This window comes from Mesorhizobium sp. URHB0026, from assembly GCF_054059755.1.
Map to the genome: position 1 here is coordinate 2,972,814 of NZ_JBSSCN010000001.1, position 55,062 is coordinate 3,027,875.

A 55,062-nucleotide genomic window follows, 5' to 3' on the forward strand; every position below is an offset into this window, starting at 1 on the left:
CTTCGATTGCGCGGATTCACGGAAGGCCTGATCGAGAAACCGCATGCTGTGGCGGACAGGTCGCCAATGTCCTGCGAGAGCCCATTGCCAGCGGATCGCTGAGGGCGGCCGGCACCACATTGCGCCAGGATGACCCGGCCGGGCAGTTTGGTTTCAGCCGCATGCCCATCCGGGACGCGCTTCGCCAATTGTAGGTGGAAGGCATTGTTTCCATTTATCCCACGAAGGTCGCGCATGTTGCTGGGATGGACGGCGCCGAAATCGCCGAAATCTACGCGGTCCGCGAACTGCTTGAATGCGAGGCCCTCCGGCGGTCTGTTCCCGCACTGTCCAGTGGCAAGCTTAAAGAGGCCGAGCAGGCGCTGCCGGTGTCGATTTTCTCGCTGACCGATCGCGGCGACATCTTTGCCGGGGCGGCACTCACCATGATCCTGGTGGCGGCAATGCTGGTCCTGCTGCTCGGTCTGGAGCGCATCACCAAGCGCGCTACCGGCGCATGGCGGACATTGCGTCAGGCCGGCTGGCGTTCGACGATGTAGATGTGGTCGGCCGCCAGCACCACCTCGCCGCGCTGGTTGATCACTTCGCAGCGCTCGATCACGCGTCCGGAACCCGGTCGCTTGGGGTCGTCCTCCTTGGCCGCGATGGTTGTGCGTGTGCGGATCGTGTCGCCGATGAACACGGGCTTGATAAACCGCAGCCGGTCGTAGCCATAGGAAAAAGCGACGGGATTGATGACCGTTGCCGTCAGCCCGATGCCGACCGAGAACACCAGCGTGCCATGCGCGATGCGCTGGCCGAACGGTGTTGTCTTCATGAACTCGGCGTCCATGTGGTGCGGGAAGAAATCGCCGGTGTGACCGGCATGGACGATGAAGTCGGTCTCGGTAATCGTGCGGCCGCTGGTCAGCCGCGTCGAGCCGATCTCGTAGTCCTCGAAATACTTGATCTGTTCCATCAGGGCCTTTCCGCGATCGGCGTCGCCGGCGCCGCACTCGAACGATAGGCGGCTTCCACCAGCGCCATTGTGTTCCATGCGTCCTCGACCGAACTGATCAGTTCGGCGTCTTCGCCGGATGCAAAGCGCTGGACATTTGCCATGCGCCCGACAAAGGCGTCGGGAAACCACTCGCCGGTCAAGGGCACCGCGATCCAGTCCGACCCGCCTTTCGGATAGATTTCCAGAATGTCCGCCTCGCCCCGGGGATAATCGAGATTGAGACCGAGCTTGAGATAGGCGGCGCCCTCGGTGCCGCAGATGCGGAACTCGCAGGCCTGATGCCGGCGCCCGAACTTGTGGTCGTGGTTGATCGACAGGGCGCACCGCACCGTGTCGCCATAGTCGAGAATGGCGCTGGTGCGCGTCTGCGCCACGGAATGACTGGGATGGCCGAGCGTCTTGGCATGCACGCCCTTGGGGTCGCCGAGCAACTGCCGGATCAGGTCGAGATAGTGGATCGAGTGCATGGCGATCTCGACACGCGGCGCCTTGAGCAGGAATTCCCACAACTGCCAAGGCGTCGCCAGCGCCAGCCAGGCATCGAAGTCGACGACCTCGCCGAGCCAGCCCTTGGCGATGGCGTCCTTCAGCGCCAGCATCATCGGCGCGAAACGGAGCTGGAAATTCACCGCCGCCTTGAGCTTCTTGGCGCGGCAGATTCCGAGGATTTCGCTTGCCTCGCCGAGATAGTTGCCCATTGGCTTCTGGATCAGGGCGACCGCATCGTCGGGCAGAGCCTTCAGGATATCGGCGTGCCGCCCCGGTGGCGTTGCCAGATCGAAGATCGCGTCCTTAATTCCAGCGGCTTCTTCCATCGAGCGGAACGCCGTCACGTCCCATTTATCGGCCAGGGCCTGCGCCTTGGCCTGGTGCGGATCGTAAAGACCGGCGATCGGAAACCCCGCTTTTCGGTAGGCGGGGAAATGCGCGTCGCCGACAATCGACCCTGCACCGAAAGTGACGATCGGTCGGGGTTGTGAGGGTTTGGCCCAGGCCTGGACGAGTGAGGCAGGGTCGAAACCGGCATCAGTCATGGTGGAAGACCTCGTCCATCGAAGCCCACCATTCACCCTCTTTGCGGGTCGCCAGCGGCTCCTGGCAAGGTATGCAGACGGCCCACCATTCCTGCGTCCTCGGATCGGCCGCCATCTTGGCCATGTCAGCCTCGTAGTCGGCGCCGTGGTATTCGAAGGTGCTGAACAGCAGGTTTTCCGGCCGCTTCAGGTAAATGGAATAGTTCTTGATGTTGCATGCCGAAATCATGGTCAGCACGTCAGGCCAGACGGCGGCATGGAGACGAACATAGTCCTCGACCTTCTCCGGCTTCAGCCCGAGTACAAATCCCATCCGCTGCATATCAGCTCCTTATGTCGTGATCGCCGTGGTGAATTCGGCGATGCTCATGGCCTTGACCGCGTCCCAGTCCCAATCGATGCCGATACCGGGCTCGTCGGGCGCCAGCGCATGCCCATCCTCGATGCGCATGCGCTTGCCGGTCAATTGGTCGAGTTGCGGAATGTACTCGACATACCTGCCGTTCTGAACAGCGCAGGTCAGGCTGACATGCAATTCCATCAGGAAATGCGGGCAGACCGGAATGTCGAAGGCCTCCGCCGCATGGGCGATCTTGAGCCAGGGCGTGATGCCGCCGATGCGGCCGACATCGACCTGCACGATCGAGCAGCCCCCTTTCTGCATGTATTCGCGAAAGTGCCTGACGGAATAGAGCGACTCGCCGATGGCGATCGGCGTCGGCGTCGAATTCGACAGCCTGACATGCCCGTCCATGTCGTCGGCCGGCAGCGGCTCCTCGATCCAGGCGAGATCGAGTTCTCGAAGCCTCGCCGCACGCCGGATCGCCTCGTCGACGGAGAAACCCTGATTGGCGTCAGTCATGATCTCGTAGCCGTCGCCCACTGCCTTGCGCACCGCCGAGAGCCGCGCGAGGTCCTCAGAGCCATGCGGCCTGCCGATCTTCACCTTCGAGCCGCGAAACCCCTTGGCCTTGGCGGCCACCGCATCGTCGACCAGCGCCTGCGTCTCGATGTGCAGCCAGCCGCCTTCGGTCGTGTAGAGCGGGCAGCGGTCCTTGGCGCCGCCGGCGAGCTTCCATAGCGGCAGGTTCTGTTTCTTCGCCCTGAGGTCCCAGAGCGCAGTGTCGATCGCCGCGATGGCGATTGCCGTGATGGCGCCGATAGTGGTGGCGTGGGAGGCGAATTCGAGATCGTGCCAGATCGCCTCGATCATATCAGGATCCCGGCTGATCAGGCGCGGTGCCAGATGGTCGGACAGGAGCCGCATCACCGACGAGCCGCCGGTGCCGATCGTGTAGCTGTAACCGGTTCCGACCGCGCCGTCGGAATCGGTGATGGTGACGATTGGCGTCTCTTGGCTGACGAAGCTCTGGATCGCGTCGGTGCGCTTGACCTTGGGCACAAGGTCGACCATGCGCAATTCTATCTTTTCGATCTTGGCCATGTCGGTCAGCTCCGCAATGTCTTTCCGGTCTCAGCGGCAAACAAATGTGCCTGCGACAGGTCGAGGCTCATGGCGACGCGCTCGCCTGGCTTCAGCGACCTGGGGTTCAGCATGCGAGACACCCAGTCACTACCGTTGAACTCGACGAACACCAACGTCTCGTTGCCGAGCGGTTCGGTGACGGTGATCGGCAGTTCGATCTGATGCACGTCGGCCGCGCCGCCGGAACTGATACCATGGCCGGTCGGATAGATGTCGTCTGGCCGCAGCCCGAACGCGACCTTGTCGCCGACAGCGACATTGGCCTTGAACTGACCGGGCAGGGGCAGCTTGGCGCCGCTGGCGAAAACCAGCTGGCCGTCGTCGACCGTCGCCTCGTGCAAATTCATCGGCGGTGAGCCGATGAAGCCGGCAACGAAGCGCGTCGCCGGCCGGCGGAACACTTCATCTGGGGTGCCAACCTGTTCGATATGGCCGTCGCGCATGATGACGATACGGTCGGCAAGCGTCATCGCCTCGACCTGATCGTGGGTGACGTAGATCACCGTCGATTGCACCTTGGCATGCAGCTTCTTGATCTCGGTGCGCATCTGCGTGCGCAACTTGGCATCGAGGTTGGAGAGCGGCTCGTCGAACAGGAAGACATCGGGGTCGCGCACGATGGCACGACCCATGGCGACGCGTTGGCGCTGGCCGCCGGACAGTTGCGATGGCCGACGGTCGAGCAAAGCATCCAGCCCGAGGATGGCCGAGGCCTCGGCGACGCGGCGATCCATGTCGTCCTTGGCGGCGCCGGCGATCTTCAAGGAGAAGCCAAGATTTTCGCGCACGGTCATATGCGGGTAGAGCGCGTAGGACTGGAACACCATCGAGATGTTGCGCGAACGCGGCGGCAAATCGTTGACGACGCGCCCGCCAATCTCGATCGAACCGGCGCTGATCTCTTCCAGCCCGGCGATCATGCGCAGGGTTGTCGACTTGCCGCAGCCGGAAGGGCCGACCAGCGCGATGAATTCGCGGTCGGTGATATCGAGGTCGATGCCATGCACGATCTCCATATTGCCGTAGCGCTTGGTCAGCTCTTTGAGGGAAACCGTTGCCATGAGATCAGCCTTTCACCGCGCCGGAGGTCAGGCCGCCGACAAGGTGCTTCTGGACGATGAAAGTGAGGGTGAGCGCCGGAATGATCATCACCACGGCGAGCGCGCACATGCCGCGCCAGTCGATGGTGAACTCGGCCGTGTAGTCGAGCAGGCCGACCGGCAGCGTCTTGGCGCTGACCGAGCGGGTCAGTTGGGAGGCCAGCGCGAACTCGTTCCAGCAAGTCAGGAAGGCGAAGATCGCGGCCGATGCGATACCTGGTCCGGCGAGCGGGAACTCGACCTGCCAAAAGGCCTGCCAGCGCGTGCAGCCGTCGATTTGTGCCGCCTCCGCGAGATCCTTCGGCACCTGGCGGAAGAAGCCGTCGATCAGCCAGATGGTGAACGGCACGTTGAGCGCGACATAGGCGAGGATGAGCCCGAAATGCGTGTCGATTATGCCGAGCCGCACATAGAGGAAGAACAGTGGCAGCGACAGCGCGATGCCAGGCACCGTGCGCGTCAGCATCAGGCCGAGGAAGACGCTCGACTTGCCGCGAAAACGGTAGCGCGCGAAGGCATAGCCGCCCGCCATGCCGATGGCGACCGCGATAACCGTCGAAGTCACAGAGATGATCAGCGAGTTGCGGAAATATTCGATGACAGGGATGCCGCCCTTGCCGATGCCTGAGAACATCGCGACATAGGCGTCGAACGAAATGTCCTGCGGGATCCACACCGGCGGCTTGGCCATGATCTCGACCGTCGGCCGCAGCGACGATAGCACGATCCACAGGCCCGGCAGGCAGATGGTCAGCATCGCCAGGAGCAGGCCGATGCGATAGACGATATCAAGCAGCCTGCGCTTTAGGCGGGCGGAAGAATTCTCGTCCATCTTCACCACTCCGCGCCGATTTGCGTGCGCGCCGCCGCGAGCTTGTTAAAGAAATAGACGGTGAAGGCGATCGACAGCAGGATCGAGAAGTAGGCCATGGCGTTGGCCATGCCCATGCGCCCGTCGCTGTAGGCGGTGCGGGCCACCAGAGTCCACAAAAGCTCGGTGCGGCCGGCCGGCCCGCCATCGGTCATGATCTTGACGATGTCATAGGCACGCGCCACGTCGAGCGAGCGGATGGTCATGGCGATGTAGGCGAAGGGCATGACGAACGGCCAGGTCACATAGCGGAATGTCTGCCACGGCGTGCAGCCATCGACGCGCGCCGCCTCGATCGGCTCCTTGGGCATGGCGAGCAGCCCGGCGAGGATCAGGATGGCGAAGATCGCCGTCGACGACCAGATCTCGGCAATCGAGATGGCGATGAAGGCGAGGTGGCCCTCGATCAGCCACGGGATGGCGTCGCTGGTGATGCCAAGCGACTGCAGCGCATTGTTCACCAGGCCGATATTGTCGTTGAACATGAACTTGAACTGGAAGCCGACGAGGATCGGCGAGAACATCATCGGAAACATCATCAGCGTGCGCAGGATGCGCTGGCCGCGCGTCGCCTTCTCAACCAGCATGGCGAGACCAAGGCCAAGCAGCATTTCAAGATTGAGCGCGATCGTCAGCAACAGAACGGTACGGCCGAATGCCCACCAGAAATCGGTGTTGGCCAGGATCGACAGGTAATTCCTGAGGCCGATGAAGACGAAGAACGTCTCGGGCTTGGTCAGGCGGAACGGGGTGAAGCTTGAATAGAGCGACAGAAGCAGTGGCACCACGACGACCGCCGCCAGAACGACGATGGCCGGAAGCAGCAGCAGTAACGGCGCGGATGGCTTGCGGCCCTTCATCGGGCTCCTCTGGTATCTGGCATTCAGATTTTGGGCCGAGGCCCGACATGATGAAACGGGCAACGCCGGCAAAAGGCGATCGCCTCCCTCATTTCACGATGGGGGAGGCAATCTTGTGAGCAATGCTTACAGTTTGCCGGCGTCCTGCAGGATCTGCTTCGCCTTGGCGGCGGCTTCGTCCAGTGCCTGCTTGGAGGTCTTGTCGCCGAGGATCGCGGCCTGCAACTCGGGATAGACGGCGTTCGAGATCTCGATCCACTCAGGCGTCTGCGGCACGGCAAAGGCGTGCTTGGCTTCTTCCTGGAAAGCCGACAGAACCTCCTTCTTGTAAGGGTCGTTGGCGGCTTGCTGCAGGTCCCAATCCCAGACCGCGGTGCGCGTTGGCAGCGGCCCGGCGGTGGCCTCGAGCTTCTGGCTGTCCTCGTTGGTCAGCCACCATACGAGCGATGCCGCTGCCTCCTTGTTCGGGCAGTTCTCGGTCACCGAGAAGCCATGGAATCCCGACCAGCCGGTGCGCACTCCGGCGGAGCCTTTCGGCGCGACCTTGACGCCGACATTGCCCGCGACCTTGGACGATTTCGGATCGTTGAAGAAGCCGGCCCAGCCCGGCCAGTCCAGATTGATGGCGACGGTGCCCGAGGCAAAGCCTTGGCCGAGATCGTCCCAGAGGTAGTTGGTGGTTCCGGCCGGCACGGCCTTGGCCTTGTAGAGGTTGACGAACCAGTCGAGCGCCCGGATGCCGGCTTCGGAATTGAAGACCGGCTTGCCGTCCTTGTCGAGATATTCGCCGCCCTCGGCGACGACCATTTCGTAGAAGCGGCCGTTGATCGCCTCTTCCTTGCCGGCAAACTGCGTGCCGTAGAAATTCGGCGGGTTGGCGAAGAACTCAGCCTGGTCGGTGACTTCCTTCCAGGTGTCCGGCGGCACCAGATCATAGCCGTATTTGGCCTTGAACTTGGTCTTGTTGTCGGCGTTCTCGTACAGGCTCTTCTGGTAGTAAAGCGCCGAGACGTCGAACTGCGCACGCGGCAGCATTTCCAGCTTGCCGTCGATGGTTGCCGCCTTGATCGTCGACGGCACGAAGGCGTCGATCTCCGACTTCGGCAGGAGCTTGCTGAGGTCGGTGTAGAGGCCGGTGTATTGCGGCGCGAAGGAGGAATGATTCCAGCCGACGCACCAGTTGGTGCTGCCCGAGGCGATGTCGGACTTCAATTCCTTGTCGATGTCGAAGCCGTTCTTCTTGGTCAGGATGTTGACCTTGGCGCCTGTCGCCTTCTCCCATTCGGGAATGCGCTCGTAGAGCTTTTCATATTGCTGGCCGCCGATCAGCTTCACGTCGACGGTCACGCCGTCGAACTTGCCGGGCAGGTCGCCGGCAAGGGCGGTGCCTGCGCCTGACGCAAGCATCAATGCGCCGGCGCATACGCCGGAAAGCAGTCTGTTCATTGGTATCCTCCCTTGGGTGCGCCCGCAACTCGTCACGTGACAAGAAGTGCTACATTCATATACAAACAAAACATTCACCCGTACGTCAAGGCGAAATTTATTTCCATAAGCTGTGTTCCTGCGTATATGAAGAGACGAATTCACTGGAGGGACGAGCCATGGACGACAGTGAAGATGAGCGTTATCGAGCGCCGGCGCTCGACAAGGGGCTCGACATCCTTGAGCTTCTAGCGGGCGTGGACGGTGGCCTGACCCAGGCGGAAATCGCCAAGAAGCTCGACCGCAGCCCCAATGAATTCTACCGCATGCTCGACCGGCTGGTGCGGCGTGGCTACGTCACGCGGCTCGATGGCGACCGCTATTCGCTGACGCTCAAGTTGTTTGGCCTGGCACAATTGCACGCGCCTGTGCGGCGGCTGGTTTCCTATGCGACGCCGCTGATGCGGGAGCTGGCCGAGACCTCGCAGCAGGCCAACCAACTGGTTGTTTTTGATCGTGGTTCCGCCGTGGTGATAGGCCAGCAGGAGGCGCCGAACTACTGGGGGATTTCGATCCGGGTCGGCTCCCACATCAGCCTGTTCGACACCGGTTCAGGCCATGTCCTGCTCGCCTTCCGTTCACCGGAAGAGCGGCAGATGATGATCTCGGAGCACGTCCGCAGCACCGACAAGACCGCGCAGCCGGCCGAGTTCTTCGCCCGTCTCGACCAGATCCGCGACCGCGGCTACGAGATGATGGCTTCCATGCAGACCGCGGGTGTCTTCAACCTTTCCGCTCCGGTGCGCGGGTCCGACGGCAAGGCCATAGCGGCGCTGTCGATCCCCTACATAACCGTCGTCAACGCGCCCTCGGCACCCGACATCACACGGACCATTGAGTTGCTGCTGGCAACCTGCGAGAAGCTGTCTCACCTGGCTGGGTCGGCCGTCGGATCATCGGCATAAATTCTTATTTGAATGAAGAATTCCTCCGTGAGAGGATCGAAAAAAGCTGGAGGAGGAGCCCGCCATGATCATCGACACCCATTTGCATCTCATCGATCGCTCGGCGCTTCGCTACCCCTGGCTTGCCGGCGTACCGGCACTGAACCGCGATTTCTCCTATGAGGAATACGCCACGGAGGCAAAGCGCGCCGGTATCGAACGCGTGCTGCACATGGAGGTCGATGTCGACCCGGCCGACATCGAGGCGGAAACCGCCCGTATCGAGGGCCTGTCGCGGCAAGCGGGCAGCATGCTCTCTGGGGCGATAGCATCCTGCCGTCCCGAAGGCGCTGACTTTGCCGCTTATCTCGCACGCCAGCGGACAAACCCCTTCGTCAAAGGGTTCCGCCGCGTCCTTCACGTCGTCCCGGACGAGCTATCCGAAGGCGCACTGTTCCGTGACAACATCAAGCGGCTTGGTGGCACCGGCCTGACCTTCGATCTCGTGGTGCTGCCGCACCAGATTCCGAAAGCGATCGCGCTCGCCGACCTTGCGCCCGACGTCCAGTTCGTCCTCGACCACTGCGGCGTTCCCGACATCAAGGGCGGAGCCGAGCATCCCTGGCGCGAACACATGAGCGAGATCGCACGGCGCCCGAACGTGATGGCCAAGATTTCCGGCGTGGTCGCCTATGCCGACCCCGCCAATTGGACGGTCGATACGCTGCGGCCTTACGTCGAACACACCATCAATTCATTCGGCTGGGACCGTGTCGTCTGGGGCAGCGACTGGCCGGTCTGCACACTTGGTGGCGGTCTCTCGACCTGGGTGGCGGCGACCCATGCGCTGCTTTCGGGTTGCAGCGTTTCGGAGCGTGACGGGCTGTTGTCGGATAATGCCCGCAGGCTATGGCGGTTGAAATAGCACCTCGCTCAGCTCTCGCCAAGCGAGGGGGAACTGGCCCGGAACAGGCCAATGAGATCGGCGACGACCTGGCTGGCACGATGGCCGGAGGTCAGGCCGGAATCGATGCGGTCGGACGCCGCCTGCTGGAACGCCATGTAGCCGTCATGGCGCGGCCGCACCCAGGCGCTCTCCAGCGTCGCGCGCGTGCCCCGATAGAAGTTGCCGGCCAGTTCATTGATAGTCTGGTCTTCCCAGGCAGCCGCATGGCCCGGCTGGCCGCCGGCGGCGGCATAGATGCCACGCTGGACATCGCCGCTGGCGACCCAATAGGCAAAATCGATCGCTGCCTCTTTGGCCTTGGAGAAGGCTGATACGGCTATGCCTGTGCCGCCGAGCGCCGAGCCGGTCGGACCATTGGAACCGACGACCGGCATGTCGGCGAAAGCCAACCTGGTGGCGCGAAAACCCGACGCCGCATAAGAGACGTAGCCATAGATCAGCGGCGCGCAGACGATGCGGGAACCAGCCTCGGCCATGCGTTCCGAAACGGCGATCGGGTCCATGTCGAAGCAGGTCGGGTCGACCACCACCGCGATCTCACGCATCATCTCGAAGACTTCACAGCCCGTCTCGACATCGATGAGATCGCCCGACGGATCGGTCGCGCAGGGATGCCCGAGATTACCGGCCAGCGTGTAGAAGGTCATCAGGCAATGCGGCGGCCGCAACGGCAGAAGCACGCGGCCCTGCCGAGCGAGATCGAGCACTTCGCTCCATCGCGATGGCGGTTGGTCGAGCGCATCGGGTCGCCAGGCCTGAACCTGCGTTGCCGCATCGATGGGAAACGCCCACTGCCGTCCTTGCCATGTGTAACTCGGATAGGACTGGCCGACGCTGCCTGAGGCGAGGGCGACGCGTTCCGCCTCGCGGCCGACGAGATCAAGCGGCTCAAGGCAGCGCTCCGCGGTAATCTGGCCGACATGCGGATGATCGATGACGATCAGGTCATAGGCGCGCGCCAGCTCCTCGACCGGGAAGGATTCGAAATCCTGCAGCGATCGCTTGTCCCATTCGACGGCAATGCCCGTCTTCTGCTTCCACACCGACGAGCAGGCGACCATCGGATCGAAGCCGCGCGGATGGTTCCAGGTCATGCCCCTGAGCGTGGGCTTGAGGGAGCGCGTGGTCACAGGCCGAACTCCTCGCGGATTGCGGCGCTATGCTCGCCAATCCGCGGTGCTGCCCGGTCGACCTTGGCCCTGACGCCATCGACCCGCAGCGGTGAACTGGTGGTGAGGATCGAGACATCGTCCTCGCGCGTCACCGTCTGCAGCATGCCGAGCGATTGGAAGCCCCCGCTTGCCAGCATCTCCGGCCAGGTCAGCACCTTGGCGCACCAGATGTCGGCAGGCTCGAGAATCGCCAGCCAGTCGTCGATGGTCTTGGTCGCGATCCTCTGGGCGATGATCGCCTTGATATCGTCGCGCGCGATGAACCAGGATGCCGGCCTGTCACGATAGGGAGCCAGTTCATCGAGCGACAAAAGGTCGGCCAACTTGGGGATCGGCGTCATGGCGATGGCGAGATAGCCGTCCCTGGCCGGATAGACTCCGTAAGGCGCCGAGAGATAGGCATGCGCGCTGCGGAACCTCGAGCGCCTGGGCAGGCGGCGCCCGTCATTGAGATGCGTGGTCAGCACCTCGAACTGGAAGTCGACCAGCGCTTCCAACAGGCTGGTCTCGATATGGCTGCCCTGGCCGGTGATGCCGCGCCGCACAAGTGCTGCGAGAATGCCTTGCGCGCAGGCCGCACCCGCCAGCATGTCGCCGATGGCGAGGCCGAACGGCACCGGCCCCTGGTCTTCGTCGCCGTTCAGCCACATCACCCCGGAGCGCGCCTGCGCCAACAGATCCTGGCCGGGCCGCTTGACCCATGGGCCGTCCTCGCCATAACCGCTGATCGAGGCATAGACCAGGCGCGGATTGATCTGGCGGACGGCCTCGTAGTCGAGGCCAAGGCGCTCGATGACACCCGGCCGGAAATTCTGGATCAGCACATCGGCCTTGGCCAGCAGCCCGCGCAATGTATTGAGATCCGCCTCGTTCTTCAGATCGATGGCGAGGCTTTCCTTGGCCCGGTTGATGGCATGGAAGATGGTGGAATCGCCGCCGATCTCGGTGTCGCTGAGATAGAGCCGGCGCGACAGGTCGCCGCCGTCAGGACGCTCTATCTTGATGACGCGGGCGCCGAGATCGAGCAGCCTAAGCGAGCAGTAGGGCCCGGACAGGAACTGGCTCATGTCGACGACGATGAGACCGGCAAGCGGCAATTCGGCTGCTGCCGGCATCTCTATTTCTCCGTCTTGCCGAAGAAGTCGGCCGGGTTGCGGTACTTCACCGTCTGCAGATGCTCGCAATAAAGAACGAGCTCGCCTTCGCCCTTGAACACCTCGTAGCTGGCGCGGATCAGGCCCATCTCCTTGTAGCGGGGCTTCTTGTCGAGGTTGGAACGGATCGAATAGATCGTATCCCCGATGAAGACAGGCTTTATGAACCGTAGCTTGTCATAGCCATAGGAAAAAGCGTTGACGCAGTTGGTGGCGACCAGCCCGAGGCCGGCCGAGAAGACGAACGCGCCGGCAATCAGCCGCTTGCCGAAAATGCCGTCGCTCTCGGCAAACATCTGGTCCTGCACGTAAGGATGGATGTCGAGCACCAGCGTGTTGAAAAGGTGGCTGTCGCCCTCGGCCATGGTGCGGCGCAGCGAGCGGATCTTTTGGCTGACCGGCCAGTCCTCATAGAACCAGTTCTCGGCGTTCCACACCGGCAGGGCGGCATGATCGGCGGGCATATTCCTAGGGTGCGTCGAGACAACTCCAACGGTTGGCGCGAAATCGCTCATGGCGTAGTCCAGCGGGCTCGAGAAAGCGCCCATCCAGCCATTCGAGCACGCTTCAAAGCGCCTGAGTGCACGACGTCCTCCTCCCATCAATCTTCTTTTGTAAATACTATTTTCACATATGGGTTTGCGTTGCAAGCGAGGACAAGCGAAATTTTGGCGGTCCCACGCGCCGCTTTGTCTTTGTCATGAACGAGCTGGATTCGACTGTCGCGTCGATGGCGCTCGACAATGCGACTGGCAGGCTATCGATCATCGACAGGAAGCCGGCGGTGCCGGCCGAGGCCCGCGACAGCAATCACTGCGCCGATATCCGGATCTCGCCGGACGGCCGTTTCGTCTATGGCGGCAACCGTGGCCACGACAGCGTCGTCATCATGGCGGTCGACCAGGAGACCGGCAGCTTAAGTCTTGTCGGCTATCTACCTTGCGGAGGCGCCACGCCGCGCAATCTGGCGCTGACGCCTTCGGGCGGCCATCTGTTCTCCGCCAACCAGAATGCCGACCGCATTTCGATTTTCGTCCGCGACGCCCGCAAGGGCATGCTGACCGATACCGGGCGCGGCATCGAGATCGGCACGCCGATGTGTGTCAAGATCGTCGCATGACCACCGGCCAGCAGACTAGCCGGGCTCAAGCCTCTTGGATGGCCGAGAGTTTCCAGCTCGAGCCATTCTGGCGCGTGAACGTCCACAACTCGGTCGTCTCGGTCGGCTGCTCCTCATCGCCCTCGACGACCTTGCCGCTCGCCCGTTCGCGCATCACGTCACGGGACTCGTAGCGCAACGCCGCCGTGGCGTAGTCGCGGTCATCCTCGCGCCAGCTTTCCGCGATGTCGGCCTGCAGCAGCGTGACGTCGGATACTTCGTTCCTGAGACCTTTCTGGGCATTGTCTGCCAGCTCTTCCGACAGATAGGACACCATCTCGGGCGTCACCGACCGGCGCAATGCCGCATGGTCTTCGCGGCCGAATGCTTCCTGAATCTCGGTCAGCAACTGCTGGAACGCGTCGAGGTCGGCCTGGGCCAGCGTGATCTCTTCGGATCGGGTGGTCTCGTAGCCTCCGCCCGATCCGCCGCCAAACCCCGGAATTGTGAAGGAGCCAGCGCTTCCCGTCTCCTGTTGTGCGCGGTTCTCGAACCGTGAAGCCTGGGTATTGCCTATGCCGGCGAGCGCGGGCGCGGGGCCACGCGCGGATTGCGATCGGAAGAACCTGATGGCCAGCATGATCGCGCCACCGATGAGCAGGGCTTGGAGCAGGAATCCGAACATGCCGGCAAGGCCGCCGAAACCTTGGCCAAGGAGCAGTCCGATCAGGCCGCCGATCAGCAGGCCGCGCATCATCGTTTCACCGAAGCCGCTCATGAAGCCGGGCCTCTGCAGTCCGGCCGGCGGCTGCCGGGCAGCATTGTTCACGCCGGTATTGGGTGTCATCGAACGCTCGACCGGCGCGGTCGGCGCCGGCGCGGTCCGGGTCGGCGGGGCCGATTGGAACGTGCGCGTGCCGCGACTGCCGAAACTGCCGCCGCGCCGCGCCTCGGCATGATCGATCGCAACCATGGAGAATGCAAGGAACAGGCCGGCAAAGAGTGTGGCGAATCGGCTTGTGCGGGAAATCATCGGGTGACCTTTATCGCTGTGGTTTGGGGCGTTTTCGGCAAAGGGCCGGCCTTGGAAAGACCGGCCTCAATCGAACAGCTCTTCGAAAAATGATTTCTTCCGCTTCGGATAGCGGTGGCCATGCGAGCGGGAATAGTCGTCATCGCGGTCCCGGCCACGGGGCGGCGGGGAGAACGCTGCCGGCTGTGGCTGCGGCGCGGGCGATGTGTCCCTGCCGGACGGTTCGATGATCTTGTCGAGTTCGCCACGATCAAGCCAGACGCCGCGGCACTGCGGACAGTAGTCGATCTCGATCCCCTGGCGTTCGCTCATCACGAGGGCGACACGGCAGGAGGGGCAAACCATGCCAAGGAGGGAAGATGTCATGTGGGGCTCCTAACCAGAAAGGAATGAGCCCGCTTAACCGAAAGGAATGGAAACGGGCCCGTTGAAGCGGTCCGACATCACGGTCGCCAAAGCGACAGTCAGAGGGGCCCGGCCCGCACACGGGAGTTAGGAATGCGGGGCGAAGCCTTCAAGGGGCAATGTTGCCGGCGAGAGCGATTTGCTGCTTAAACCGTCACCACGATCTTGCCGAACTGCTCGTTCGATTCGAGATAGCGATGCGCCTCGACGATCAGGTCGAAGGGAAAGATCCTGTCGATGATCGGCCTGAGCGTGCCGTCCGCCAGGCCTTCGAGGATGAATGCCTTGGCCGCCTCCAACTTCTCCGGGTTGCCGGTGATCTCGTGCACGAGATAGCCGCGCAATGTCAGCGTCTTGCCCAGTATCGCAGGTAAGGGGAAAGGGGTCGGCTCGCTGCTGAGGCCGCCATACTCGATCAGAATGCCGCCTCGCGACATCGCCGCCGTCAACGGCTCGAAGATCGGCCCGCCGATCGCGTCCAGCACCACACGCACGCCTTGCGGTCCGGCGATCTGGCTCAGTCTTTCCGCAAGTTCCTCTTCCTCGAGGACCACGACATGCGCTGCGCCGGCGTCGAGCAGAGCCTGCTTCTTCACCGATGTCCGCGTCACCGCGATCGCTATCGCACGAACGCTGTTGGCGATCTGGATCGCCGCAAGCCCGACGCTGCTCGAAGCCGCAGTGATGACGACGCCTTCTCCGGGGCGCAGCCTAGCGATGTCGATCAGGGCGCCGTAGGCGGTGAGGTACGGCATCCAGACCGCCGCCGCGGTTTGCCAGTCGAGGGACGCCGGATGCTTGATGATGAGCCCCGCGGGAAAGGTGACAAGCTCACCGTAAGCCGGCCAGCGAACCATCGATTGCGGTGGGATGACACTGACGGCGTCCCCAGCCGCCAGCCTCGTCACGCCTTCGCCGATTGCCTCGATGACGCCCGCCGCTTCCAGCCCGAGCCCGGAGGGGAGCCCAGGCGTCTCGATATAGCTGCCCGCGCGCAGCAGCGCCTCGGCGCGGTTGAGGCCGAGCGCCTTGACGCGGATTTGAACCTCGCCCGGGCCCGGTGGCGCTAGGTCGACCTCCTCGATGCGCAGGACCTCGGGACCACCATGCTGGTGGAAGCGAATGATACGGGCCATTCGGTTCACTCCAAATTATCTGACACCTAATGAGCTATGACGCGAAAGCTTTGTGCGATAAACGGCTGTTCGGATTATGCAGTAGAAACCAGGAGTTTCGAATATGGATAGGCTCGAGAGCATGGCTGTGTTCGTCAGGGCGGTCGATCTCGGCTCGTTCGCGGCAGCGGCCACTGCGCTCGATCTATCCGCACCGATGGTCGGCAAGCATGTCCGGTTTCTCGAGGAGCGGCTTGGCATGCGTCTCATCAACCGGACCACGCGCCGCCAGAGCCTGACCGATTTCGGCCGCGCCTATTATGAGCGGTGCCGCCTAGTGCTGGCCGAGGCCGAAGCGGCCGATGCGCTCGCCGCCGACCAGCTCTCGGAGCCGCGCGGAAAACTGCGCGTCACCATGCCGGCGCATTTCGGGCGCCACTGCGTCACCCCCGTGCTGCTGAAGCTGGCAGGGCAATATCCGATGCTGGAACTCGACCTGTCGCTGAGCGACCGTTTCGCCGATCTCGCCGAGGACGGTTTTGACCTCGCCATCCGAACCGGCGGTCTGGACGACAAGGCCGGTGTGATCGCCCGTCGCGTTGCACGCCAGGACATGGTCGTCTGTGCCGCGCCTTCCTATCTGGAAATTCATGGCGAGCCGCGGCGGATCGACGACCTCGCCGATCACCAGGCGATTGTCTACCGCCGGCCCGGCATGATCGTTCAGCCGTGGCTATTTCCGCGCGAGGGGCAGACTGCGCTCGAGCTTATCCCAAACGGCCGGCTGCGGCTCGACGATCTTGATGCTATCGCCGATGCCGCCGTCGACGGCATGGGGCTGGCGTGGTTGCCTTACTGGCTGGCTCGTGAGCGCATTCAGGCCGGCACGCTGGTCGAGTTGTTGCCGGACCAGCCACGATATCCCTACGATTGTCATGCGCTCTGGCTGCGGACGCCGCATCTGTCGCTCAAGGTCAGGCTGGCCGTCGACGCATTGGCGGCCGCCTTACCGAAAATGATGGCGTGATCGCCAACTGACGACTTGCGCTCTTTGAGGCGTGGCGTTCGGGTGCCATATGAAGGTGGCTTATGGAATGCGCGCATCGCAGGAGAGACGGTTCATGACCAAGGGTTCGGATCTGTTCGTGGCGGCCCTCGAAAATGAAGGGGTCGAACGAATTTTCGGCATTCCGGGCGAAGAAAATCTCGACATCGTCGAATCCATCCGCCGCTCGTCGATCCAGCTGATCCTGACGCGCCACGAGCAGGCGGCGGCCTTCATGGCCGCCACCTATGGCAGGCTCACCGGCAAGCCGGGTGTGTGCATCACAACGCTTGGCCCCGGCGCCCTCAATCTGACGACCGGCTCTGCCTATGCGCTGCTTGGCGCGATGCCGATGATCATGATCACTGGCCAGAAGGGCATCCTGTCGTCCCGGCAGGCGCGCTTCCAGATCGTCGACATTGTCGCGGCGATGAAGCCGCTGACCAAGCTGTCACGCCAGATCGTCTCGCCCAGGATGATCCCGTCGCTGGTGCGCGAGGCCTTCCGCGTCGCCCAGGAAGAGCGCCCCGGCCCCGTGCATCTCGAACTGCCGGAAGACATAGCGGCGGCGGAATGCGAGCCGATCGCCCTGGTGCCGACGCATCCGGTCGAATTGCCCCTGGCCAGCGCTGGCGCGCTCGATCGCGCCGCCCGCATGATCATCGAGGCCAAGCGTCCGCTGCTGATGTTCGGGGCCGCGGCGTCGCGCCCGCGCGTCACTCCCGATGTCGCCCAGTTCGTGCTGCGCACGCAAATTCCCTATTTCACCACGCAGATGGGCAAGGGCACGGTGCCCGGCGGTACCGAACTCTATATGGGAACGGCGGCCCTTTCGGAACGCGACTACGTGCACGAGGCCATCGAACAGGCCGATCTGATCGTCACCATCGGCCACGACACGGTCGAGAAGCCGCCCTTCATCATGGGGGCGAAGGGGCCGAAGGTTATTCATGTCGGCTACCAGACGGCTGATGTCGAGCAGGTCTATTTCCCGCAAGCCGAGATCGTTGGCGACCTCGGCCCATCGCTGGCGCTGCTGGCGGACCGCATTGAGGGCAAGATTCCCAACGCGCGGGCCCTGCTGCCGCTGCGCGAAGGCATTTTGAGCCGCATCGCCGCGCGCGCCACCGAAGACCGTTTCACGCCGCAACGCATCGTGCATGACGTGCGCGCCGTGATGCCGGCGGACGGGATCCTCGCGCTGGACAACGGCATGTACAAGATCTGGTTCGCGCGCAACTACCGCACGCGCATGGCCAACACGCTGCTGCTCGACAATGCGCTGGCGACCATGGGCGCCGGCCTGCCGTCGGCGATGATGGCGGCACTGCTCTATCCCCAGCGTCGCGTCATGGCCATTTGCGGCGACGGTGGCTTCATGATGAACAGCCAGGAACTGGAGACTGCTGTCCGGCTCAAGCTCAACCTCGTCATCCTGCTACTGGAAGACCATGCCTATGGCATGATCCGCTGGAAGCAGGCTGTCGACGAATTCCCGGATTTCGGCATGACCTTCGGCAATCCCGACTTCGTCAAATACGCCGAAGCCTATGGCGCCAAGGGGACCAGGGTTGGCGAAGTTGCCGAGCTGCGGCCGGCGCTGGAACAGGCCTTCGCCGGCGGCGGCGTGCATCTCGTCGTCGTGCCCATGGACTATTCCGAAAACACCAGGGTGCTTGTCGACGAATTGCGCGAGCGCTTGCCCGCGCCAAAGGCACCCTGACGGCAGCGGCAAAGCCGCCGTCAGGATCGGTTGATGCCTACAGCTTGCAGTAAGGCGTTACCGGTGCGATCGTTCCGAAATCCTTGACGATCTCGTAGCCGATGCCGTCCGCCGCCGCCTTGCCGACATAGGAATGGCAGAGCGTGTGGTTGTTGCTGGCATCGACCCGGATCTTGCCTTGTGGCGCATCGAACTCGATCGTCGGCAGCGCCTTGAGTACATCGTCATCCTTCAGCGAGCCGGCCTTCTCGGCCGCCAGCGCGTAGAGATGCAGGCCGTTATAGCCGGCCTCGCCGATGCCATTGACCATCTTCTCCTGGCCGAATTTCTCGCGGAAGTTCGCGATGAACTTCTTGTTGACCGGGTTGTCGAGCGCCATCCAGTAGGGCTGCGGCGCGTAGGTGCCGGCGGCGACGCCAGGCGGCAGCGCGTCCTTGTTGAAGACCTCGTCGAGCGGTGCGATCAGAGGCTGCTTGATGTCGAAGCTACGATACTGCTTGAGCTGCGTGACGGCGTCGTTGCCGACCACCATCGACCACACGACATCAGGCTTCAACGACTTGATCTTCTGGAAGGCCGGGCCGAAATCCGTGGTGCCGAACGGATAATAGTCGGCGCCGACGATCTTGCCGCCGGCCTTTTCATAGGCGGCTGTGATCGCCTCGGTCATCTTCTGCGGCCAGGCATAGTCGGACGCCATGATGTAGATGGTCTTGCCGAGGTTTTCGGCCACCCACGGCATCATCGGGTCTACCTGCTGCATCGGGATAGGTCCGGTGGCGACGAAGTAGCGATTGCATTCGCCGCCCTCGAAATTGGTCGGGTAGAAGAACAGCTTCTTGGCCTTCGAGGTGACGGAAAGCGTGGCGCTGCGCTCGGGCGAAATGATCGTTCCCATGATCACGTCGACCTTGTCCTCGTTGAGGAGCTTGCGGGCCTTGTCGATGGACCCCTTGGTCGTGGTCTGGTTGTCCTCGATGAAGAGCTCGACCTGGCGCCCGCCAATGCCATTGGCGGCGTTGAGCTCGGCGGCGGCGAGCTTGTAGCAATTGAGCAGCGTCTCGCCGAGGATCGCCTGCAGCCCCGTGATCGGAATCGACAGCCCGACCTTGACCGTATCTGCAGCGCGCAGGATTCCAGGCGCGCCGACCATTGCGAAGGCGGCCGCGGCGCCGCCGGATTTCAGAACAGTTCTTCTGTTTATCATTGTTGTGTTCCCTTCCAGTCCAGGCGCGCCCCATGCACGCCTTACAAGTCAACAAGCTCCCAGGCGCTTCAGGCGCGCCTATAGGGCCAACAGGTCCTTCAGTAGGGTCTCGTCGGCGAATGCTTCCGGCGTGCCCTCATGCACGATCCTGCCCTTCTCCATCACCAGGCAGCGATCCGCCGCCTTGAGAACGAGATCGAGATTCTGCTCGACCAGAACGATGGCGATGCTACGCTCACGCGCGATGCGCGGCACCAGCTCGGCAATCGATTGCACGACGTTCGGCTGGATGCCTTCCGAAGGCTCGTCGAGCAGCAGCACCGACGGCAGGCCGCACAGCGCGCGGCCTATCGCCAGCATCTGCTGCTGGCCCCCCGAGAGCGTACCGGCGATCTGCGCCTCGCGCTCGCGAAGGATGGGAAAATAGCCAAAAATATCGGCTGGAATGTCGCCGTCGCCACGATCCTTGGCGGCGCGCGTGCCGACTTCCAGATTCTGTCGCACGGTCAGCTGATTGAAGATGCCGCGGCCCTGCGGCACATGGGCGATGCCTGCGCGTGCGCGGCGGAAGGCCGGCGCGTTGGTGAGATCCTGGTCGCCGAGAACCACCGCGCCGCCGCTCGCCTTCAGGCCGCCAGCGATGACGCGCAGCAGCGTTGTTTTGCCGGCACCGTTGCGGCCGAGCAGGCCGACCACTTCGCCCGCCGCGACGCCGAGGTCGATGCCGTTCAGCACCGGGAGCAGGCCGTAGCCGGCCGAAACGGCAAGTGTCCGCAGCACGCTCAGCGCCTCCCTAGGTAGACGTCGCGGACCATCTCGTCGGCCTCGATGTCGTGGAAGGGACCGCTGCGAAGCAGGCGCCCCTGGTGCAGCACCAGCGTCTCGCAATTCAGCGCCCGCACGAAGCGTATGTCATGCTCGACCGCGACAATCGAGAACTCGCCCTTCAGCCGCAGCAGCATTTCGGCCGTCGCCAGCGTCTCCTGCGGCGTCATGCCGGCGGTTGGCTCGTCGAGCAAAAGCAGCCGTGGCTCGATGGCCAGCGCCATACCGATCTCCAGCCATTGCTTCTGGCCGTGCGCCAGTTCGCCGGCTAATGTGGCGGCACGATTGGTCAGCGCGACCAGTTCCATCAATTCACCGATTGTCCGGGCCGGGGAGGGGGCACCCCATCGTGCGACCTTGAGGTTGTCCTCAACCGAGAGGCTCGGGAAGACGGACGGGATCTGGAACTTGCGGGCAATGCCGAGCCGGGCGATGCGATGCAGCGGCAGGCCGGCAATGTCTCGGCCGAGGAAATGGACGCTGCCGCTGGTCGGGCGCAGCGTGCCGGTCAGAACGTTGAGGAACGTGCTCTTGCCGGCGCCGTTCGGCCCGATGATGCAGCAGAGCTCCTTGTCGCGGACCGTCAGGTTCAATCCTTCGAGGGCCTGCAGCCCTCCGAAGCGGATGCCGACATTTTCGGCCTGGAGCAGGACGTCGCTCATCAGGCCTGCCTCCTGCCTTTGAACAGGCTCCTCAGCCGCGCATAGATCGACAGGATGCCGTCCGGCAGGACAAAGACGATGATGACGAAGACGCAGCCCAGCAGCAGCGGCCACAGGCTCGGATTGAAGCTGCTGATCGTCTGCTGCGCGCGCTGGATGAAGATTGCGCCCAGCACTGGGCCAAGCAGCGTGCCGCGCCCGCCGACCGCCACCCAGACAATGACCTCCGTCGACAGAAGCAGTCCGGACAGATCGGGGGCAACCAGCCCGGCCATGCAGACATAGAGCGCGCCGGCAAGCCCGGCGATGGCTGCCGAAAGGATGAAGGTGACGAGCAGCCGTAACGGCGCATTATGGCCGAGTGCCGCCGCCCGGACCTCATTGTCCTGAATGGCGGTCAGCACCGTGCCCCAGCGGCCGCGGCTGATCGACCACAGCGCCAGCACGACCACGGCGACGATAGCCGAGACGAAGATATAGCTCGGCAGGTCCTGGCTGAGGTCGACATTCCGGCCACCAACATCGAACTCGATCGGCGGAATGCCGATCAGGCCGCTGTCGCCACCGGTGACCGAACTCCACGAGACCGCGGCCTGCTGGCAGATGACGCCCATGGCGAGCGTGACAATGGTGAAGTAGCTGCCGCGTATGCCGCCGAAGAACAGGAAGTAACCGATGATGGCGGCGACGAAGGCAGCACCCGCAATGGCGCCCACGATGCCGAGCAAGCCGCCGAAAGGATTGGCGTCGTTGAGGGTGACCAACGCCATGACGTAGCCGCCTATACCGAAGAACGCGGCGTGGCCGAAGCACAATATGCCGGTGCGGCCCCAGAAGAAGTCGAGGCTCGCCGCGAACAGGCCGAAGATCAGCGCGTCGCGGATCACCGTCAGTTGGTAGCCGTCGGCGAGGAAGGGATATAGGATCGCGAGCGCCACGCAGACGACGAAGATCAGCAGCCAGTTGCGGTCGCGGGCAATCATCGCGAAGCCCCGTTGAACAGGCCGTTAGGCCGCAGCCGCACGGCGACGATGGCCGCCAGCAGCACGATCGCCTGCGCCAGCGATGGCGAGATCTGGTAGTTGAGGATGCTTGTCAGCCCGCCGACGAAGACGCTGCCGGCGACGAGGCCGGCAATCGAGCCGACCCCGCCGACGATCACGACGAAGAAGGCGTTGGCGAGATAGTTCACCCCCATCTGCGGCAGCACGATCGCCAGCGGCGCGACCAGCCCACCCGCAAGGCCCGCGATGGCCGCGCCGAAGGTGAAGGCGATGGCGTAGGTGCGGCGCGTGTTGATACCGACGCCCTCCGCCATTTCGCGGTTCTGGATGACGGTGCGGATGTCGAGGCCGAAAGATGTGCGGCTGATCAGCAGGATGACGCCGAGCAAGGTCGCCATGGCGATGCCGATCAGGATCAGCCGATAGGCCGGATAGACGGTGAAGAAGAGGTCGAGCGTGCCCTCGATCGGCGGCGTCACCGGCTTGGCGCCGAGCCCAAAGGTCAGTTCCAGCCCCTGCTGGAGGATGAGGCTGACGCCCCAGGTGGCAAGCACCGTCGACACCGGCCGCGAATAGAGGTGGCGAATGATGGCGAACTCCAAGATGCAGCCGACCACGGCGCCGGCGATCGGCGCCGCCGCCAGGCCCAGCCAGAACGAGCCGCCCATGCTCTGGATGAAGTATACCGCGAAGGCGCCGACGGTGACGAACTCGCCATGCGCCAGATTGGTCACGTTCATCAGGCCGAAGCTGATCGCCAGCCCGAGCCCGACCAGCATCAGGATGCTGATCAGCGTCAGCGCATTGAGCAATGTCGTGATGGCGAAATCCATCGCTTCAGGCCGCGCTGGCGAGGCGTTGGCGCAAGCCCGCGAGCAGGCCTTCAGCGGCATCGATCACCGCCGCCTGATGCGGCTGCAGGTCCTGCCCCGCCCACTCGTCGATATGGTCCGACAGCGGGTCGACCACCTCGGTGCGGTGATTGGCTAGCGTCTCGATGACGGCGTGGCCGCAAAATGGCACATAGCCCTCGGAATAGCCGCCTTCATGGCTCATCATCAGCCGTCCGTTCGAGACTTCGGCCGCGAGCGCCACCATGCGCGCGGCAAGGCGGCGAAAACATTCGCTGTTGAGCATCATGCGGCCGAGCGGATCGAAGCCGGACGCGTCGAAACCGGAAGCGACGATGACGAGGTCGGGCTTGAACGCGCGCAAGGCAGGGCCGATGACGCGGTCGAACGTGGCTTCATAGGCGCCTGTGCCGCTGCCGGCCGGCAGTGGGATGTTGATGTTGTAGCCTTCGCCTTCGCCCTTGCCATTGTCGGCCAGCGCGCCGCGTCCGGTCGGGTAGAGATTGTCCTGGTGGAGCGAAATCGTCAGCACCGACGGATCGGAATAAAACACCGTCTCTGTGCCATTGCCGTGATGCACGTCCCAGTCCACCACGGCGGCACGGCCGAGCAGGCCCTCGTGCTGCAGCCGCCGCACGGCGACGCCGATGTTGGAAAACAGGCAATTGCCCATGGCCTGGTCGGGTTCGGCATGGTGCCCGGGCGGCCGCGCCAGCGCATAGGCGTTGTCGACGCGGCCGGTCAGCACCGCACGCATCGCGGCATAGGTGGTGCCGGCGGACAACAGCGCGATGTCGAAACTGTTGAGGCCGATCGGTGCCTGAGGCCCGGCGAAACCGGATCCGCCTTCGCTCAGCATCCTGATATCATCGACGTGGCGCTGCGTGTGGACGCGCAGCAGGTCTTCCACCGTTACCGGGTCGGCAATGATCGGAACCAGATGGCGTGCCAGGCCGCTGACCTGGATGAGATTGTTGAGCCGTCGCTTCGATCCAGGCGATTCCAGGTGGCGTCCGGGTTCCACGAAACGGCCGGGAGGCATCATGTCGGCGCTGGAGCCGGTATCATGCCACATCAGCTGTTCGTGAAAAACGTAGCCTGTCGCCATCCGCGGCATCCTCTAAAAACCAGACGCTAGCAGGCTAACAATCGCCCGGCCCGACCCTAAAGAGGGGCCACGTCTGTTATCTATGCCCCTCCTTTCGGAGGGTACGGAGGTTTGCGGCGACCTGCGCCGCGCGCACCGCCTGGACGCGGTTCGATACCGAGAGCTTGCCGAAGATGTTTTTCAAATGCCACTTCACCGTCGTTTCGCTTACCGACAGTGCAACGGCGATATCGCGATTGGACATGCCTTCCGAAAGAAAGTGCAGCAACTCGGACTCGCGCTGGGTGAGCTGTTCTTTCTCGACCGTCGGGGCGGCTGGTTTGCGCGTCGTCACGGGCATCGTCTGCGCTGCATCGATGATGCGCGTCGCATAGGCCGACAGTGACGGGTCGGCCTTTGCCTGGGCCGCCCGCAGTCGCATCAAACCTTCGACGACAGACCTGCCCTCGTCGACGAAGGAGCGGATGAAGCCCGAGGGTTGCGCAAGGCGCAATGCTTCGTGCAGATGGCGGTCTGCCTCCCGCTGGTCATGGCCGGCGCTCTTGGCGCGCAGGATCAGCGCCAGTATGTGCCGGCGCATGCGCCCGCTGCTTTTCGTTCGCTCCAGCAGCGCGTCGAAAATTGCCGCCGCCGCCGCGTAGGATTTTTCCGCCGTAAGCAGCCGGCCTTCGGCGAAGAACTCGAATTCGTTGGCGACGGTAGAGGCGGTTTCAGCGCTTTCGCGGCGATGCTCGTCGAGCAACACGCGGGCTTCGGGGATGCGGTTCTGGTCAAGAAGCAGCCGGATGCGATCGTGCACCAGCACCGAAGCGAGGCGGCGGTAGACGGAGCCGCGCGCGCGCTGGTAGACGCGCTCCAGCATGTCGAGGGCGGCTTGGCCGCGACCGGTCAGCTGCAGCACCCGGGCATAGGTCGGCACGCTGGCCAGGGGATAGACAATGACCGCGGCGCCCTCGATCAGCGGCCCGAGATTCTCCACCAGCGCCAGTGCCTCGCCGGATGCGTTGGTCTCATAGGCGAGTTCGGCAAGCAGCGTTCCGGCGAGGGCCTCGGCATAGGAGTTGGCGCCGATCCGCGTCCTGGCCTCGATGATCGCGTTGCGCAGCAGCCGTTCGGCCGCGGGCAGGCGGCCGGCCGAGCGCTCGATGACGGCCATGTAGCAGTTGGCGATGGTGACGCCGAGCAGGCTGCCGCTTCGCTCATGGGCCTTGCGCGCCGCGTCCACGGCAGCGCGTGCGCCCTCAAGGTCGCCAAGCGCGTAGAGATTGTAGCCGATGACGTTTGCGGTCGCGCCTTCCATGAACCACGCTTCGGGGGCGATGATGCGCAGGGCCGCCAGTGCGGTGTCGCGCGCGTCCTCGAACTGTTCCAGCGTGCTGTGCACGGCCGCTGCAAGGACCTCGAGTTCAGCCTCGATGGTCGTGCCGGTCAGCGTGCCCGGGTCCTTTCTATCGGTCGGCCCGGTTTCGACGAGCTGGCGCGCGTTGGCGAGGGTCTGCTGGGCAATCTCGGGCTGGCTGCTGTGCACCGCAAGCCATAGCACGACGAGTTGCAGCCGGATGCGCTGGTCGATCAGTTTCTTTGGCAGCAGCGCCAGCAGTTGGCGCACATAGAGAAGCTGGCATTGAGCGATGAGTTCTAGCGCGTTGTTCTCGATGAACACCGCGGCGCGGGCTTCGTCGCCGGCGGCAAGCGCATGGCCGATGGCCTCGGTCAGCATCTTGCGTTCGCCGAACCATTCCGAAGCCGCCAAGTGCAGCGGTGCGATCATCTCCGGCTCCCGCCGTTCCATTTCACGGCTGAGGAAGTCGTGGAAAAGGTGATGATAGCGGAACCAGCGCCGTTCCTCGTCGAGCGGCACCAGGAACAGGTTGCGGGTTTCGATCTCGGTGATGGCAACCTCGGCGTCCGCCTCCCGAATCACCGCCCGGCAGGCCTCGGCGCTGAAGCGCTCGAAAATCGAGGAATAGAGCAGGAACTTTGCCAGCACCGGCGGCAGTTCCAGGAACACTTCTCCCATCAGGAAGTCGGCGACGTTGCGGTTGGCGCCGGTGAAATTGCCGATGACGGTTTCGGGCGCATGGGCCGCACCGAGCGACAGCGAGGCGAGCTGCAGGCCGGCGGCCCAGCCTTCGGTGCGCGAGCACAGTGTTTCCACCGTGCCGCTGCTGACAGAGAGGCCCAGCTTGTCGTTGAAGAAGGCTTCGGCTTCCGACGAGGCGAAACGCAGATCGTCCGGGCCGATTTCAAAGATATCGCCGAGCACCCTGAGCTTGCCGAGCTGCAGCTCGGGCAGGTTGCGCGAACCGATGACGAAGACGACGTTGGTTGGTGCCTGCCGGGTCAGCCGTTCCATGAACCGCTTCACCGCCGGTGCATCGATGGCGTGATAGTCGTCGAAGAACAGGGTGATGTCGGCGTGGCGTGCCGCGAAACCCGACACGAGTGCCGCAAGCACCACGTCGAGCTGCGGGATGGGGCTCGACTGGAAGGCGAGGTCGAGCTCGGCCGGGTTCTGGACGAGATGGCGCAACGCCCCCACCAGATGCGACAGGAAGGCGCCTTCGTCATTGTCCGTCGCCTCGCAGGACAGCCAGGCCGTCAGCCGGCCGTGGCGCGCGACCTCGGCCGCCCATTGCGCCATCGTCGTCGATTTGCCGAAGCCGGCGGGCGCGGCGAACAGCACGATGCGCGTGTCGACATTCCGCTCCAGCCTCGACAAGATGCTCTCGCGCCGTACCCACCGGCGGTGGTGAGGCGATGCCAGGCTGGTGGGTTGCGACGATGGTCTCATCTGGCGCCGGGCACCCATTCCGTTTCGATCAGCGGAATTTGCGGCGCGCAATCGCGCGGCAGGGTTCCCTTGATCCTGGGATCATCGGTGATTTCGAAACCGGTTGCATAGGGTTCAAATCCGCAAGCCCTGTAAAAACCGATGACGCTGTGATGATCGAAGCTGCTGGTGTGCAGCCAGATGCGGATGGGACCTAGGCGCCATGCCTGGTCGAGCGCGCCCGCCATCAGCCGTTTGCCGAAGCCTTGGCCAGTCAAGGAGGGAAACAGGCCGAAATAGGTGATCTCGATCTCGTTGCTGTCGGCGAGAGAGAATTCGACCATGCCGACCTGGCCCCCACTCTCATCATGGCCGTAGTAGAGATGCTGACGTGGGTCGGCGAAATGCGCCGCGATGTCGGCGTCCGACATTTCGGCGGCGCGGTCCCAGAGCCAGGGAGCGCCGATCTCGAGGAAGACTGCGCGGTAGACGGCGGGATCGGGCTTGGTGACGCGGCTCATCGTCAGCGGATGCACGAGACCGGGCACCGGGGCACGCGCCTCCATCCACGTCACCGCATTGATGATTTTGCCTGCCGGCACGCGCCGGTAGCCCGGCGCGAGATCGGTGGTTTCATCCGGCAATGAGCCTTCAGTGACTTGCATCTGTCCTCGGTCTTCCGCCGCGCAGCCTTGGCGGCATGTCAAGAAGCTGATGCCAACTCTGCGACCGCCTGCCAAGTGGCTCCAGAGGTGGGCCATCATTTTGGCCCACCTGTCGCCTTGCCTTTTCGGAGAATGGCATATGAGATATGATACACCATCCATGGAGAAGCGGAATATCATGCCTGAGCGAATTGCGGACGAGGCCATCTTGCGGGCGGTCGACGATGGCTTCGACCGCCAGCTTGCCTTCCTGGCGGACCTCGTACGCTTTCCCTCGCAGCGTGGTGAGGAACACGCCGCGCAATCCTTCATGGCGGCTGCCTATGAAGCCAATGGCTATGCGGTCGATATGTGGCGTGTCGACGTCAATGCGATCCGCGACCTGCCCGGATTCTCGCCCGTAGCCGTTTCGTACGATGACGCGTTCAACGTCGTCGCCACCCACACGCCGAAAAACGTCACCGGTCGCTCGCTGATCCTAAACGGCCATATCGATGTGGTGCCGACCGGACCGCTCGACCGCTGGGTGCGCGATCCCTACGATCCGGCGATCGAGGATGGCTGGATGCACGGCCGTGGCGCCGGCGACATGAAGGGCGGCCTGTCGGCCTGTCTCTTTGCGCTCGCCGCCTTGCGCGGCCTCGGCTATCAGCCGGCGGCGAACGTGTTCCTGCAGTCGGTGGTCGAGGAGGAGTGCACCGGCAATGGCGCACTCGCTTGCCTGCAGCGCGGTTATCGCGCCGACGCCGCCTTCATTCCCGAACCGCTGGAACCAAGACTGATGCGGGCCCAGGTTGGGCCGATCTGGTTCAGGGTCGAGGTCGACGGCGATCCGCAGCACGCGTCGGGCGCCTTTTCCGCCGGCGCCAATGCCATCGAAAAGGCCTTCCTCATCATCCAGGCGCTGAAGAAACTCGAAATCGTCTGGAATGCCAGAAAGGTTGACGACAGGCATTTTTGTAGTCACCCGCACCCGATCCGATTCAACCTCGGCAAGATCGAAGGCGGCGAATGGACATCGAGCGTTCCCGCGCGCTGTGTCTTCGAGATGCGGGTCGCGACCTATCCCGGCCAGAAGCTCGAGGACGCCAGGGCCGAACTGGAGGCCTGCATCGCCGATGCCGCCCGCGCCGATCCGTTCCTCGCCAATCGCCCGCCCAGGATGACCTATAACGGCTTCATGGCCGAGGGCTATGTGCTGGAAGGCGCTGACGAGATGGAAGCCGTGCTGCGCCGCAGCCATACCGCCGTGTGGGGTGAGCCGTTGACGGAACATGTCACCTCGGCCACCACCGATGCGCGCTTCTTCGGCCTCTATGCCGACACGCCGGCAATCGTCTACGGCCCGATCTGCCGCATGCCGCATGGCTATGACGAAGCCGTCGATCTCGACTCGGTGCGCAAGGTCACCCAGACCATCGCGTTGTTCATCGCCGACTGGTGCGGCCTCGAGCCGATCGATCCCGAGGTCAGGCCATGAACGCGGCCATATCGGATGCTTTCGGCGAGACGCTCGCGGACGATGCGCCCGATGTCTCGATCGCCGAGGCGCTTGCCCTGTTGCGCCGGCACTATGGGCTCACTGGCAGCGCGCGCACGCTGCCAGGCGAACGCGACCACAATTTTCACGTCCATTCGGAAGGCGAGGGCGAATTTGTCCTGAAGATCTCGCATCCGGCGGAAGAGGCTGATTTCACCGATTTCCAGAACAAGGCGCTCGACCACATACTGACGGTCGACCCGGCTTTGCCGGTTCCTTCGGTGCGCAAGAGCCTCGAAGGCGAAGCGCAGTTCATGGTCGGCATCGGCGGATCGGCGCCGCGCATCGTGCGGCTCGTGACCTATCTGCCGGGACAGCTGCTTTCGCGCTCGCCCACCTCATCGGCACAGGATCGCAATCTCGGCATCTTCCTCGCCAGGCTTGGCCGGGCGCTGCGCGGGTTCTTCCATCCGGCCGCCGGCAGCGACCTTTTGTGGGACATCCGCAAGGTCGCCAAGACGCGGCCCATGCTGGCGCATATCGTCGATGCCGGCCATCGCGCCATGGTCGAGCGCGTCATCGACGCCTACGAGGAGCACGCGGCACCGGTTATTCCGGGGCTGCGCGCCCAGATCGTCCACAACGACATGAACTCCTACAATGTGGTGATGGACGCTTCGCGACCCGAAATGGTCAACGGCATCCTCGATTTCGGCGACATGATCCATTCGCCGCTGATCTGCGATCTCGCCATCGGGGCCGTCTATCGCTGGCCGGCCGAAGGTCATCCGCTGGCGCCCGCCGCGCGCTTCGTCGCCGGCTATCAGTCCGTGCAGCCGCTCGAGATCGAAGAACTTGGCATCCTCTTTCACCTCATTCGTGCCCGCCTCGCACTCATCGCCAACATCGCCAGCTGGCAGGCCGAGCGTTTTCCGGCCAAACGCGACTATGTCCTGCGCCTCATCACCGAGGTCTGGGCCTCGCTTGAGCGGCTGGACGGACTGTCGTCCGCGGACGCCCGCCGCTATTTTCTCGACCATTCCAAGCCGGAGTAGATGCCCGTGTCCCTGTTCTCGCCATATCCTGCAAATGTCGATTCGGCGGCATCCGAGCAAGCGCTGCTCGAACGCCGTGCCAGATTGCTCGGGCCGACCTATCGCGCCTTCTACCGCAGCCCCATCCATTTGGTGCGTGGCAGCGGTGTCTGGCTCTACGATGCCCAAGGCCGAAAATACCTCGACGCCTATAACAACGTCGCCTCCGTCGGACACTGCCACCCGCGCGTCGTAGAGGCGCTGTCTGGGCAGGCCGCCACGCTCAACACGCACACGCGCTATCTCAGCGAGATCATCCTCGACTACGCGGAAAGGCTGCTCGGCACGCTTCCTTCCCATCTCGGCCATGCCATGTTCACCTGCACCGGCAGCGAGGCCAACGATCTCGCCATCCGCATCGCCCAGCACTCGACGGGCAACACCGGCGTTATCATCACCGACTTCGCCTATCACGGCGCCACCATCGCGACAGCACAGCTGTCGCCGGCGGCGGTCGGGGCAGCGGGCGTGCCCGCGCGGCATCGAGCCGTGGCGGCGCCGGACACGTTCCGCGACGGCGGCCGCGCCGCGTATGATTTCGCCAGAAATGTCGCCTCCGCTATCGAGGATATGCGCGCGCAAAACATCCGCCCGGCGGCGTTGCTGCTCGATTCCGCCTTTTCCAGCGACGGCATTTTCTTTCCCAACGCGTCCGTCATGCGCGAGGCCGCCGATCACGTCAGGAAAGCAGGCGGCATCGTCATCGCCGATGAGGTCCAGTCCGGCTTCGGCCGGCTTGGCCAGGGCATGTGGGGCTTCGCCAACTATGGCCTCGCGCCTGACATCGTCACCATGGGCAAGCCGATCGGCGACGGGCATCCGATGGGCGCGGTGATCGTGCGGCCGCAACTGGTGAGCTCGTTCGGTTCGAACACCGGCTACTTCAACACTTTCGGCGGCAATCCAGTGGCGGCCGCCGTCGGCATCGCCGTGCTCGATGTGATCGAGGGCGAGGGGCTGATCGAGAACGCGCGGACGGTTGGCGCCTACACCGGGGAATTGCTGCGCGCCTTGCAAGGCCGGCACGGCATGGTCGCCGATGTCAGGCAGAACGGCCTCTATTTCGGCGTCGAACTGACGGAGGATGAGGCCACTGCTGCTGCCAAGACTTCATCGGTCGTTGAAGCCATGCGCGAGGACGGCGTGCTGATCTCGTCGTGCGGTCCGCGCGGCAATGTGCTGAAGATCAGGCCGCCGCTGCCCTTTGCCAGGGACAATGCCGAGCAGCTGGCCGAGGCGCTCGATCGCGCACTGTCGACCTGGTGAGCCGAGCAGACACGCATGCTGAAGCTCGAGCATCAAACCCTCAATGACCGCGCCTACGGTGCGCTCAAGCAGGAATTGATCTCGGGCGGCTTCAGCCCGGGCCAGACGCTGGTCATTCGCAAGCTCGCCGAAACTTTTGGCATTTCGACCACACCGATCCGCGAGGCGCTGCAAAGACTGGTCGCCGAGCGGCTTCTGGAAATGCAGAACAACCGCTCGATCATCGTGCCCTTGCTATCCGCGCCCGCTTTCGCGGAACTGACGCGCATCCGCATCGCCGTCGAGGGACTGGCGGGCGAGATGGCCACGTCACGGATGACTGAAAGCGGGCTGGTCGACATCCAAGCCGCGCTCGCCGGCATGCAGCGGACCATCGAGACGCAGGACCCCACGGCCTATCTTTCCCTGAACGAAGCCTTCCATTTTGCTATTTACGAGCACGCCGGCGCGCCGATCCTCTTGAACATGATCCGCGATCTCTGGGGGCGCGTCGGACCCTATCTCAAGCTCCTGATGCGGGCCGATCGCTACATTCCGCAGTCCAATGACGCACACGGCAGGATCGTCGCCGCATTGGAACAGGGCAACGGTCCGGCCGTTCGGGCTTCCCTTGAAGAGGATATCTCCGTGGCGGCCGCGGTCCTCTCCGACAATCTTCACATGGCGCACTGATCGCAGGGCAGGCTCGGTCGGCCTATGCCGTCTCGTCCATCCGGTCGCGCAGGATGCTCCAGCCGAGCAGCATGTTGGGCGCGTGCCGCAGCAGGGCATGGAACGGAATTGGCGCCGGCGGTGCGAAGGGCACCGGCAAATCACGCGCTTCGGCTCCAGCGGCCCAGTCGGCCAGCACCTTGCCCATCGCCGTGGTCATGGCAATGCCGCGTCCATTGCAGGCGCGACCGGCGATCAGCCCCGGTCCGAGGTCCAGGAGATGCGGCAGGAAATCCGATTCGACCGCCGCCATCCCCGACCAGCCATAGGCAAGGGGGGGCAGATCAGGCAGGTCGAGGTGCCGGCCGAGCCGTCGCCAGATTGTTTGGGGCACGCGCGTATCGGCGCCGGCGCCAAGAATATGCATGCCGCCGCTGATCAGCCGGTTGTCGGCGTCGAAGCGGAAGGTGAAGAGATTGCGCCTGGTGTCGCCGACGCCTTGTCCCCCAGGCAGCAGACGCGTGCGGATTTCATGCGGCAGGGGCGCGGTCGCGATCTGGAAGACCTTCAGGGGAATATAAGTTCGCCCCAGCAACGGATCGAGGGAGCCGCCATAGGCGTTGGTAGCGACCAGCACCTTGGCCGCGCGTACCAAGCCCAACCGTGTTTGAAGTGCCCAACCATCGGCGACGCGATCGATCGAGGCGACCGGCGTGTGCTCGAAAATCTTCGCGCCGGCCTTCTCCGCCCCATCGGCCAGCCCCAGCGCATAGGCGACTGGATTGAGGACGCCGCCGGAACGATCCGTCCAGCCACCGACATAGCCGCGCGCGCCGGTCAGCGCTTCGACTTCTTGCCGATCCAGGGTGACGACAGGCCGGCCGCGCCGCGCCCATTGGTCCGCGCGGGATCTGACCTTCTCCAGGGCCGCCGGCGAGTGCGCCGGCTGGATCCATCCGTTCTGCACCGCGTCGCAGTCGATGCCGTGCCGCCGGATCAAGTCGAAGACGTGATCGGCACTGCCGGCGGCAAAATCGATGAGGCGTTCGCCGCGCTCGGCGCCGAGATGCGCGAGGATGCTGTCTGGATCCATCCTGGCGAAGTTCGGCACCACGAAACCGGCATTCCTGCCGGTCGCGCCCCAGGCGATGATCTCGGCTTCGAGCACAGCGACCGAGATGCCTTTTTCGGCGGCGTGCAGCGCGGTCGACAGACCGGAAAATCCACCGCCCACAATGGCGAGGTCGACGTCGAGCCTGCCTTGCAGCACCGGCCGCTTGCGGCGCTCGCGGCTGATGGCATGCCAGAGCGAAATGCCGTTCGCACCCTGCCGGACCGAGGCATTCATGAACCGGAACTGCTCTTGTCCGTGGCGATCCGCCTGCGCTTGCCAAAGCGCGTCCGCGGGGGCCTGTCGCCGAACAATCCGTTCGGCCGCATCAGCAGGATCACGCAGAGCATCACGCCGATGGCGACGATCTGCAGCGAGGCGGCGCGCGCCTGCTGCTCGGGCGGGAAGAACACGCTGGTCAGCGTGCCCGATCCGGCCCAAATCCCCCAGACCAGGACACTGCCGATGACCGCGCCGAGATTGCTGCCCGAGCCCCCGACGATCAGCATCACCCAGACCTGAAAGGTGAGGATCGGCAGGTAATTGTCCGGCGCGATGAAGCCGGTGAAATGCGCTTGCAGCGCGCCGGCCAGCGCCATGATGGCGCCGCCGACGGCAAACGCCTGGACGCGGTAGAAGCGCGCGCTCTTGCCGAGAGAAATCGCGGCCCGCTCGTCCTCCCGCAGCGCTTTCAGCACACGGCCCCACGGACTGCGCGACAGGTGCTCCAAGGCGAGATAGGCAATCAGCGTCACAGCGCAGACGACCGCAAGGTTCGACAGGTTGAACAGCAGCGGCGTCTCCGCAAGGCCGCCGAAGGGGCGCGGGATGAAGCCGATGCCGAAGGGGCCGCCGGTCAGTTTCTGCGCGTTGAGTGCGACCAATTGCACGACGACGGCCACGCCGAAGGTGGTGATCGCCAGATAGTCGGATCTAAGACGCAATGTCGCCATGCCGGTAAGCGCGGCCGCAATGCCGCCAACGACCATGGCACCCACCCAGCCGGCGAGGATAGGCAGGCCGAAGCCGCCGAGCCGCGCGGGATCGTCCGGTGTCGTCAGCAGCGCCGAGGTGTAGGCGCCGATGGCGACGAAGCCCGCCAGGCCGACATTGAACAGGCCGGTCAGGCCCCATTGCAGGTTGAGCCCCAGCGTGACCAGTGAGAAGATCAGCGCCGTGGTCAGGAAGAAGGCGCCGTAGCCAACCAGATCGATCATCTTTCCCGAACTCCGAAAAGGCCGATCGGCCGCACGAACAGCACAGCCATCAGGATGACGAAGGACACGGCGGCGCGCCATTCGGCGCCGATCAACTGCACCGCGCCGGCTTCGGCGAGACCGATGATCAGGCCGCCGAGCACCGCGCCCGGGATGCTGCCGATGCCGCCGAGGATGGCGGCGGCGAACATCGGCAGCAGCATGTCGAAGCCCATGAACGGGCGGATCTGCACCAGGATGCCGATCATCACGCCAGCCACGCAGGCGAGCGCGCCGCCGATGATCCACGTCACCCGCACCACGCTGGCGACGTCGATCCCAACGACGCGGGCCAGTGCCGCGTTCTGGCTCAAGGCCTGCATTGCGCGGCCAGTCTGCGTGCGCGTCATCAACAGATGCACGCCGAGCACGAGTATGGCGGTCAACACGAGCAACGCGATCTGGTCGGGCGTGATGCGGATGCCGAAGCCGACCGGCATGGCGATCTGGATCGCCCGGCTGAAGTAGGTCGGCCGTGAGGTGAAGGTGAATTCGAGCAGGCTGCGTAGCGCCATCGAGGCGCCGAAGCTCGCCATCACCACGATGATCGCCTGGCCTTGCGAGCGCAGCCGCGAAAACAGGATCTTGTCGAGCAACAGTGCGAGCAAGGCGGTGAATGCCATGCCGACGATCAGGGCGACTAGAAGCGGCCAGCCGAAGGACAGCGGTCCGATCGGCGCCACCTTGCCGAACATCGCACCGATGGCACTGACCACGGCCAGCGTCGCATAGGTGCCCCAGGCCATGAAGTCGCCATGGGCGAAGTTGGAGAAGCGCAGGATCGAATAGGTGAGCGTCACGCCGATGGCGCCGAGGCCGATCATCGAGCCCGTCAGCAATCCGTCGACGATGAATTGCAGGCTCATCCCGCGCCTCCCTTGCCTGTGTGAGAAGGGCGCTGGCCAAGATAGAGTTCGGCGACGACAGGGTCGTTCCACAATTCGGAGGCTATGCCCTCGTGCCGGTCCTTGCCTTCAGCCAGCACATAGGCGCGGTCGCCGATGGCAAGCGCTGCCTTGGCGTTCTGCTCAACCAAAAGGATGGTGACTCCGGACTTGCGGATGCCGGCCAGCATCTCGAATACCATCGCGACGAACTTCGGCGACAGGCCGGCGGACGGCTCGTCCAGCACCAGCACCTTGGGATGGACGATCAACGCCCGCGCCACGGCAAGCATCTGCCGCTGGCCTCCCGACAGATTGCCGGCGGCGGTGCGGCGCTGGCGGACAAGGTCGGGGAAGGCGGCATACATTTCCTCGATGCGGGCCGGGATGTCGCGCCGCTCGAGGATGCCGCAGGACACCTTGAGATTGTCCTCCACCGACATCAGCGGAAAGATGTTCTCGGTCTGCGGGACGAAGGCGAGGCCAAGCCGCACCATGGTGTGGGCCGGCGCGGCGGTGATGTCCCTGCCGTCCAGCAGCACCGTGCCGCCGGTGATCGGCACGAGGCCGGCGATCGCCTTGATCAGGCTCGACTTGCCAGCGCCGTTGGGGCCGAGTACGACGACGATCTCGCCTCTGTCGACGGTGATCGAGGCGCCGCGCACGATCGGCACGCCGGGCTCATAGCCGGCTTCGAGGTCGCGTACATCGAGGACGGTCTCGCTCATGCGGTGCCTCCGAGATAGGCATCGATGACGCGCGGGTCGCGCGCGACCTCTTCTGCCGTGCCTTCGCTCAGCAGTTGGCCGCTCGCCATGACAAGGACGCGGTGACAGAGCCGCGTCACCATGTCGATGTTGTGCTCGATCAGCAGGAAGGTGATGCCGCGCACGTTGATGTCGCGGATGCGGTCGATGATGACTTCGAGCAGCGTCGCGTTGACGCCGGCGGCAGGTTCGTCAAGCAGGATGATCGCCGGGTCGGCCATCATGACCCGGGCGAGTTCGAGCAGCTTGCGCTGGCCGCCGGACAGCACGCGCGCCGGCTCATGGGCGAGATCGCTGAGGGTGACGAGTTCCAGCAGGTCGAGGGCTTTCGTCCGGGCGGCTTTTTCCTGTGCGGCCACTCGCCACGGCGTGAGGAAGTTAGCCAGCAGCTTTTCGCCGGCCTGGCCCTGTGCCGCGAGCATGATGTTTTCGATCAGCGTCAGATTGGGCAGCGGGCGCGGGATCTGAAAGGTGCGGCCAAGGCCACGGCCGATGCGCAGGTGAGCGGCTTCGCCGGAGACGCGCGTGCCGTTGAGAAGGATGTCGCCGCTGGTGGGCAGGATGCTGCCAGCCAGCAGGTCGAACATGGTCGTCTTGCCCGCGCCGTTGGGTCCGATCAGGCCAAGGATTTCGCCCGGTTTGACATGAAACGAGACATCGTTGACGGCGACAAGGCCGCCGAACCGCCTGACGACGTTGCTTGCCGTCAGAACCGGGACACGGGTCTCCTTCCCCTGCCTTTCCGCTGCCTCGCTCATCAAACCCTCTGGCCGAAGACGGTCGTTGCCGTCTTCTGATTATGATTTGTGATCACACTTGCTTTGATCACGCTATTCGGCTTTAATTTCATCCGCAAGCCGAAAACCCGCCGAGTACGGAATTCCATGCAAAAGGCTGCCATCGAAAAAAACAACGAGGCGATCGCGGCCCAACTGGCTCCGGTGGGCCGCGAGACGGTGCAGGATCGCGTCTATTCCGAGCTGCGTCGGGCCTTGATCGGCGGCCTGTTCGAGCCAAGCCAGGTGCTGACCATCCGCGGTCTGGCCGATGCGCTGGTCACTTCGACCATGCCGGTGCGTGAGGCGCTTGGCCGGCTGATCACGGAAAAGGCGCTGGAGGCGCTGCCCAACCGTTCGGTGCGGGTGCCGCCAATCACGCTGGAGCGCCTCGACGATCTCTTGCGAGCCCGTATCCTGATCGAGGGCGAGGCGATCGCGCTGGCCGCCGTCCGCATGGGGCCGCGCCAGATCACCACCATCGAAACCATTCTCGGCGAATGGGACGAGATGCGGGCGCTGAAACACAAGAAGGATGTCGACCGCGAAGTGACGCTCAACCAGAGCTTTCACTTCGAGATCTATCGCTCCTGCGGCTCGGCCGTTTTGATCCCGATGATCGAGAGCCTGTGGCTGCAATCAGGTCCATGCATCCGCGTCGCCATCTACGCCTTCTCGGAAGCCGGCGAGGTCGACACCGCCCAGTATCACCGCCGCATTGTCGAGGCGCTGGCCAAGCAGGATGCTCGGGCGGCGCGCGAAGCGCTGGTCGCCGACATCAGCCGGCCCTTCACCTTCCTGCGCAGCAAGCTGCAATCCGCCGCCGCGAAAGGCCAGATATGACCTCCATCAGGATCAGCGAGCCGCGCTCCAAGCTTTCCGTCACTGCGCTGCTGCTGCCGGAAAGGGCGCCGGAGAACGCGGCCTTTCTCACAGCCTATCTCGCCACGCCACGTGTCGTCCCCGCCATTCACGCCATGTGGACGGGACCTGAGATCTCCTGTCCGGTTCCATCAGCCGATCTCGAGGGGCAGGCCTATGCCCGGCCGCTGCCGGCGGAGAACGCGACCCTGACGCCGCAGCCGGGCGACATCGTGTTGTCTTACGTGCCGCCGCGCATGTGGGGCGGCAATCCCAACGCGATCTTCGACATCGGCCTGTTCTACGGGCAGGGCGCGCGTCTGCTGTTCCCGATCGGCTGGCTGGCCGGCAGCGTCGTCGCGCAGGTGCGCGCCGATCAGCGCGATCAATTCGCGGCTGCCTGCGCCATTATCCGCCGCAACGGCGCCTGCGACATCACCTTCAGCCTGGTGGAGGCCTGAAATGGCTGACGACAGTTTCGAACTCTTCGATCTCCGCGTCGAGGCGGTCATTCCGCAGGGCAAGCCGATCTATTGCGGCGCCAGGGCCGGCGACTATTTCGAACTCAAGGGCGAGATGCTGTCGATGCCGGCGGGGCAGGGCTTTTCGATCTATTCGATCTCGGCGGTGCTGCCGCTGCTGGCGGCGAAGCAGCGTCCGACCCACCCGAATGACTGGATGACCTCCGACGCCGAGATCGCCTGTCCCGATCCCAACTGCGCCAGTCGGCTAAGGATCGTCAGGCTGGCCAAGCGGCGGTTCAGCCATGCCGAAACCACGGCCGTGCCGCTGCCGAAGGGGAATGACCTGACATGACCGCCAAGACATTCGAGCTCAGTCCGGGCTACGCGATTTCGCGCGTCATACGCGGTGGCTGGCAACTGGCCGGCGGCCATGGCGCTATCGATCGCAGCCAGGCCGTGAGCGACCTGATCGTCACTTTCGATGCCGGCATCTGGACTTATGACTGCGCCGATATCTACACCGGCGTCGAGGAATTGATCGGCGCCGCGCGCTTGCGGCTGGCCAATGAGCGCGGTCTCGCTGCAGCGGCCAAAATGAAGGTGCACACCAAGCTCGTGCCCGACCTTGAACGGCTCGCTACGATCAGCCGCGACTATATCAGGGGCATCGTCGACCAGTCGCTGCGCAGGCTTAAGACCGAGCGGCTCGACCTCGTGCAGTTTCACTGGTGGGATTATGCGCAGCCGCGCTATGTCGAGGCGATGGGTTGGCTCAACGAGCTTCGGCGCGAGGGCAAGCTGCGCAATCTCGGCACCACCAATTTCGATACGCCCCGGCTTGCCGAAATCCTGTCAGCTGGCATCCCACTGGTCAGCCAGCAGCTGCAATATTCGGTGCTCGACCAGCGTCCGGCGAACAGCCTCGCCGCGCTTGCGGAGGAAAACGGCGTCAGCTTCCTCTGCTACGGTTCTGTGGCCGGCGGCTTTCTCAGCGACAAATGGCTTGATGTCGCCGAACCCGGCACGCCGCTCGAAAACCGCTCGCTGGTCAAATATAAGCTGATCATCGACGATTTCGGCGGCTGGGACCTGTTCCAGCAACTGCTTCGCGCACTGAAGGCGGTGGGCGACCGCCACGCCGTCGACATCGCCACCATCGCCAGCGCCTGGGTGCTGGAGCAGCCGCGAGTGGCCGCGGTCATCGTCGGTGCCCGCAACCAGGCGCACGCGCTGGCCAACGCCAAAATCATGGATGTCGTACTCGACGCCGATGACCGTGCGCGGATTGCAGCCGTGATAGCGAGAGGCAGCGGCCTTGAGGGAGACGTCTACACGCTGGAGCGTGACCGCCACGGCCGCCACGGCTCGATCATGCACTACAATCTTAACGCGGGCCGGATATGAAAACCATGGACGATAGGTTGTTTTCGCAGGCCAGCACCGAAGTCGTCGCCCTGCATCGCTTTTTCGTCGACTGGTTCGTCGCCTCGCGCGCCGACAAGGTGGATTTCGGCCGCTTCGAAGCCGTCATGGGCGAAGGCCTGACCATGATCGCACCAGGCGGCCAGATCCTCGACCGCGATGCCGTGATCGAGCATGTGCGCTCCAGCCGCGCCACTTGCGACGACGGCTTTGCCATTTCGATCGAGGACATCAAGCCCGGCTGGCAGGATGGCGATACCATCGTCGTCCTCTATGTCGAGGCGCAGCTGCGCGCGGGCAAGCACAGCCGCCGCCGGTCGAGCGCGGTCTTCACCACCAGTTCATCGGCGCCCAACGGCGTCCAATGGCGGCATCTGCATGAAACCTGGCTGCAGGTGCCGGAACACTGAGACTTTCCAGACGTCAAATCAGTTCGTGTAACTCAAGGGGAACAACAATGAGAAAGACGATACTCCAGCTCACCACGGCACTTGCTCTCGTGACGATGGCGGGTGCCGCCCAGGCCGCCGACTGCAAGATCACCGTCGGTCTCGTCATGGAACTGACCGGTCCGGCCGGTGAATACGGGCAGGCCGGCGCCAAATCGGTCGAAATGGCCTTCCGCGACATCAACGAAGCCGGCGGCGTGCGCGGCTGCGATCTCGTCACCGATACTCGCGACAGCCAAAGCCAGGGCAACATCGCGGTCGATGCCGCCACCCAGCTGGTTCAGGTCAAGAAAGTGCCTGTGATCATCGGCGGCATCATTTCCTCGGTGTCGATCCCGATCCTGACCTCGGTTACCGCGCCGGCCAAGATCGTCCAGGTCTCGCCGGCGTCGTCCTCGCCGACGCTGACGACACTCGGCCGCGACGGCAAGACCAACGGCATCTTCTTCCGCACCATTACCTCGGACGCGCTGCAGGGCGTGGCCGCCGCCAAATATGCGGTCGACAAGGGTTTCAAGAAGCTGGCGATCATCCACGTCAACAACGACTTCGGCGTCAACATGGTGGCCGAATTCTCGCGTGCCTACAAAGCGCTCGGCGGCACCATCGTCTCCGACACGCCCTACAACGAGAAGCAGTCGAGCTACGCTTCGGAAGTCACCGCGGCGATGGGTGGCGAACCGGATGGACTTTACCTGGTCAGCACGCCCGTCGACGGCGCCACCATCGCCCGCACCTGGATCTCGCAGGGCGGCGTGCAGAAATTCCTGCTCAATGACGGCATGAACAGCCCAGACTTCATAGAGTCCGTCGGGGCTGATTATCTGAAGGACGCCTATGGCACGTCTTCAGGCACTAGCCCGACCGCCTCGACGGAGTATTTCACCAAGAACTACAAGGCGTTTTCCGGTATCGAACCGTCAAATCCCGCGGCAGACCGCTCCTATGATGCCGGAGCCATTGTCGGGCTCGCCATCGCGATTGCCGGCTCCGAGGACCCGGCCAAGATCAAGGACGCCATGTACAAGGCGGTCGATCCCGCCGGCACGCCGATTTATGCGGGCAAGGAAGAATTCGCCAAGGCGCTCGGCCTGATCAAGGACGGCAAGCCGATCCGCTATGAAGGTGTCATCGGTCCCGTCGCCTTCGACAAGTTTGGCGACATCACCGGCCCGTTCCGGCTGTGGAAGATCGCCGACGGCAAGGTGACGACCGATGGTGAAATGACCACCGACGACGTCAACGCGCTGCAGGCCAAGCTTCAGTAAGCCGGCGCTGTACTTCCGGCATCGATCTCGCCCATCGCGATCGATGCCGGCGTCACCTGAGGCGGGTCGATATCGCTTGCACGACAAGCGGGCGCGAATAGGATCGGCCGGCTGCAATTCAAGGGATGGCGAGCGTGCTGGACAAGGATACTCATCGGGCCATCCGGTTGTTGGACGCTGACGATGCGCCTTGTCACGCAGGCGGCTGATCCGGATGTCGCCTGAAACACAACGGCTGCTGTCCGCGCTTGGCAACAGGCTGGGCTCGGGCGGCATGCTCGCCGGCTCCGACGTGGACCAGCGCTACCGCGATGATCCCGACGGCAAGCTCGGCGCGCTTCCCGAAGCAGTGCTGCGCCCGCCCGATACCGAGGGTGTCGCGGCGGCACTCGCCATATGCAACGCTCTTGGCCAGCCGGTCGTCGTCCAGGGCGGTCGCACCGGGCTGGCCGGTGGCGCGCGCGTCCAGCCGGGCGAGATCGTGCTGTCGCTGGAGCGCATGACCGGCCTTGCCGCCCCGGACCGTCAAGCCGCCACCATCGTCGCCGAAGCTGGCGCGACGCTGCAATCGGTGCAGGAAGCGGCAGACGGCGCCGGGCTGATGTTCGGCGTCGATATCGGCGCGCGCGGCTCCGCCACGGTCGGCGGCAACATCGCCACCAATGCCGGCGGCATCCGCGTGCTGCGTTACGGCATGTACCGGGCACAGGTGCTGGGGCTGGAGGCGGTACTTGCCGATGGCACGGTGCTGACGTCGCTCAAAGGCCTGCCCAAGGACAATTCCGGCTACGACCTCGGCCAACTCTTCATAGGCGCGGAAGGGACGCTTGGCGTCGTCACCCGCGCCGCGCTCCGGCTGCATCACAAGCCCGCATCGGAGGTGAACGCCTTCTGCGCGCTGCCTTCGCTCGATGCCGCGATCGTCCTGCTCGGGCTGCTGCGGCAAAAGCTCGGCCCGCTTTTGTCCGCCTATGAGGTCAATATCGCGCCGCTCTATGACGTCATGGTCGCCAGCATGGCCATGCCGGCGCCGCTTCCGGCTGGCTCACCCGTCTACGTGCTGGCCGAAATCCAGGGCAGCGAGCCAGAACGCGACGGCGAGCGATTCGCCGAGGTCTTGATGCAGGCGGTCGAGGACGGCATCGTCGACGATGTTGTCGTCTCCCAATCGCCGCGCGAATTCCGCGCGCTGTGGGATGTGCGGGAGGACGCCAACCGCGTTCTGTTTTCGATGAAAGGCCTGATCGGCGTCGACATCAGCATCCCGTTGGCGCGAATGGGGGCGTTCCTGCAAGAAGCGGATGCCGCCATCCGCGCGGTCGATCCCGGAGCCGATATCTATGTCTTCGGCCATCTCGGCGACGGCAACCTGCACTATCAGGTGCTGACGGTGGATCCGGCGGCGGCCTACGGTATCATCTATCGCGGCGTGGCGGCCGCCGGAGGCGGCGTGTCGGCGGAGCACGGCATCGGCCTCGACAAGAAGCAGTGGCTGAATCTGGTGCGCAGCGGCGCCGAGGTCGCCACGATGCGGCGGCTGAAAACGGCGCTCGATCCGAAGAACATCCTCAATCCCGGATGAGTCTTCGACCTTTATCCAACCGCCTGAAACTCAGCTACGTTCCGTCGCCATTTGCCTGGGAATGAGAAAACGGGCGGCGAGCACGCAGAGCAGGACGGTGAACATCAGGATCAACGCCACCAGCGCATTGATGTCGGGCGAGAAGCCAAGCCGCATCATCGCCCACAGCCTGACCGGCAGCGTGCTTTGCGTGCCGGTGACCAGGATGGTGATCATCGTCTCGTCGAACGACAGGGCGAAGGCCAGGATGGCGCCGCCGACCATGGCGCTCGACAGGTTCGGCAGTATGATGCGCCAGAAGGTCTGCCAGCCGCTGGCGCCGAGATCGTAGGAGGCTTCGACCAGCGTGCGGCTCATCGACTGCAGCCGCATCAGCACGGTGCGGTAGACGATCGCCAGCACGAACACGGTGTGGCCGATGACGACCGTCAGCAGCGAGCGTTCGAGGCCGATCTCGCGGAAGAAGATCAACAGCGCCAGGCCGCTTATGATAGGCGGCATCAGGAATGGCAGGAAAATGATGAACTGCAGAACCGAACGTCCTGAGCGGCGGCTGTGATAGTAGAGCGCCAGCAGAGTCCCGCTGACCACCGACAGGATTACGGTACAGACGCCGACGATCAGCGTGGTGCGCAGCGCGGCCAGAATCTCATGGTTTCCAGCCAGCGCCACATAGGTCGAAAGGGTCGGCGACGACCAGTCGACATTGCCATGTGAAATGGTGAAGAACGACGACACGATCGGCACGAACAGTGGGCTGTAAAGCAGCACAGCGACCAGCGTCGTAATCGAGGCCAGGAAGATGGTGGAAGGCCGGGGCAGCGCGCTCATACCGACGTCCCCCGGCTGCGCCCGAACCGTTCGCCAATGAGAATGGCGGCGATCACCACGATCGCAAGCGCCACCGATAGCGCGGCGCCGAACGGCCAGTTATAGGCCGTGCCGAACTGGCTGTAGAGGATGCGGCCGAAGGTGAAGCCGCTGATCCCGCCGACCATCTGGGGCGTCAGGAAATCGCCGATCGCCAGTACGAAGACGAAGCTCGCCGCCGAGGCGACGCCGGGCAGGCTGAGCGGCAAGGTGATGCGCAGGAATGTCTGCAGGCTGCTGGCGCCCAGGTCATCCGAGGCGCGCAGCAAGGTTTGCGGAATCCGCTCCAGCGACAGGAAGATCGGCAGGATGGCGAACGGGATCAAAAGCAGGCTCAGCGTCAAAAGGATGGCGTTCATGTTGAAGACGAAAAGCGTCGATGGCTGATCCAGGATGCCGAGCGCCACCAGCGCCTTGTTGAGGAAGCCGTTGAGTCCGAGGATGCTGCGGATCGCGTAGATCTTGATGACGTAGCTCATCAGCAGCGGCACCAGCAGCAACATCAGCAGGGCGTAGCGCCACCGCCCTTTCAGCGTCGTCAGGAAATAGGCAGCTGGATAGGCGAGAAGGATACAGATGACGGCCACCGATACGCACAGCACGATGGTGTTCCAGAACACCGGCAGAAAGATCGGATCGGTGAAGAACCTGATATAGTTGCCGAGGGTCGGTGCATGGACGATCGTACCCTGGTCGACGCTGAAGAAACTGTAGACCAGGAAGATCGCCAGTGGCACGAGGACGAAGATAACCGGCAAGGCGAATGCCAGCGCCGTGACCAGCTGCGACAAGCGCCGCTCCTCGGAAGATGTCGAGCCAGCCGCGCTCATGCCAGCACCAGATGGCCTTCATGCGGTGCAAAGCAAAGCGAGACCGTTTCGCCTGACTTGAGAGCACTGCCGTCGATCCGGCTCGGCATGCGCAGCCGCAGGCGCAGGCGCAGCGCGGCATTGTCCGCACCTGCCGTGATCGTGGCGACGGTCGATGAACCGGCAAAGGCCAGATCGGCGATGGTGCCGGAAAAGCGGTTGCCGCCGTCCTTGGTGTCCGCGAGATGCAAGGCTTCGGGGCGGAACGCCGCGAAAGCCTCGGCGCCATCCGGCGCGATCTTCAGATGCGGCTGGTCGCTGATCGAGCAGACCAGCCGTCCGAGTGCCGTCTCGATCGGTCGTTGCTCGCCTTGCACCGGACCGAGTTTTCCAGCCACCAGATTGTTCTCGCCGAAGAAGCGCGCCACGAATTCGCAATTCGGCTTGTAGTAGAGCTCATGCGGCGTGCCGAGCTGGCGGATATGTCCGGCCTGCATGACGCAGATCCTGTCGGCCATGCCGATCGCTTCTTCCTGGTCGTGGGTGACGAACAGGAAGGTGGTCTTGATTTCGCGCTGGATGGATTTCAGGAACTCCTGCATCTGCCGGCGCAATTCGAGATCGAGTGCCGCCCAGCGGCTCGTCGAGCAAGATCAGGCGCGGCTGGCAGATCAGCGCCCGGGCGAGCGCGACACGCTGGCGCTGGCCGCCGGAAAGCTGTGCCGGAAAGCGCTCGGCGAAACGTCCGAGCTGGACCAGATCGAGGGCTTGCGCCACGCGGCTGGCGATCTCCTTGCGCTTGATATGGCGCACCGAGAGCCCATAGCCGACATTGCCGGAGACGGTCATATGCGGGAACAGCGCATAATCCTGGAACACCGTGTTGAACGGCCGCTTGTTGATCGGCATGCGGCTGATGTCCTGGCCGTCGAGCCGGATCTCGCCTGACGTCAGTGGCTCAAGCCCGCCGATCAGGCGCAGGACCGTGGTCTTGCCCGAGCCTGATGGCCCAAGAACGGTCAGGAACTCACCGTCCCGGATCGACAGGTCGATGTCGTGCAGCACGGGAACCGTGCCGTAGGATTTCGAGACGGACCGCAGCGTCAAGAGGTCGGTGTTCTGGCTCATGGGATATTCTCGCATACGGTTCGGCGGTCCGGAACGTCCGGACCGCCGGGTCCTTCGAAGTCAGGCGTGGAAAGGATCAGGGCGTCGCCTTGACCTCGTTCCACAAGTCCGAACGCTTGAGCGGATCCTCGACATTGTTGAGCCAGACCAGCTTGTCGTTGCCGCCGGCGCTGCTCGACTCGACCACCGTGTTGCCGAATCCGGTGCGCTCGGAAAGCGCGCCGCTGACCTTCTTCGTCAGCATGAAGTCGATCCACTTCTCGGCCGCGGCATTGTCGCGGACGCCCTTGGAAATGACCCAGTTGTCGAGCCAGGCAAGCGCGCCTTCGCTCGGATTGACGTAGGCGACATGGGCGCCGATCTTCTGCAGTGCCTTGACCTGCTGCTGGCCATAATTGGCCCAGATCAGCGCAACGTCATTGTTCTGGTAGATCTGCTGCGCCTCGTCGGCGGTGGTGTAGAAGCTCAGCACATTGCGCTTGAGCTCGACCAGCTTGGCCTTGACCGCCGCCATTTGTTTTTCGTCGAGGTTGAACGGATCCTTGTAGCCGAGCGTCAGCGCGGTGAACGAGAAATTGTGCTCGCCATTGTCGTAGGCGAGGATCTTGCCCTTGTAAGCCGGATCCCACAGGACGGACATCGAGGTCGGCGCCGGCTTGACCTTGTCGGTGTCGTAGATCAGCCCGATGGAATCGAAGCAGAACGGAATACCGTAGACCTTGCCGTCCTTGGTGTCGCCGCTGACCTGAGACAGATCACGGAAGCGCGGCAGCACGTCCTTCTGGTTCGGCAGCTTGGTGATGTCGATCGGCGACACCAGATCGGCCTTGATGTAGCGCTGCAACTGGGCGGTATTGACCGCGAAGACGTCGAAGTCCTGCCCTTCGCTGCCCTTGATCTTGGCCCAGATTTCGTCATCGCTGCCGATGAAGACTACATCGACACCGATGCCGGTGGCGGCGGTGAAGTCCTTCACCCAATCCGGGTCGGCATAACCGTCCCAGGCCAGCACGCGAAGGTTCGCGGCCAGCGCCGCCGACGTCATCAGGCCGATGCCGAGCCCGATGGTCGCTAGTCTCAGAAACGCTTTCTTCAGTCCCATTTTTAATCTCCCATTGTCGTTCTGGTGGACCGTAATTTCCGGGGCTATCGCCGTCACAGCTGGGTGACGGCGACCAGTCCCTCGTCCGGCACCGACACCATCCGGTTGCGCAGCGGCTTGCCGAATGTCTGTGCCTGGATTTCATACTCGTCCCCGGAAGCCGTCTTGACGCCGGAGGCGTAGCTCATCACCGCCGCTCCGAAGAAATAGGCGTGCAGGTCGCCCGCCCTGCGGTGCATCGGGTAGCGGAAATGGAAGTGTTCGAGATTGGCGATCGAGTGCGACATGTGCGCTTCGCCCGACAGGAATTCCTGTTCCCAGACAACAGTGCCGTCGCGCAGAATGCGGGAATGGCCACGCACTTCTTCGGGCAGGCCTCCGATCAGAAGCTCCGGTCCGATCGAGCAGGAGCGGAGTTTCGAGTGGGCGAGATAGAGGTAGTTCTCGGCCTCCGTCACATGGTCGGAATATTCGTTGCCCAACGCATAGCCGATGCGATAGGGGCGGCCATCCGGCCCATTGAGGTAAAGGCCGACGATCTCGGCCTCTTCCGCGCCGGCTTTCGCGAATGCAGGCATCGGCAGATCGGCGCCAGGCGGCACGACACAGGTGCCGACGCCCTTGAAGAACCATTCTGGTTGAATGCCGATCTTGCCGGCACCGGGCTTGCCGCCTTCCAGGCCCATGCGGAAGATCTTCAGCGAATCCGACTCCTCGGCGTCCTCGCCATGGGTCAGCACATGCATCTTGTCGCGCGCGGCGGCACTTCCGGTGTGAGTGAGGCCGGTGCCGGTGACCAGGAACCGCGCCGGTTCCGGATGGTCGACGGGAGCGAGCACGCGGCCATCGCGCAGCAGTTCGCCATAGTCGATCGTGGCCGCGCCCGTCCGCTTCTCGACCAGCGCCGCGATCGACGCACCCTGCGCGATCGCCGCTTCGGCGAGCTCGAGCACGGTGCTTGTCTTGTCGAGTGGATGCAGGCGATCGCCGTCATCGGAAACGAGGCCGACCCGCCTGCCGCCGTCGATCGTTATGTACTGAACAAGACGCATGAAATACCCTTCTTCCCTAGAGGCCGTACGGGGTCACACCCAGCCGGCGTCAACGATGAACTGCTGGCTCGTGCACATCAGGCTGTCGTCGGCGGCGAGGAACAGCGCCATGCGCGCAATGTCGGATGGCTGCAGCCGGTCGGGCAGGCACTGCCGCTCCGCGATCTGGCGTTCGCCAGCGGGGTTCAGCCACAGCCGCATCTGGCGCTCGGTCATCACCCAGCCCGGCACCATGCAGTTGACGCGGATGCGCTCGGGGCCGAGTTCGCGGGCCAGCGCCCGCGTCATGCCATACACCGCCGCCTTTGCGGTCACATAGGCAGGGCAGTCGGGATCGCCGACCATCCAGGTGATGGAGCCGAAATTGATGATCGAGCCGCCACCATGCGAGCCCATTTGCGGGCGCACCGCCTGGGCGGCGAAGAACTGGTGGCGCAGATTGACCGCCATGCGGTCGTCCCAATAGGCCACCGTGACGTCTGTGGTCTGGTGGCGGTCGTCATTGCCGGCATTGTTGCACAGCGCCTGGATCGGGCCGTTGTGCCGCATCGCCTCGACGGTCGCCGTCTGCAGCTGCTCTACATTGCGCAGGTCGCAGGGAATGAACAGCGGCGCGGCATGCCCTTCGGCCGCGATCGCATCGACCAGGCGCCGTGAAGGCTCCTCGGCCAGATCGACGAAGGCGACGCGGCTGCCTTGCGCGCAGAAATGGCGCACCAGGCTTTCGCCGATGCCGCTGCCGCCACCGGTTATGAACACGCTGCGGCCCTTGAGGCTGGGGTAGGTCGCGTAGCTGCCGATCTGATCAGTCATCGCGCGCCTCTCTAGTGGGAATGCCGGGGTATGCCGGCATCGCGCCGGCCGACGAGAAAGTCGAAGTCGCAGCCCTTGTCGGCCTGCAGCACGCGCTCGACATAGAGGCTCTGGTAGCCACCCTGCGGCGGCTCCGGCGGCTTCCAGTCACGGCGGCGGATCGCCAGTTCTTCATCCGAAACCAAAAGCTCGAGACGGCGGCCGGCGACGTCGAGCTCGATGAGATCGCCGTCGCGCACCAGGGCCAGCACACCACCGGCCGCAGCCTCCGGCGCAACATGCAGCACCACCGTGCCGTAGGCGGTACCGCTCATGCGCGCGTCCGAAATGCGCACCATGTCGGAGACGCCTTCTCTGAGCAGCTTGGCCGGCAGCGGCATGTTGCCGACCTCTGCCATCCCGGGATAACCGCGCGGTCCGCAATTCTTCAGCACCATCACCGAGGAGGCGTCGATATCCAGCTCCGGATCGTCGATGCGGGCATGGTAATGCTCGATGTTCTCGAAGACGACGGCCTTGCCGCGATGCTGCATCAGTTCGGGCGTTGCCGCGGACGGCTTGATGACCGCGCCGTTGGGAGCCAGGTTGCCACGCAGGATCGAGATGCCGCCCTCCTTGGTGAGCGGCTCGCGCAGCGGCCGAATGACCTCACGGTTGTAGTTGGGCGCGCCGTCGATCAGTTCACCGATGGTCTTGGCGCTGACGGTCATGGCGTCGCGATGAAGAAGCCCCGCTTCATCAAGCGCCGCCATGACCGCAGCTAGCCCCCCGGCATAGTAGAAATCTTCCATCAGGAACCGGCCCGACGGCATCAGGTCGACAATGGTTGGCACGCCGCGGCCAAGGCGGTCCCAGTCATCGAGGCCGAGATCGACACCGACCCGGTTGGCGATGGCGATCAGATGCAGCACCGCGTTGGTCGAGCCGCCGATCGCGCCATTGACGCGAATGGCATTCTCGAAGGCTTGCCTGGTAAGGATCCTTGCAATCGTCACGTCGCGGTGGACAAGATCGACGATCTGCCGTCCGGCCAACTGGGCAAGCACGCCTCGGCGCGAATCCACCGCCGGGATCGCGGCGTTGTCCGGCATGCCGATGCCGAGCGCTTCCACCATGCTGGCCATGGTCGAGGCGGTGCCCATCGTCATGCAGCTGCCGGCCGACCGGCTCTGGCCCTGTTCGGCGGCGAGGAAGTCGGCGACCAGCATGCGGCCGGCCTTGACCTCCTCGGCGAATTTCCAGACATGCGTGCCCGAGCCGATATCCTGTCCGCGGAACTTGCCGTTCAGCATCGGTCCACCGGAGACGGCGATGGTTGGCAGGTTGCACGAGGCAGCCCCCATCAAGAGCGCCGGCGTGGTCTTGTCGCAGCCAACAAGCAGGATGACGCCGTCGATCGGATTGCCGCGGATGGATTCCTCGACATCCATGCTGGCCAGGTTGCGAAACAGCATGGCGGTGGGGCGCATGTTGCTCTCGCCCAGCGACATGACAGGGAATTCCAGCGGCAGGCCGCCAGCCTCGTAGACGCCGCGCTTGACGTGATCGGCCAGCGCCCGCAGATGCGCATTGCACGGCGTCAGTTCCGACCAGGTGTTGCAGATGCCGATCACCGGCCGGCCGTCGAAAGCGTCGGCGGGAATGCCCTGGTTTTTCATCCAGCTGCGGTGCATGAAGGCGTTCTTGCCTTCACCGCCGAACCAGGCTTCGGACCGCAATTTGCGTTTGGTCTCGGTCACGATTGCAGGCCCCGCTCGTTGCGGCGTTTGTTGCGGTTCTCGACGCTGCGGCGCACGTCATCCTCGGCATTGTCGATGAGCACCAGCAATGCCTTTTGCGCGCCGGCGGCGTCGCCGGCGGCGATCTTCTCGGCGACTTCCCGGTGCAGCGGCAAGGAATGGCGCTGCCCTTCCGGATTGTCGTTGGAGAGGCGAAAGCTCATTACCAACGCGGTCTCGACCAGTGCGGCCAGCGAGCCGATCAGCTCGTTGCCGGTCATGCGCAATATGGTCTGGTGGAACACCAGATCGGGCTTGGCGAAGCGGTCGCCGTCGTCGCTCAGTGCTTCCATTTCGGCCAGCGCTGCGTGGATCTCGGCGATCTGCGCCGGCGTCGCGCGCTGCGCGGCAAGGGCCGCCGCCATCGGCTCGATGGCGCGGCGCAGTTCAAACAGCGCCCGCACATCCTCGGCACTGACCCCGCCGGCATAGCGCCAGGACAGGACGTCGGGGTCGAGGAAATTCCAGTCGGCGCGAGGACGCACCCGCGTGCCGGTCTTCGGCCGCGATTCGACCAGCCCCTTGCCCGCCAGCACCTTGATCGCCTCGCGCAGCACTGTGCGGCTGACCCCCAGCATCTCGCTGGAATCGTCGGCATTGGGCAGCGCCTCGCCGGGCTGGAAGTCGCCCTGCACGATGCGCAGCCCGATCTGCTCGACGACGGTGGCGTGCAGCGCGGTGGAACCGCTGGAAACCGCGACCGCGACCCGTGACGTGCGGACCGTGATGAACGATTTTCTATTCTTCATACTATTCATATGATATGTCTTATAACCGTGGCGATTGGAGTCAAGGGATTGGGGAGTGCCGATGACAGATAATTCCTTTGTGGCCGTCGCTCCGCACACGGAACTGGTCTCGATCAGTGATGGCATCGCGACCGTTGAAGTTGCTTCCGCCGCTGGTGGAGCGCTGGCTTCGTATCGATGGTGGCGGGATGGTTCCGCCGTGGATTGGCTGCGTCCGGCCGAGCCAACGGCGATCGGTCGCCGCGATCCCGGCGCCATGGCCTGCTTTCCGCTCGTGCCCTATTCCAACCGCATAAGGAATGGCCGCTTCGATTTCGCGGGACGCCCCATTCAATTGCCGACGGCCTCGGACGATCCACACCATGAGCACGGCCATGGCTGGCGTCACCCATGGACGGTCGTGAGCCATGAAGCGAGCATGATCGTCCTGCGCTATCGCCACGCCGCCGATTCCTGGCCGTGGAGCTATGAGGCAGAGCAAGCGATCTCCCTGGCCGACGGCAGGCTTTGCTTGACCATTGCCGTGCGCAACCTGTCGGACGCACCGATGCCGGTTGGCCTCGGTTTCCATCCTTATTTCCCGTCGACACAGTGGACGCATGTCCAGGCAGGGGTATCAGGCATGTGGGAAAACGATGCGGAGGTGCTGCCCATCCGCCATGTCCCGCCGCCCGTGGGGGCCCATCCATCCATCGGCTTTGACGTATCGGAAGTGGACTTCGATACGGTCTTCACCGGATGGACGCGCCGCGCCCGGATTACGTGGCCCGAACACGGACGGCAGCTGGACATCGAGGCCGAGGCGCCGATGGACTTCCTCGTCCTCTACACGCCGCCGGGCGAACCGTTCTTTTGCGCCGAGCCGGTCAGCAACATCACCGATGCTTTCAACCGGATGGGCGACAAGGAGATCGACACCGGCTGCATTGTGCTGGCCCCTGGCCAGAAACAATCCGCCAGCGTCCGCTTCATACCGTCGCTGGCTGTTTGATCTTCCGCGAGCGAGGCCTCAATCGTCACCCAGCGCAAATCGGTGCATTCGGCGATCGGGCCTTGCCGCCGAGCCGGAGCCATTGACGCCGCCGCTGACGCGCAGCGCGGTCTGGAGTTGCGCCGCACCAACGGGCGCCCTGCTCCTGGTGCCGCAGCCATGACGGGGATCAGCCGGTTGCGCTGGCATAGATGTCGAGAACGTCCGTCACGCCTGCGATGAGGAGTTCCCTGGCCTTTGGCGTGACGGACCCGCTCGCCACCGCGCTATCGAGGCGGCCGAGATACTGGCTGATCAGGGGTGAGGGGATGTCACGCTCGCCCAGCGCCTGCATCAGCGCGTTCACGGCCTGCCGCGCCGCCGACGCGGGCCAGTAATAGCGGATGCGGTCGCTGTAGGAAAAATGCCGCTCGATCCGCTGCTCGGCCTCGGCGCCGTGATAGTAACTCTTCCAATTGCCGGGCGCCGCCAGCATGACGCGCTCCATGGCCGCCGGCAGGCTTTCCCGCGATGGGTCGGGAACCAGAATGTCGGCGATGTGGCCCAAGCCGTAGAGGGCTTCGCGCAGCGCGAAGGTCAGCCATGGCCCGACCTTGAGTATGGCAAAACCGTCGTCGACCAGTGCGCTCAACGCCGCAGAGGGCTGGTAGTCGGTCGAGTGGGCCTCGAAGACGAATTGCGGCAGGTCTCGCAGCGTGCCAGCAAGCGCCCGGGCGCGTTCCGGCCGGTAGGCGATGACCTCGGCATTGCCGAATTCGACGCCCGGCTGCACGACGACGCCGATCGCCCGCGAGAAGGCTTGGTCGAGGCGGCGCCGGCTGAAGGCATCGCGGTGGATGCGAACCGTCTCACCCGCGGCCTCCGGTGTCGTCACCGCCAGATGGTCCATCGCCTCCCGTGCGCCGCCCGGCACCGGCACTTCCGTGCCGATGACATAGACAGGCCTGGTGCCGCCTGTTCGTTCAACCGCGGCCTCCGCCACCTCGGCCAGTTCGGCGGCGCGCGTGGCGATGGTGGCGTCGGGCGGTGCCGCCCCTTCGCCGGCGCAGCCCATGCTGGCGTCCAGGTGGATCTTGGTGAAGCCGGCCTCGGCATAGGCATCCACCATGCATGCGGCCTTTTCCATCGCCTCCGGCGCCGGCAGGTGCTTCCAGGGATTGGGGCCCAGATGGTCGCCGCCGAGCACCAGCCTGTCCAGGGGAAAGCCGGCCTTGCCGGCGATCGTCTCGACGAAGCGGCGGAACTCGCCCGGTGTCATGCCGGTATAGCCGCCCTCGTGGTTGACCTGGTTGCAGGTGGCCTCGATCAGCACGTCGGCGTCGCGCGCCTTGCCGTGGCGCAGCGCCGCTTCGACGACCAGCGGATGGGCCGAGCAGATCGAGGCGATGCCACAGCGTTCGCCGGCCGCACGGCGCGTGGCGATGCTAGCCAGTCGACCGGTCGCCTGGCTCATGCCAATGCTCCGGTCCGGGCGGTCTCGATGAACGCCTCGACGGTGGCGAGCGAGGCGATGCCTTCCCATTGGTCCCTTCTTCGTCACCGCCAGCGCGCCGCAGCCATTGGCTATTCGCAGCGCCTTCTCCGGCGCCTCTCCACGCAGCCAGAAGGAGACGAAGGCTGCGGCAAAGCAGTCTCCGGCGCCGGTCGGATCGATTTCCTCGACGACGAAGCCGGGTAAAGCCGTGCGCCCCGACTGGTCGTAGTGAACGGCGCCCTGCGCGCCCTTCTTGACGACGATAGTGGAGATGCCGCGGTCCAGCATTTCGCGTACCGCGCTTTCCTCGTCGGTTGCCTCGGCGAAGGTGAAGAGTTCCGCCCCGCTCGGCAGGAACACGTCGGTCTTTGACAACACGAAGTGCAAGGCGTCGCGCATGCCCGGTAGATCGAGCATCTCCTTGCGGATGTTGGGGTCGAAAGAGACGGTGCCGCCGCGCGTTTTGACGGCTTCGATGCCGTTGCGGGCAATTTCGATCACCTCGGGCGAGAACAGCGATGTACCCATGACGTGAAAATGGTCGGCGCCGGCCAGCAGCACGCGCGCCTCCGCGCCCATCTCGATCAGGCCGGCGGCACTCTGCTTGATGTTGTAGACGAAGTGTCGGCTGCCATCGCTCTCATAGGTGACGAAGGCGGTTCCGGTCGCGGCGCCCTGATGGACGGTGATGGCCGAGATGTCGGCGCCGTCGGCACGCAGGCGCTCGATGTTCAGATTGCCGAAATCGTCGTCGCCCACTGCCGCGATCAGCCCCGCCGGCTGGCCGAGCCGCGCCGCCTGATCGATGAATATGGCGGGAGCGCCTGACGGAAACGGGCCGACCAGCGGGCCGGGAGCGCGAAAACTCTGGCCGATCCGCTCGGCCATGATCTCGACCAGGATCTCGCCGGCACAAACCAGTTTCTTCATGTCCTCACCATCTGCCGGACGGACGGCCTCCCCTTTGGCCAGAACTTTCTTTGCCCGTGCATGTTCAAAACCTAAATTGTCGTTTTCGGAGCGTCAATAAATAATTTGACGTGCGCAATGCTTCTGCGTTGTACTGGAAACATGAAAATTTGACTGAATAAGTTCGCTCAAGCAATGCTGCCTCACCGCGACGATCGCAAGACTGATTCTGGCCAGAGCGTTAAGGCTGGCATCGAGGATAAGGGGGCCTGAAACATAGATGGCGGAAAAGACCCACCGGACGATGGATGATTTCGCCAGGGCGTCCGGCGTTTCGCGACCGACCCTGTCGAAGTATTTCGACGATCCGGCCAGCGTGAAGCCGGCGACACGGGCGCGCATCGAGGCGGCGCTTAGTTCGTCCGACTATCAGCCGAATGTTTTTGCCCGGAACCTCAACCGCAAGCGCACCCGTAATGTCGGCATCGTCGTACCGGCGATCACCGATCCCTTCTACGCCGAGATGGT

Annotated in this window: 56 protein-coding genes and 1 pseudogene (1 of these 57 cut by a window edge); 19 read left to right on the forward strand and 38 right to left on the reverse strand. The window is 64.0% G+C overall.

The window, feature by feature from the left end; all coding sequences use genetic code 11:
- The first annotated feature begins 245 nt into the window (after positions 1-245).
- Positions 246-539, forward strand: coding sequence for a hypothetical protein (locus ACVWWD_RS14620; protein ID WP_352660267.1), 294 nt, complete (start codon positions 246-248; stop codon positions 537-539).
- Here the strand turns inward: ACVWWD_RS14620 and ACVWWD_RS14625 are convergent.
- From ACVWWD_RS14625 to ACVWWD_RS14660, 8 genes are all read right to left on the reverse strand, one after another.
- Complete coding sequence (locus ACVWWD_RS14625; RefSeq protein WP_031240523.1) at positions 512-961, reverse strand: MaoC/PaaZ C-terminal domain-containing protein; 450 nt, start codon at positions 959-961, stop codon at positions 512-514. The genes ACVWWD_RS14620 and ACVWWD_RS14625 overlap by 28 nt on opposite strands.
- Entirely contained in the window at positions 958-2,034 is a 1,077-nt protein-coding gene (locus ACVWWD_RS14630) for a Gfo/Idh/MocA family protein (protein WP_023794673.1), read from the reverse strand. Before ACVWWD_RS14630 ends, ACVWWD_RS14625 begins: the two co-directional genes overlap by 4 nt.
- Positions 2,027-2,356 (reverse strand): L-rhamnose mutarotase, encoded by a 330-nt coding sequence (locus ACVWWD_RS14635; protein WP_023782331.1) that lies wholly within the window; start codon positions 2,354-2,356, stop codon positions 2,027-2,029. Before ACVWWD_RS14635 ends, ACVWWD_RS14630 begins: the two co-directional genes overlap by 8 nt.
- 9 nt (positions 2,357-2,365) lie before the next feature.
- Positions 2,366-3,478, reverse strand: coding sequence for a mandelate racemase/muconate lactonizing enzyme family protein (locus ACVWWD_RS14640; protein WP_352660263.1), 1,113 nt, complete (start codon positions 3,476-3,478; stop codon positions 2,366-2,368).
- 5 nt (positions 3,479-3,483) lie between these two features.
- On the reverse strand, positions 3,484-4,581 hold the full coding sequence (locus ACVWWD_RS14645) for an ABC transporter ATP-binding protein (RefSeq protein WP_023771197.1): 1,098 nt from the start codon (positions 4,579-4,581) through the stop codon (positions 3,484-3,486).
- 4 nt (positions 4,582-4,585) lie between these two features.
- Entirely contained in the window at positions 4,586-5,452 is an 867-nt protein-coding gene (locus ACVWWD_RS14650; protein WP_023782328.1) for a carbohydrate ABC transporter permease, read from the reverse strand.
- Between the two features lie 2 nt (positions 5,453-5,454).
- Positions 5,455-6,351 carry a carbohydrate ABC transporter permease gene (locus ACVWWD_RS14655; RefSeq protein WP_023771195.1) on the reverse strand — a complete coding sequence of 299 codons (897 nt, stop codon included), beginning with the start codon at positions 6,349-6,351 and terminating at the stop codon, positions 5,455-5,457.
- A 126-nt stretch (positions 6,352-6,477) separates the two neighbouring features.
- The gene (locus ACVWWD_RS14660) at positions 6,478-7,797 is read right to left on the reverse strand and encodes an ABC transporter substrate-binding protein (RefSeq protein WP_023794671.1); all 1,320 of its coding nucleotides are present in this window, start codon (positions 7,795-7,797) and stop codon (positions 6,478-6,480) included.
- A 158-nt stretch (positions 7,798-7,955) separates the two neighbouring features.
- Between ACVWWD_RS14660 and ACVWWD_RS14665 the strand changes: the two genes are divergently transcribed.
- Both ACVWWD_RS14665 and ACVWWD_RS14670 read left to right on the forward strand, forming a co-directional pair.
- The gene (locus ACVWWD_RS14665; protein ID WP_023771193.1) at positions 7,956-8,741 is read left to right on the forward strand and encodes an IclR family transcriptional regulator; all 786 of its coding nucleotides are present in this window, start codon (positions 7,956-7,958) and stop codon (positions 8,739-8,741) included.
- Between the two features lie 64 nt (positions 8,742-8,805).
- A complete protein-coding gene (locus ACVWWD_RS14670) occupies positions 8,806-9,645 on the forward strand; it encodes an amidohydrolase family protein (RefSeq protein WP_023794670.1) in 840 nt (279 codons plus the stop codon).
- Between the two features lie 8 nt (positions 9,646-9,653).
- Here ACVWWD_RS14670 and ACVWWD_RS14675 read toward each other — a convergent pair whose 3' ends face one another.
- The 3 genes from ACVWWD_RS14675 to ACVWWD_RS14685 are packed head-to-tail and all read right to left on the reverse strand — an operon-like array spanning position 9,654 to position 12,528.
- Positions 9,654-10,781 (reverse strand): extracellular solute-binding protein, encoded by a 1,128-nt coding sequence (locus tag ACVWWD_RS14675; RefSeq protein WP_352550288.1) that lies wholly within the window; start codon positions 10,779-10,781, stop codon positions 9,654-9,656.
- Positions 10,782-10,813: 32 nt separating this feature from the next.
- Positions 10,814-11,974: a CaiB/BaiF CoA transferase family protein gene (locus ACVWWD_RS14680; RefSeq protein WP_457103156.1), complete on the reverse strand. Its 1,161-nt coding sequence runs from the start codon at positions 11,972-11,974 to the stop codon at positions 10,814-10,816.
- Between the two features lie 2 nt (positions 11,975-11,976).
- On the reverse strand, positions 11,977-12,528 hold the full coding sequence (locus tag ACVWWD_RS14685; RefSeq protein ID WP_352550267.1) for a MaoC family dehydratase: 552 nt from the start codon (positions 12,526-12,528) through the stop codon (positions 11,977-11,979).
- Positions 12,529-12,593: 65 nt separating this feature from the next.
- Between ACVWWD_RS14685 and ACVWWD_RS14690 the strand changes: the two genes are divergently transcribed.
- On the forward strand, positions 12,594-13,133 hold the full coding sequence (locus tag ACVWWD_RS14690) for a lactonase family protein (RefSeq protein WP_352550266.1): 540 nt from the start codon (positions 12,594-12,596) through the stop codon (positions 13,131-13,133).
- 25 nt (positions 13,134-13,158) lie between these two features.
- Here ACVWWD_RS14690 and ACVWWD_RS14695 read toward each other — a convergent pair whose 3' ends face one another.
- The 3 genes from ACVWWD_RS14695 to ACVWWD_RS14705 all read right to left on the reverse strand — a co-directional run bounded on the left by ACVWWD_RS14695 (position 13,159) and on the right by ACVWWD_RS14705 (position 15,686).
- Positions 13,159-14,145, reverse strand: a complete 987-nt coding sequence (locus ACVWWD_RS14695; protein ID WP_352550265.1) for a Tim44 domain-containing protein — start codon at positions 14,143-14,145, stop codon at positions 13,159-13,161.
- 66 nt (positions 14,146-14,211) lie between these two features.
- Positions 14,212-14,511, reverse strand: a complete 300-nt coding sequence (locus tag ACVWWD_RS14700) for a TFIIB-type zinc ribbon-containing protein (protein ID WP_352550264.1) — start codon at positions 14,509-14,511, stop codon at positions 14,212-14,214.
- A gap of 185 nt (positions 14,512-14,696) precedes the next feature.
- Positions 14,697-15,686, reverse strand: coding sequence for a zinc-dependent alcohol dehydrogenase family protein (locus tag ACVWWD_RS14705; RefSeq protein ID WP_352550263.1), 990 nt, complete (start codon positions 15,684-15,686; stop codon positions 14,697-14,699).
- Between the two features lie 103 nt (positions 15,687-15,789).
- Between ACVWWD_RS14705 and ACVWWD_RS14710 the strand changes: the two genes are divergently transcribed.
- Positions 15,790-16,692 carry a LysR family transcriptional regulator gene (locus tag ACVWWD_RS14710; RefSeq protein ID WP_352550262.1) on the forward strand — a complete coding sequence of 301 codons (903 nt, stop codon included), beginning with the start codon at positions 15,790-15,792 and terminating at the stop codon, positions 16,690-16,692.
- 94 nt (positions 16,693-16,786) lie between these two features.
- Positions 16,787-18,433 carry an acetolactate synthase large subunit gene (locus ACVWWD_RS14715; protein ID WP_352550261.1) on the forward strand — a complete coding sequence of 549 codons (1,647 nt, stop codon included), beginning with the start codon at positions 16,787-16,789 and terminating at the stop codon, positions 18,431-18,433.
- Positions 18,434-18,470: 37 nt separating this feature from the next.
- Here the strand turns inward: ACVWWD_RS14715 and ACVWWD_RS14720 are convergent, their stop codons facing one another.
- From ACVWWD_RS14720 to ACVWWD_RS14755, 8 genes are all read right to left on the reverse strand, one after another.
- Positions 18,471-19,640 (reverse strand): substrate-binding protein, encoded by a 1,170-nt coding sequence (locus ACVWWD_RS14720; protein ID WP_140661558.1) that lies wholly within the window; start codon positions 19,638-19,640, stop codon positions 18,471-18,473.
- A gap of 78 nt (positions 19,641-19,718) precedes the next feature.
- Positions 19,719-20,420: an ABC transporter ATP-binding protein gene (locus tag ACVWWD_RS14725; protein ID WP_352550260.1), complete on the reverse strand. Its 702-nt coding sequence runs from the start codon at positions 20,418-20,420 to the stop codon at positions 19,719-19,721.
- Between the two features lie 2 nt (positions 20,421-20,422).
- Positions 20,423-21,127 (reverse strand): ATP-binding cassette domain-containing protein, encoded by a 705-nt coding sequence (locus tag ACVWWD_RS14730; RefSeq protein ID WP_352550259.1) that lies wholly within the window; start codon positions 21,125-21,127, stop codon positions 20,423-20,425.
- The gene (locus ACVWWD_RS14735; RefSeq protein WP_352550258.1) at positions 21,127-22,110 is read right to left on the reverse strand and encodes a branched-chain amino acid ABC transporter permease; all 984 of its coding nucleotides are present in this window, start codon (positions 22,108-22,110) and stop codon (positions 21,127-21,129) included. Before ACVWWD_RS14735 ends, ACVWWD_RS14730 begins: the two co-directional genes overlap by 1 nt.
- Positions 22,107-23,024, reverse strand: a complete 918-nt coding sequence (gene urtB / locus ACVWWD_RS14740; protein WP_352595164.1) for an urea ABC transporter permease subunit UrtB — start codon at positions 23,022-23,024, stop codon at positions 22,107-22,109. Before urtB ends, ACVWWD_RS14735 begins: the two co-directional genes overlap by 4 nt.
- Positions 22,969-24,090 carry a class II histone deacetylase gene (locus ACVWWD_RS14745; RefSeq protein ID WP_352550256.1) on the reverse strand — a complete coding sequence of 374 codons (1,122 nt, stop codon included), beginning with the start codon at positions 24,088-24,090 and terminating at the stop codon, positions 22,969-22,971. Before ACVWWD_RS14745 ends, urtB begins: the two co-directional genes overlap by 56 nt.
- Positions 24,091-24,166: 76 nt before the next feature.
- Positions 24,167-26,812: a LuxR C-terminal-related transcriptional regulator gene (locus ACVWWD_RS14750; RefSeq protein WP_352550255.1), complete on the reverse strand. Its 2,646-nt coding sequence runs from the start codon at positions 26,810-26,812 to the stop codon at positions 24,167-24,169.
- A 68-nt stretch (positions 26,813-26,880) separates the two neighbouring features.
- Positions 26,881-27,528, reverse strand: coding sequence for a GNAT family N-acetyltransferase (locus ACVWWD_RS14755; protein ID WP_023771175.1), 648 nt, complete (start codon positions 27,526-27,528; stop codon positions 26,881-26,883).
- 178 nt (positions 27,529-27,706) lie between these two features.
- Here ACVWWD_RS14755 and ACVWWD_RS14760 point away from each other — a divergent pair, with 178 nt between their 5' ends.
- Genes ACVWWD_RS14760 through ACVWWD_RS14775 form a run of 4 tightly spaced genes read left to right on the forward strand, consistent with a single transcriptional unit; the run spans position 27,707 to position 32,040 of the window.
- Entirely contained in the window at positions 27,707-29,008 is a 1,302-nt protein-coding gene (locus ACVWWD_RS14760) for an ArgE/DapE family deacylase (RefSeq protein ID WP_352550254.1), read from the forward strand.
- Positions 29,005-30,063, forward strand: a complete 1,059-nt coding sequence (locus ACVWWD_RS14765) for a phosphotransferase (protein WP_023771173.1) — start codon at positions 29,005-29,007, stop codon at positions 30,061-30,063. Before ACVWWD_RS14760 ends, ACVWWD_RS14765 begins: the two co-directional genes overlap by 4 nt.
- On the forward strand, positions 30,064-31,368 hold the full coding sequence (locus tag ACVWWD_RS14770; protein WP_352550253.1) for an aspartate aminotransferase family protein: 1,305 nt from the start codon (positions 30,064-30,066) through the stop codon (positions 31,366-31,368).
- Between the two features lie 15 nt (positions 31,369-31,383).
- Positions 31,384-32,040, forward strand: a complete 657-nt coding sequence (locus ACVWWD_RS14775; protein WP_023771171.1) for a GntR family transcriptional regulator — start codon at positions 31,384-31,386, stop codon at positions 32,038-32,040.
- Positions 32,041-32,062: 22 nt separating this feature from the next.
- On the opposite strand, the gene ACVWWD_RS14780 is transcribed toward ACVWWD_RS14775, so the two are convergent.
- Genes ACVWWD_RS14780 through ACVWWD_RS14800 form a run of 5 tightly spaced genes read right to left on the reverse strand, consistent with a single transcriptional unit; the run spans position 32,063 to position 36,795 of the window.
- On the reverse strand, positions 32,063-33,367 hold the full coding sequence (locus ACVWWD_RS14780) for an NAD(P)/FAD-dependent oxidoreductase (protein ID WP_352550252.1): 1,305 nt from the start codon (positions 33,365-33,367) through the stop codon (positions 32,063-32,065).
- A complete protein-coding gene (locus ACVWWD_RS14785; protein ID WP_023782310.1) occupies positions 33,364-34,347 on the reverse strand; it encodes a branched-chain amino acid ABC transporter permease in 984 nt (327 codons plus the stop codon). Before ACVWWD_RS14785 ends, ACVWWD_RS14780 begins: the two co-directional genes overlap by 4 nt.
- Entirely contained in the window at positions 34,344-35,252 is a 909-nt protein-coding gene (locus ACVWWD_RS14790; protein WP_023771168.1) for a branched-chain amino acid ABC transporter permease, read from the reverse strand. Before ACVWWD_RS14790 ends, ACVWWD_RS14785 begins: the two co-directional genes overlap by 4 nt.
- Positions 35,249-35,998: an ABC transporter ATP-binding protein gene (locus ACVWWD_RS14795; RefSeq protein WP_352553531.1), complete on the reverse strand. Its 750-nt coding sequence runs from the start codon at positions 35,996-35,998 to the stop codon at positions 35,249-35,251. The genes ACVWWD_RS14790 and ACVWWD_RS14795 overlap by 4 nt, the downstream gene beginning before the upstream one ends.
- Positions 35,995-36,795, reverse strand: a complete 801-nt coding sequence (locus ACVWWD_RS14800; protein ID WP_352553529.1) for an ABC transporter ATP-binding protein — start codon at positions 36,793-36,795, stop codon at positions 35,995-35,997. The genes ACVWWD_RS14795 and ACVWWD_RS14800 overlap by 4 nt, the downstream gene beginning before the upstream one ends.
- A 126-nt stretch (positions 36,796-36,921) precedes the next feature.
- Here ACVWWD_RS14800 and ACVWWD_RS14805 point away from each other — a divergent pair, with 126 nt between their 5' ends.
- The 7 genes from ACVWWD_RS14805 (at position 36,922) to ACVWWD_RS14835 (ending at position 42,859) form a co-directional block, all read left to right on the forward strand.
- Complete coding sequence (locus ACVWWD_RS14805) at positions 36,922-37,656, forward strand: GntR family transcriptional regulator (protein ID WP_023771164.1); 735 nt, start codon at positions 36,922-36,924, stop codon at positions 37,654-37,656.
- Entirely contained in the window at positions 37,653-38,135 is a 483-nt protein-coding gene (locus ACVWWD_RS14810) for a DUF3830 family protein (RefSeq protein WP_023782305.1), read from the forward strand. Before ACVWWD_RS14805 ends, ACVWWD_RS14810 begins: the two co-directional genes overlap by 4 nt.
- A gap of 1 nt (position 38,136) precedes the next feature.
- Positions 38,137-38,490 (forward strand): TIGR04076 family protein, encoded by a 354-nt coding sequence (locus tag ACVWWD_RS14815; protein ID WP_023782304.1) that lies wholly within the window; start codon positions 38,137-38,139, stop codon positions 38,488-38,490.
- Positions 38,487-39,542, forward strand: a complete 1,056-nt coding sequence (locus ACVWWD_RS14820) for an aldo/keto reductase (RefSeq protein WP_352553526.1) — start codon at positions 38,487-38,489, stop codon at positions 39,540-39,542. Before ACVWWD_RS14815 ends, ACVWWD_RS14820 begins: the two co-directional genes overlap by 4 nt.
- 5 nt (positions 39,543-39,547) lie before the next feature.
- Positions 39,548-39,970, forward strand: a complete 423-nt coding sequence (locus tag ACVWWD_RS14825; protein ID WP_352553524.1) for a DUF4440 domain-containing protein — start codon at positions 39,548-39,550, stop codon at positions 39,968-39,970.
- Positions 39,971-40,017: 47 nt separating this feature from the next.
- The gene (locus ACVWWD_RS14830; protein WP_023771159.1) at positions 40,018-41,277 is read left to right on the forward strand and encodes an ABC transporter substrate-binding protein; all 1,260 of its coding nucleotides are present in this window, start codon (positions 40,018-40,020) and stop codon (positions 41,275-41,277) included.
- A 214-nt stretch (positions 41,278-41,491) separates the two neighbouring features.
- Complete coding sequence (locus ACVWWD_RS14835; RefSeq protein ID WP_457103157.1) at positions 41,492-42,859, forward strand: FAD-binding oxidoreductase; 1,368 nt, start codon at positions 41,492-41,494, stop codon at positions 42,857-42,859.
- Between the two features lie 30 nt (positions 42,860-42,889).
- On the opposite strand, the gene ACVWWD_RS14840 is transcribed toward ACVWWD_RS14835, so the two are convergent.
- The 9 genes from ACVWWD_RS14840 to ACVWWD_RS14880 all read right to left on the reverse strand — a co-directional run bounded on the left by ACVWWD_RS14840 (position 42,890) and on the right by ACVWWD_RS14880 (position 51,160).
- Complete coding sequence (locus tag ACVWWD_RS14840) at positions 42,890-43,690, reverse strand: ABC transporter permease (RefSeq protein ID WP_023771157.1); 801 nt, start codon at positions 43,688-43,690, stop codon at positions 42,890-42,892.
- Positions 43,687-44,520, reverse strand: a complete 834-nt coding sequence (locus ACVWWD_RS14845; RefSeq protein ID WP_245276071.1) for an ABC transporter permease — start codon at positions 44,518-44,520, stop codon at positions 43,687-43,689. Before ACVWWD_RS14845 ends, ACVWWD_RS14840 begins: the two co-directional genes overlap by 4 nt.
- A gap of 35 nt (positions 44,521-44,555) precedes the next feature.
- The gene (locus ACVWWD_RS14850) at positions 44,556-45,035 is read right to left on the reverse strand and encodes a TOBE domain-containing protein (RefSeq protein ID WP_457103158.1); all 480 of its coding nucleotides are present in this window, start codon (positions 45,033-45,035) and stop codon (positions 44,556-44,558) included.
- Entirely contained in the window at positions 44,995-45,666 is a 672-nt protein-coding gene (locus ACVWWD_RS14855; protein ID WP_457103159.1) for an ABC transporter ATP-binding protein, read from the reverse strand. Before ACVWWD_RS14855 ends, ACVWWD_RS14850 begins: the two co-directional genes overlap by 41 nt.
- Positions 45,667-45,742: 76 nt before the next feature.
- Positions 45,743-46,768 carry an ABC transporter substrate-binding protein gene (locus ACVWWD_RS14860; protein ID WP_023782299.1) on the reverse strand — a complete coding sequence of 342 codons (1,026 nt, stop codon included), beginning with the start codon at positions 46,766-46,768 and terminating at the stop codon, positions 45,743-45,745.
- 53 nt (positions 46,769-46,821) lie between these two features.
- Positions 46,822-47,820 carry an AraD1 family protein gene (gene araD1 / locus ACVWWD_RS14865; protein ID WP_023782298.1) on the reverse strand — a complete coding sequence of 333 codons (999 nt, stop codon included), beginning with the start codon at positions 47,818-47,820 and terminating at the stop codon, positions 46,822-46,824.
- Positions 47,821-47,853: 33 nt separating this feature from the next.
- Positions 47,854-48,633 carry an SDR family NAD(P)-dependent oxidoreductase gene (locus ACVWWD_RS14870; protein ID WP_457103160.1) on the reverse strand — a complete coding sequence of 260 codons (780 nt, stop codon included), beginning with the start codon at positions 48,631-48,633 and terminating at the stop codon, positions 47,854-47,856.
- An 11-nt stretch (positions 48,634-48,644) separates the two neighbouring features.
- Entirely contained in the window at positions 48,645-50,372 is a 1,728-nt protein-coding gene (locus tag ACVWWD_RS14875) for an IlvD/Edd family dehydratase (protein WP_023771152.1), read from the reverse strand.
- Positions 50,369-51,160: a FadR/GntR family transcriptional regulator gene (locus tag ACVWWD_RS14880; RefSeq protein WP_031247750.1), complete on the reverse strand. Its 792-nt coding sequence runs from the start codon at positions 51,158-51,160 to the stop codon at positions 50,369-50,371. The genes ACVWWD_RS14875 and ACVWWD_RS14880 overlap by 4 nt, the downstream gene beginning before the upstream one ends.
- 61 nt (positions 51,161-51,221) lie before the next feature.
- On the opposite strand from ACVWWD_RS14880, the gene ACVWWD_RS14885 reads away from it, so the two are divergent.
- A complete protein-coding gene (locus tag ACVWWD_RS14885) occupies positions 51,222-52,151 on the forward strand; it encodes an aldose 1-epimerase (protein WP_023771150.1) in 930 nt (309 codons plus the stop codon).
- Between the two features lie 169 nt (positions 52,152-52,320).
- Here the strand turns inward: ACVWWD_RS14885 and ACVWWD_RS14890 are convergent, their stop codons facing one another.
- A complete protein-coding gene (locus tag ACVWWD_RS14890) occupies positions 52,321-53,604 on the reverse strand; it encodes a D-tagatose-bisphosphate aldolase, class II, non-catalytic subunit (RefSeq protein ID WP_352552857.1) in 1,284 nt (427 codons plus the stop codon).
- Between the two features lie 129 nt (positions 53,605-53,733).
- Positions 53,734-54,555, reverse strand: a pseudogene (locus ACVWWD_RS14895) (sugar kinase); the annotation flags it as partial.
- Between the two features lie 259 nt (positions 54,556-54,814).
- Here ACVWWD_RS14895 and ACVWWD_RS14900 point away from each other — a divergent pair.
- Positions 54,815-55,062, forward strand: the beginning of a protein-coding gene (locus ACVWWD_RS14900; protein WP_023771147.1) for a LacI family DNA-binding transcriptional regulator. 787 nt of this gene lie beyond the right edge of the window; the window shows 248 of its 1,035 coding nt (coding positions 1-248); its start codon is at positions 54,815-54,817; its stop codon lies beyond the right edge, outside the window.

What these genes read in the sequence shown, in the direction of transcription:
- ACVWWD_RS14620 (WP_352660267.1), top strand. Translation starts at nt 246, where the DNA reads ATGGACGGCGCCGAAATCGCCGAAATCTACGCGGTCCGCGAACTGCTT.
- ACVWWD_RS14630 (WP_023794673.1), bottom strand. Translation starts at nt 2,034, where the DNA reads ATGACTGATGCCGGTTTCGACCCTGCCTCACTCGTCCAGGCCTGGGCC.
- ACVWWD_RS14635 (WP_023782331.1), bottom strand. Translation starts at nt 2,356, where the DNA reads ATGCAGCGGATGGGATTTGTACTCGGGCTGAAGCCGGAGAAGGTCGAG.
- ACVWWD_RS14640 (WP_352660263.1), bottom strand. Translation starts at nt 3,478, where the DNA reads ATGGCCAAGATCGAAAAGATAGAATTGCGCATGGTCGACCTTGTGCCC.
- ACVWWD_RS14645 (WP_023771197.1), bottom strand. Translation starts at nt 4,581, where the DNA reads ATGGCAACGGTTTCCCTCAAAGAGCTGACCAAGCGCTACGGCAATATG.
- ACVWWD_RS14650 (WP_023782328.1), bottom strand. Translation starts at nt 5,452, where the DNA reads ATGGACGAGAATTCTTCCGCCCGCCTAAAGCGCAGGCTGCTTGATATC.
- ACVWWD_RS14655 (WP_023771195.1), bottom strand. Translation starts at nt 6,351, where the DNA reads ATGAAGGGCCGCAAGCCATCCGCGCCGTTACTGCTGCTGCTTCCGGCC.
- ACVWWD_RS14660 (WP_023794671.1), bottom strand. Translation starts at nt 7,797, where the DNA reads ATGAACAGACTGCTTTCCGGCGTATGCGCCGGCGCATTGATGCTTGCG.
- ACVWWD_RS14665 (WP_023771193.1), top strand. Translation starts at nt 7,956, where the DNA reads ATGGACGACAGTGAAGATGAGCGTTATCGAGCGCCGGCGCTCGACAAG.
- ACVWWD_RS14670 (WP_023794670.1), top strand. Translation starts at nt 8,806, where the DNA reads ATGATCATCGACACCCATTTGCATCTCATCGATCGCTCGGCGCTTCGC.
- ACVWWD_RS14675 (WP_352550288.1), bottom strand. Translation starts at nt 10,781, where the DNA reads ATGACCTGGAACCATCCGCGCGGCTTCGATCCGATGGTCGCCTGCTCG.
- ACVWWD_RS14680 (WP_457103156.1), bottom strand. Translation starts at nt 11,974, where the DNA reads ATGCCGGCAGCAGCCGAATTGCCGCTTGCCGGTCTCATCGTCGTCGAC.
- ACVWWD_RS14685 (WP_352550267.1), bottom strand. Translation starts at nt 12,528, where the DNA reads ATGAGCGATTTCGCGCCAACCGTTGGAGTTGTCTCGACGCACCCTAGG.
- ACVWWD_RS14695 (WP_352550265.1), bottom strand. Translation starts at nt 14,145, where the DNA reads ATGATTTCCCGCACAAGCCGATTCGCCACACTCTTTGCCGGCCTGTTC.
- ACVWWD_RS14700 (WP_352550264.1), bottom strand. Translation starts at nt 14,511, where the DNA reads ATGACATCTTCCCTCCTTGGCATGGTTTGCCCCTCCTGCCGTGTCGCC.
- ACVWWD_RS14705 (WP_352550263.1), bottom strand. Translation starts at nt 15,686, where the DNA reads ATGGCCCGTATCATTCGCTTCCACCAGCATGGTGGTCCCGAGGTCCTG.
- ACVWWD_RS14710 (WP_352550262.1), top strand. Translation starts at nt 15,790, where the DNA reads ATGGATAGGCTCGAGAGCATGGCTGTGTTCGTCAGGGCGGTCGATCTC.
- ACVWWD_RS14715 (WP_352550261.1), top strand. Translation starts at nt 16,787, where the DNA reads ATGACCAAGGGTTCGGATCTGTTCGTGGCGGCCCTCGAAAATGAAGGG.
- ACVWWD_RS14720 (WP_140661558.1), bottom strand. Translation starts at nt 19,640, where the DNA reads ATGATAAACAGAAGAACTGTTCTGAAATCCGGCGGCGCCGCGGCCGCC.
- ACVWWD_RS14730 (WP_352550259.1), bottom strand. Translation starts at nt 21,127, where the DNA reads ATGAGCGACGTCCTGCTCCAGGCCGAAAATGTCGGCATCCGCTTCGGA.
- ACVWWD_RS14735 (WP_352550258.1), bottom strand. Translation starts at nt 22,110, where the DNA reads ATGATTGCCCGCGACCGCAACTGGCTGCTGATCTTCGTCGTCTGCGTG.
- urtB (WP_352595164.1), bottom strand. Translation starts at nt 23,024, where the DNA reads ATGCCGCTGAAGGCCTGCTCGCGGGCTTGCGCCAACGCCTCGCCAGCG.
- ACVWWD_RS14745 (WP_352550256.1), bottom strand. Translation starts at nt 24,090, where the DNA reads ATGGCGACAGGCTACGTTTTTCACGAACAGCTGATGTGGCATGATACC.
- ACVWWD_RS14755 (WP_023771175.1), bottom strand. Translation starts at nt 27,528, where the DNA reads ATGCAAGTCACTGAAGGCTCATTGCCGGATGAAACCACCGATCTCGCG.
- ACVWWD_RS14760 (WP_352550254.1), top strand. Translation starts at nt 27,707, where the DNA reads ATGCCTGAGCGAATTGCGGACGAGGCCATCTTGCGGGCGGTCGACGAT.
- ACVWWD_RS14765 (WP_023771173.1), top strand. Translation starts at nt 29,005, where the DNA reads ATGAACGCGGCCATATCGGATGCTTTCGGCGAGACGCTCGCGGACGAT.
- ACVWWD_RS14770 (WP_352550253.1), top strand. Translation starts at nt 30,064, where the DNA reads ATGCCCGTGTCCCTGTTCTCGCCATATCCTGCAAATGTCGATTCGGCG.
- ACVWWD_RS14775 (WP_023771171.1), top strand. Translation starts at nt 31,384, where the DNA reads ATGCTGAAGCTCGAGCATCAAACCCTCAATGACCGCGCCTACGGTGCG.
- ACVWWD_RS14780 (WP_352550252.1), bottom strand. Translation starts at nt 33,367, where the DNA reads ATGAATGCCTCGGTCCGGCAGGGTGCGAACGGCATTTCGCTCTGGCAT.
- ACVWWD_RS14785 (WP_023782310.1), bottom strand. Translation starts at nt 34,347, where the DNA reads ATGATCGATCTGGTTGGCTACGGCGCCTTCTTCCTGACCACGGCGCTG.
- ACVWWD_RS14790 (WP_023771168.1), bottom strand. Translation starts at nt 35,252, where the DNA reads ATGAGCCTGCAATTCATCGTCGACGGATTGCTGACGGGCTCGATGATC.
- ACVWWD_RS14795 (WP_352553531.1), bottom strand. Translation starts at nt 35,998, where the DNA reads ATGAGCGAGACCGTCCTCGATGTACGCGACCTCGAAGCCGGCTATGAG.
- ACVWWD_RS14800 (WP_352553529.1), bottom strand. Translation starts at nt 36,795, where the DNA reads ATGAGCGAGGCAGCGGAAAGGCAGGGGAAGGAGACCCGTGTCCCGGTT.
- ACVWWD_RS14805 (WP_023771164.1), top strand. Translation starts at nt 36,922, where the DNA reads ATGCAAAAGGCTGCCATCGAAAAAAACAACGAGGCGATCGCGGCCCAA.
- ACVWWD_RS14810 (WP_023782305.1), top strand. Translation starts at nt 37,653, where the DNA reads ATGACCTCCATCAGGATCAGCGAGCCGCGCTCCAAGCTTTCCGTCACT.
- ACVWWD_RS14815 (WP_023782304.1), top strand. Translation starts at nt 38,137, where the DNA reads ATGGCTGACGACAGTTTCGAACTCTTCGATCTCCGCGTCGAGGCGGTC.
- ACVWWD_RS14820 (WP_352553526.1), top strand. Translation starts at nt 38,487, where the DNA reads ATGACCGCCAAGACATTCGAGCTCAGTCCGGGCTACGCGATTTCGCGC.
- ACVWWD_RS14825 (WP_352553524.1), top strand. Translation starts at nt 39,548, where the DNA reads ATGGACGATAGGTTGTTTTCGCAGGCCAGCACCGAAGTCGTCGCCCTG.
- ACVWWD_RS14830 (WP_023771159.1), top strand. Translation starts at nt 40,018, where the DNA reads ATGAGAAAGACGATACTCCAGCTCACCACGGCACTTGCTCTCGTGACG.
- ACVWWD_RS14835 (WP_457103157.1), top strand. Translation starts at nt 41,492, where the DNA reads ATGTCGCCTGAAACACAACGGCTGCTGTCCGCGCTTGGCAACAGGCTG.
- ACVWWD_RS14840 (WP_023771157.1), bottom strand. Translation starts at nt 43,690, where the DNA reads ATGAGCGCGCTGCCCCGGCCTTCCACCATCTTCCTGGCCTCGATTACG.
- ACVWWD_RS14850 (WP_457103158.1), bottom strand. Translation starts at nt 45,035, where the DNA reads ATGCAGGCCGGACATATCCGCCAGCTCGGCACGCCGCATGAGCTCTAC.
- ACVWWD_RS14855 (WP_457103159.1), bottom strand. Translation starts at nt 45,666, where the DNA reads ATGAGCCAGAACACCGACCTCTTGACGCTGCGGTCCGTCTCGAAATCC.
- ACVWWD_RS14860 (WP_023782299.1), bottom strand. Translation starts at nt 46,768, where the DNA reads ATGGGACTGAAGAAAGCGTTTCTGAGACTAGCGACCATCGGGCTCGGC.
- araD1 (WP_023782298.1), bottom strand. Translation starts at nt 47,820, where the DNA reads ATGCGTCTTGTTCAGTACATAACGATCGACGGCGGCAGGCGGGTCGGC.
- ACVWWD_RS14870 (WP_457103160.1), bottom strand. Translation starts at nt 48,633, where the DNA reads ATGACTGATCAGATCGGCAGCTACGCGACCTACCCCAGCCTCAAGGGC.
- ACVWWD_RS14880 (WP_031247750.1), bottom strand. Translation starts at nt 51,160, where the DNA reads ATGAAGAATAGAAAATCGTTCATCACGGTCCGCACGTCACGGGTCGCG.
- ACVWWD_RS14885 (WP_023771150.1), top strand. Translation starts at nt 51,222, where the DNA reads ATGACAGATAATTCCTTTGTGGCCGTCGCTCCGCACACGGAACTGGTC.
- ACVWWD_RS14890 (WP_352552857.1), bottom strand. Translation starts at nt 53,604, where the DNA reads ATGAGCCAGGCGACCGGTCGACTGGCTAGCATCGCCACGCGCCGTGCG.